General features: G+C 72.7%; 40 protein-coding genes and 1 rRNA gene (1 of these 41 running past the window's edge). 22 read left to right on the top strand and 19 right to left on the bottom strand.

Going from position 1 to position 57,671, the window contains the following annotated elements; translation table 11 throughout:
- The 3 genes from prfB to AB0G52_RS04945 all read right to left on the bottom strand — a co-directional run.
- Nucleotides 1–99, bottom strand: partial view of a peptide chain release factor 2 gene (gene prfB, locus AB0G52_RS04955; RefSeq protein WP_132890500.1) — the 5' portion only. The gene continues 1,008 nt to the left of window position 1, outside the view; only the first 99 of its 1,107 coding nucleotides appear in the window; it begins with the start codon at nt 97–99; its stop codon lies off the left edge, out of view.
- Between the two features lie 303 nt (nt 100–402).
- Nucleotides 403–1,632, bottom strand: a complete 1,230-nt coding sequence (locus tag AB0G52_RS04950) for a serine/threonine-protein kinase (RefSeq protein WP_361333777.1) — start codon at nt 1,630–1,632, stop codon at nt 403–405.
- 111 nt (nt 1,633–1,743) lie between these two features.
- Nucleotides 1,744–3,411 (bottom strand): serine/threonine-protein kinase, encoded by a 1,668-nt coding sequence (locus AB0G52_RS04945; RefSeq protein WP_361333774.1) that lies wholly within the window; start codon nt 3,409–3,411, stop codon nt 1,744–1,746.
- A 386-nt stretch (nt 3,412–3,797) separates the two neighbouring features.
- Between AB0G52_RS04945 and AB0G52_RS04940 the strand changes: the two genes are divergently transcribed.
- From AB0G52_RS04940 to AB0G52_RS04900, 9 genes are all read left to right on the top strand, one after another.
- Entirely contained in the window at nt 3,798–7,808 is a 4,011-nt protein-coding gene (locus AB0G52_RS04940; protein WP_361333771.1) for an FHA domain-containing protein, read from the top strand.
- A gap of 172 nt (nt 7,809–7,980) precedes the next feature.
- Nucleotides 7,981–9,357, top strand: coding sequence for an extracellular solute-binding protein (locus AB0G52_RS04935; RefSeq protein WP_132890496.1), 1,377 nt, complete (start codon nt 7,981–7,983; stop codon nt 9,355–9,357).
- 7 nt (nt 9,358–9,364) lie between these two features.
- Nucleotides 9,365–10,708, top strand: a complete 1,344-nt coding sequence (locus AB0G52_RS04930) for a sugar ABC transporter permease (RefSeq protein ID WP_132890495.1) — start codon at nt 9,365–9,367, stop codon at nt 10,706–10,708.
- Nucleotides 10,705–11,544, top strand: coding sequence for a carbohydrate ABC transporter permease (locus AB0G52_RS04925; protein WP_361333767.1), 840 nt, complete (start codon nt 10,705–10,707; stop codon nt 11,542–11,544). The genes AB0G52_RS04930 and AB0G52_RS04925 overlap by 4 nt, the downstream gene beginning before the upstream one ends.
- Before the next feature lie 184 nt (nt 11,545–11,728).
- The gene (locus tag AB0G52_RS04920) at nt 11,729–13,990 is read left to right on the top strand and encodes a bifunctional glycosyltransferase family 2 protein/CDP-glycerol:glycerophosphate glycerophosphotransferase (RefSeq protein WP_361333764.1); all 2,262 of its coding nucleotides are present in this window, start codon (nt 11,729–11,731) and stop codon (nt 13,988–13,990) included.
- A gap of 124 nt (nt 13,991–14,114) precedes the next feature.
- On the top strand, nt 14,115–16,310 hold the full coding sequence (locus AB0G52_RS04915; protein WP_132890492.1) for a bifunctional glycosyltransferase family 2 protein/CDP-glycerol:glycerophosphate glycerophosphotransferase: 2,196 nt from the start codon (nt 14,115–14,117) through the stop codon (nt 16,308–16,310).
- A gap of 2 nt (nt 16,311–16,312) precedes the next feature.
- Nucleotides 16,313–18,544: a CDP-glycerol glycerophosphotransferase family protein gene (locus AB0G52_RS04910; RefSeq protein WP_361333761.1), complete on the top strand. Its 2,232-nt coding sequence runs from the start codon at nt 16,313–16,315 to the stop codon at nt 18,542–18,544.
- Entirely contained in the window at nt 18,541–19,818 is a 1,278-nt protein-coding gene (locus AB0G52_RS04905) for a hypothetical protein (protein WP_361333758.1), read from the top strand. The genes AB0G52_RS04910 and AB0G52_RS04905 overlap by 4 nt, the downstream gene beginning before the upstream one ends.
- A gap of 110 nt (nt 19,819–19,928) precedes the next feature.
- Nucleotides 19,929–21,731, top strand: coding sequence for a hypothetical protein (locus AB0G52_RS04900; protein ID WP_361333755.1), 1,803 nt, complete (start codon nt 19,929–19,931; stop codon nt 21,729–21,731).
- Here the strand turns inward: AB0G52_RS04900 and AB0G52_RS04895 are convergent.
- A complete protein-coding gene (locus AB0G52_RS04895) occupies nt 21,718–22,134 on the bottom strand; it encodes an organic hydroperoxide resistance protein (protein WP_132890488.1) in 417 nt (138 codons plus the stop codon). The genes AB0G52_RS04900 and AB0G52_RS04895 overlap by 14 nt on opposite strands.
- Nucleotides 22,135–22,267: 133 nt before the next feature.
- Here AB0G52_RS04895 and AB0G52_RS04890 point away from each other — a divergent pair, with 133 nt between their 5' ends.
- Nucleotides 22,268–22,792, top strand: a complete 525-nt coding sequence (locus tag AB0G52_RS04890) for a MarR family transcriptional regulator (RefSeq protein ID WP_361333752.1) — start codon at nt 22,268–22,270, stop codon at nt 22,790–22,792.
- 12 nt (nt 22,793–22,804) lie between these two features.
- Here the strand turns inward: AB0G52_RS04890 and AB0G52_RS04885 are convergent, their stop codons facing one another.
- Complete coding sequence (locus AB0G52_RS04885) at nt 22,805–24,298, bottom strand: glycosyltransferase family 39 protein (RefSeq protein ID WP_132890486.1); 1,494 nt, start codon at nt 24,296–24,298, stop codon at nt 22,805–22,807.
- A gap of 421 nt (nt 24,299–24,719) precedes the next feature.
- On the opposite strand from AB0G52_RS04885, the gene AB0G52_RS04880 reads away from it, so the two are divergent.
- The gene (locus AB0G52_RS04880) at nt 24,720–25,931 is read left to right on the top strand and encodes a glycosyltransferase family 87 protein (protein WP_361334429.1); all 1,212 of its coding nucleotides are present in this window, start codon (nt 24,720–24,722) and stop codon (nt 25,929–25,931) included.
- A 53-nt stretch (nt 25,932–25,984) separates the two neighbouring features.
- A complete protein-coding gene (galE, locus tag AB0G52_RS04875; RefSeq protein WP_132890484.1) occupies nt 25,985–26,965 on the top strand; it encodes a UDP-glucose 4-epimerase GalE in 981 nt (326 codons plus the stop codon).
- A gap of 217 nt (nt 26,966–27,182) precedes the next feature.
- On the opposite strand, the gene AB0G52_RS04870 is transcribed toward galE, so the two are convergent.
- The gene (locus AB0G52_RS04870) at nt 27,183–27,809 is read right to left on the bottom strand and encodes a TetR/AcrR family transcriptional regulator (RefSeq protein WP_132890483.1); all 627 of its coding nucleotides are present in this window, start codon (nt 27,807–27,809) and stop codon (nt 27,183–27,185) included.
- A 362-nt stretch (nt 27,810–28,171) separates the two neighbouring features.
- Between AB0G52_RS04870 and AB0G52_RS04865 the strand changes: the two genes are divergently transcribed.
- Nucleotides 28,172–29,089, top strand: coding sequence for an ABC transporter permease (locus AB0G52_RS04865; protein ID WP_132890482.1), 918 nt, complete (start codon nt 28,172–28,174; stop codon nt 29,087–29,089).
- Nucleotides 29,082–29,948 (top strand): ABC transporter ATP-binding protein, encoded by an 867-nt coding sequence (locus tag AB0G52_RS04860; RefSeq protein ID WP_361333747.1) that lies wholly within the window; start codon nt 29,082–29,084, stop codon nt 29,946–29,948. The genes AB0G52_RS04865 and AB0G52_RS04860 overlap by 8 nt, the downstream gene beginning before the upstream one ends.
- Nucleotides 29,949–30,011: 63 nt before the next feature.
- On the opposite strand, the gene AB0G52_RS04855 is transcribed toward AB0G52_RS04860, so the two are convergent.
- The 3 genes from AB0G52_RS04855 to AB0G52_RS04845 form a co-directional block, all read right to left on the bottom strand.
- Complete coding sequence (locus AB0G52_RS04855) at nt 30,012–34,949, bottom strand: NAD-glutamate dehydrogenase (protein ID WP_361333744.1); 4,938 nt, start codon at nt 34,947–34,949, stop codon at nt 30,012–30,014.
- A 484-nt stretch (nt 34,950–35,433) separates the two neighbouring features.
- Nucleotides 35,434–36,099, bottom strand: coding sequence for an HAD family hydrolase (locus tag AB0G52_RS04850; protein WP_132890479.1), 666 nt, complete (start codon nt 36,097–36,099; stop codon nt 35,434–35,436).
- A 50-nt stretch (nt 36,100–36,149) separates the two neighbouring features.
- Nucleotides 36,150–36,662 (bottom strand): hypothetical protein, encoded by a 513-nt coding sequence (locus tag AB0G52_RS04845; protein ID WP_132890478.1) that lies wholly within the window; start codon nt 36,660–36,662, stop codon nt 36,150–36,152.
- Nucleotides 36,663–36,996: 334 nt separating this feature from the next.
- Here AB0G52_RS04845 and AB0G52_RS04840 point away from each other — a divergent pair, with 334 nt between their 5' ends.
- On the top strand, nt 36,997–37,461 hold the full coding sequence (locus AB0G52_RS04840; protein ID WP_165939432.1) for an Rv3235 family protein: 465 nt from the start codon (nt 36,997–36,999) through the stop codon (nt 37,459–37,461).
- 214 nt (nt 37,462–37,675) lie between these two features.
- Here AB0G52_RS04840 and secA read toward each other — a convergent pair whose 3' ends face one another.
- Nucleotides 37,676–40,522, bottom strand: a complete 2,847-nt coding sequence (gene secA / locus AB0G52_RS04835; protein WP_132890477.1) for a preprotein translocase subunit SecA — start codon at nt 40,520–40,522, stop codon at nt 37,676–37,678.
- 267 nt (nt 40,523–40,789) lie between these two features.
- On the opposite strand from secA, the gene AB0G52_RS04830 reads away from it, so the two are divergent.
- Both AB0G52_RS04830 and AB0G52_RS04825 read left to right on the top strand, forming a co-directional pair.
- A complete protein-coding gene (locus AB0G52_RS04830) occupies nt 40,790–41,365 on the top strand; it encodes a GNAT family N-acetyltransferase (protein ID WP_361333739.1) in 576 nt (191 codons plus the stop codon).
- A 49-nt stretch (nt 41,366–41,414) separates the two neighbouring features.
- Entirely contained in the window at nt 41,415–42,602 is a 1,188-nt protein-coding gene (locus AB0G52_RS04825; protein WP_361333736.1) for a crosslink repair DNA glycosylase YcaQ family protein, read from the top strand.
- A gap of 32 nt (nt 42,603–42,634) precedes the next feature.
- Here the strand turns inward: AB0G52_RS04825 and AB0G52_RS04820 are convergent, their stop codons facing one another.
- From AB0G52_RS04820 to mtnA, 8 genes are all read right to left on the bottom strand, one after another.
- Complete coding sequence (locus AB0G52_RS04820) at nt 42,635–43,384, bottom strand: response regulator transcription factor (RefSeq protein ID WP_132890474.1); 750 nt, start codon at nt 43,382–43,384, stop codon at nt 42,635–42,637.
- A 206-nt stretch (nt 43,385–43,590) separates the two neighbouring features.
- Entirely contained in the window at nt 43,591–44,316 is a 726-nt protein-coding gene (gene raiA / locus AB0G52_RS04815) for a ribosome-associated translation inhibitor RaiA (protein WP_132890473.1), read from the bottom strand.
- A gap of 283 nt (nt 44,317–44,599) precedes the next feature.
- Nucleotides 44,600–45,529: a phosphoribosyltransferase family protein gene (locus AB0G52_RS04810; protein WP_361333733.1), complete on the bottom strand. Its 930-nt coding sequence runs from the start codon at nt 45,527–45,529 to the stop codon at nt 44,600–44,602.
- A 110-nt stretch (nt 45,530–45,639) separates the two neighbouring features.
- Nucleotides 45,640–47,478, bottom strand: coding sequence for an LpqB family beta-propeller domain-containing protein (locus tag AB0G52_RS04805; RefSeq protein ID WP_361333731.1), 1,839 nt, complete (start codon nt 47,476–47,478; stop codon nt 45,640–45,642).
- Nucleotides 47,468–49,489: an MtrAB system histidine kinase MtrB gene (gene mtrB / locus AB0G52_RS04800; protein WP_361333728.1), complete on the bottom strand. Its 2,022-nt coding sequence runs from the start codon at nt 49,487–49,489 to the stop codon at nt 47,468–47,470. Before mtrB ends, AB0G52_RS04805 begins: the two co-directional genes overlap by 11 nt.
- A 1-nt stretch (nt 49,490) precedes the next feature.
- Nucleotides 49,491–50,180: a two-component system response regulator MtrA gene (mtrA, locus tag AB0G52_RS04795; protein WP_207921802.1), complete on the bottom strand. Its 690-nt coding sequence runs from the start codon at nt 50,178–50,180 to the stop codon at nt 49,491–49,493.
- A gap of 144 nt (nt 50,181–50,324) precedes the next feature.
- The gene (locus tag AB0G52_RS04790; RefSeq protein WP_165939431.1) at nt 50,325–50,471 is read right to left on the bottom strand and encodes a hypothetical protein; all 147 of its coding nucleotides are present in this window, start codon (nt 50,469–50,471) and stop codon (nt 50,325–50,327) included.
- A 21-nt stretch (nt 50,472–50,492) separates the two neighbouring features.
- Nucleotides 50,493–51,638, bottom strand: a complete 1,146-nt coding sequence (mtnA, locus tag AB0G52_RS04785) for an S-methyl-5-thioribose-1-phosphate isomerase (RefSeq protein WP_361333725.1) — start codon at nt 51,636–51,638, stop codon at nt 50,493–50,495.
- 140 nt (nt 51,639–51,778) lie between these two features.
- On the opposite strand from mtnA, the gene AB0G52_RS04780 reads away from it, so the two are divergent.
- Genes AB0G52_RS04780 through AB0G52_RS04760 form a run of 5 tightly spaced genes read left to right on the top strand, consistent with a single transcriptional unit; the run spans nt 51,779 to nt 57,455 of the window.
- A complete protein-coding gene (locus tag AB0G52_RS04780) occupies nt 51,779–53,155 on the top strand; it encodes a glycerophosphoryl diester phosphodiesterase membrane domain-containing protein (protein WP_132890467.1) in 1,377 nt (458 codons plus the stop codon).
- 34 nt (nt 53,156–53,189) lie between these two features.
- A complete protein-coding gene (locus AB0G52_RS04775; protein WP_361333722.1) occupies nt 53,190–53,945 on the top strand; it encodes a DUF4129 domain-containing protein in 756 nt (251 codons plus the stop codon).
- Nucleotides 53,942–55,156 (top strand): DUF4350 domain-containing protein, encoded by a 1,215-nt coding sequence (locus AB0G52_RS04770; RefSeq protein WP_361333719.1) that lies wholly within the window; start codon nt 53,942–53,944, stop codon nt 55,154–55,156. Before AB0G52_RS04775 ends, AB0G52_RS04770 begins: the two co-directional genes overlap by 4 nt.
- Nucleotides 55,156–56,145: a MoxR family ATPase gene (locus tag AB0G52_RS04765; RefSeq protein ID WP_132890678.1), complete on the top strand. Its 990-nt coding sequence runs from the start codon at nt 55,156–55,158 to the stop codon at nt 56,143–56,145. The genes AB0G52_RS04770 and AB0G52_RS04765 overlap by 1 nt, the downstream gene beginning before the upstream one ends.
- Nucleotides 56,145–57,455 carry a DUF58 domain-containing protein gene (locus tag AB0G52_RS04760; RefSeq protein WP_361333716.1) on the top strand — a complete coding sequence of 437 codons (1,311 nt, stop codon included), beginning with the start codon at nt 56,145–56,147 and terminating at the stop codon, nt 57,453–57,455. Before AB0G52_RS04765 ends, AB0G52_RS04760 begins: the two co-directional genes overlap by 1 nt.
- 123 nt (nt 57,456–57,578) lie before the next feature.
- On the opposite strand, the gene rrf is transcribed toward AB0G52_RS04760, so the two are convergent.
- Nucleotides 57,579–57,671: ribosomal RNA gene (rrf, locus tag AB0G52_RS04755) — 5S ribosomal RNA — on the bottom strand; the annotation flags it as partial.

Genomic DNA, 57,671 nt, shown 5'->3' with positions numbered 1-57,671 from the left:
GATGTCTGCCCTCAGCTTGTCGAGGTCCAGAACGGCCTCGATCGACTCCATGGTCGAGGAGAGGGACTTGAGCTCTTCGGATACATCGACGACTGCCACGCCTCCAGCGTAACGGCTCCGCCAACCGACGACGCCCGACGGGTGCCGCCCCCGACGTCCCACCGGGGGGCGCCGGAGCGGGGGCGGGGGCCGGTCTCGGCGGCGCCGACCGGCGCTCGGCCGGGCTTACGCGTGCAGGGCGGGGCAGGGGGCGTGGGCGGGACAGCGAGGGCGGGGCCGGTCTCGGCGGGGGCCGGCGGGGGTCGGTCTCCGCTTGCGGCCGCGGGCGGGGCTGTGGGGGCGGGGCCCCGCTCGCGTCGGTGGCGGGGGCGGCTTTCCGTCGGGCTCGCGGGGGGGTGTTCGTCACGGGGGTGACGTCGTGTGGGTGTTCTGGGGGGGTGCGGAGTCGTCGTCCGAGGACGCCAGCCACGCGCCCACCCCCACCACGGCGGCCATCAGCACGCCGGCCACGGCCAGGGTCACCCGGCGGCGGCGCGCCGCCGCGCGGTGCCGCGCGGAGCCGGGGCGCGGGGCCCCCGCCGCCCGCGGCACCCGGGCCGTGCCCAGGGCGCCGCCCGCCAGCTCGTCGGGTCCCGGCACCCGCATGGACGTGTGGGTGTCGCGGTTGGAGTCCGGTTTCGCGCCCGGCACCAGGGAGACGGCGCCCCGGCGTCGTATGCGCTGCTCCTCCGTGGTCGGGGCGGCCGGCTCCTCGGCCGTCTCCTCCGGTGACTCCGCGTCCGGCTCGTCGACGTCCAGCGGCGGCATCCCGGCCAGCATCGGCAGCTGCTCCCTGAGCCGCGCGGCCAGCTCGGAGGCGCGCAGCCGGGAGGCGGGCGCCTTGGCCAGGCACTGCACGAGCAGCTGCCAGAGCTCCTCGGGGATGCCGGGGAGCGGGACGACGGTCTCCGTGACATGGCGGCGCAGGACCGCGCCGGGATGGCCGCCGCCGAAGGGGGTGAAGCCCGCGAGGAGCTCGTACAGGACCGTCGCGAGGGCGTAGATGTCCACTGAGGCGCGGGGCGGCAGGCCCTCCACGATCTCCGGGGCCAGGTAGTCGGGGGTACCGATGATCTTCGTAGCGCGGGTCCGCTTCGGGGAGTCGATCAGCTTCGCGACGCCGAAGTCGGTCAGCAGGGCCGGGTGGGAGCCGCCGGGGCCCAGCGGGCCCTGCATGTCGAGGAGGACGTTCTCCGGCTTGACGTCGCGGTGGACGACGCCCGCCGCGTGGGCGGCGGCCAGCCCGTCGGCGACGTCCGCGACGATGGCGACGGCGGCCTCGGGGGCGAGGCGCCGTTCCCGTTCCAGCCGGGTGCGCAGGTCGGTGCCCCGGACCAGGTCCATGACGAGGGCGAGGTCGTTGCCGTCGACGACGAGGTCACGGACGGAGACGACGTTGGGGTGCTCCAGGCCCAGCAGGGCCGTGCGCTCCTGCACGAAGCGGCCCACCAGCTCCTCGTCGGACGCGAGGTCCTCGCGCAGCAGCTTGATGGCCACGGGCCCGTCGGGACCCTCGCCCAGCCACACCGTGCCGGCGCTGCCCCGCCCCAGGATCTGGTGGGCGGTGTACCGGCTGCCGATCTTCCGTGCCAAGACTGCTCCTACCGACGCGTGTTGCCGATAAAAGTACGCGTCCGAAGAGCCAACCTTCACCAGGGAGGCGGAAATCACCCGCCAGATGTCGACAAGTCCCCAAACTCGCGTTCACTTGCCGGAGCCGCTGCCCAGGTCCTTGACCCAGCTGCTGACCGTGCCGGCCCAGTCGCTCAGCTGGTGCCAGTAGCCGCGGCCCTGCCCGACCCAGGTGTGCACCGGGGTCAGGTCCCAGATCAGCCAGCCCGCGACGAACAGGATGACGATCATGAAAAGGCAGCCCTTGAGGCAGCCGAGGCCCGGGATCCGCATCGGGTTGGCGCTGCGCCGACGGGGTTCGCGGGGTTCACGCGGGGCCCGCTGCGGCTCGGCCGGGGGCGCGTAGCGCTGCTGCGGGGGCGGCGGGGCGTACTGCTGCGGCTGGTGTCCGTACCCGGCCGGCTGCTGCCCGTACCCGCCCTGGCCGCGCGGCTGGGGACGGCGGACCGGCTGCTGCTGCGGGGCCTGGCGCGGCTGCTGCTGTTGCGGCCGGGCGACCTGGCGCTGGGGGCGGCGGCGGAGCGGGTCCTCGCCCGGGTCGAGGTACTGGACCTGGGTCTGCTCGTTGCGGTCGCGGGCCGCACGGAGCTGGGTCTGCCAGGGGTGCGGCTGTTCCGGCTGCTGCTGGCCGCCCGGCGCCCCCTGGGGCATCGGCGGCAGGACGGCGGTCGGGTCGGCGGCCCCGGTGTTCGGCAGCACCGCGGTCGGGTCCGCCGCGCCGACCGGACCGCCGGTGTGCGGCAGGACGCTGGTCGCGGCGTTCGGGTCGTACGCGCCGGTGTTCGGCAGCACCTGCGTGGGATCGGCGGAGCCCGGTACGGCCGCCGGCGCCGGGTCGGGGGCCAGCAGTGCGCCGACGCCCTCGGCCGCGGCGATCTGCGCGGAGTTCGCGTGCACGCCGATGCCCTCGGCGACGACGCGCAGGCCGCGGGCGAGGTTCTCGGCGCCGGGCCGGTCGTCGGGGTTCTTGCGCAGGCAGCGCTCTATGACCGTCCACAGCGGGTCGGGGACGGTCGAGGGGCGCCGCGGCTCGGCGCTGAGGTGCTGGTGGAGGACCTCCAGGGCACTGCCCCCGGAGAACGGCGGTCGGCCGGTGACCAGCTCGTACAGCAGGATGCCCGCGCCGTAGATGTCGACGGCGGAGGTCTGCGGGCGGCCCTCGGCGGACTCCGGGGCGACGTACGCGGGCGTGCCGACGAACTCGTGGGTGCGGGTGAGGCCCGGGGAGTCGGCGAGGCGGGCGATGCCGAAGTCGGTCAGCATCGGGTGCATCTGGCCGTTGTACTGCGCGAGCAGCACGTTGGCCGGTTTCAGGTCCCGGTGCACGACGCCGTCGGCGTGGCTGGCGGCGAGCGCGTCGGCGACCTGGGCGGTGAGCAGGGCCGCGGCGACGGGCGTGAAGGGGCCGTTCTCCCGCAGGTAGCGGTGCAGGTCGGGGCCCTCGACGAGGTCCATGACCAGGGCGAGCAGATCGCCCTCGACGACCAGGTCGCGGACCCGGACGATGTTCGGGTGGGTGAGGCGGAGCAGGACGGAGCGCTCCCGCAGGAAGCGCATCACGATGTCGGGGTCGCTCGCGAGCTCTTCCTTGAGCACCTTGATCGCGACGGTCTCACCGGGCTGGCCGGGCACGGCCGCCTCGGCGCCCGCGGTCTCCCGCTGGCGGGCACGCCAGACGGTGCCGGTGGCGCCGCGTCCGAGCGGCTCCTCCAGGAGGTACTTGCTGCCTACCGGCCGCACGTCATGCGCTCCCTGCTGCTTGCTGGTGTGTCCGGGCCTTGGGTGTGTCCGACCCACTGTAGTGCTGTGGTGCCCGGGGCCGGGTTGTCGTCCGGCTGTGCCTCGCCCCGTCCATACGTAGGCGTTCCCGCGCGCGTTCGATGGAAAGACGCGAGCTTCGGTCCGTCGGTTGCCGGGTCCGGACGTGACCGATCTCAAGTGATCGCACACGCGGTACTGGTCAGGCACTTTTGGGGGCAGAGCCGACCAATCAAGATCACTTACCATCGGGGCGTGGGCGCGTTGTCAGTGGCAGGTGCGAGGATGCGTGCGACAGCAGAACTGGCCGACGTGCTCGTGGCGGTGGGGGGAATTCCGCGCCCGCGCAGAAGGGACCGCTGACGGCGATGCAGATCCGGCTGACCGTCGTAGACCCGCTGGGCCCTGCCGCGCAGCGGGGCAGGGCCGTGAGCCGCGACGTGCTGGTGACGGCGCCGACGGGCACGGATCTGGCCGCGGTGGCCTCCGCGCTGGCCTCTGCGGTCACCGGCGACGGCAGCCTGGGCGGCCGTGAGGCGAGCGGGGCCCCGGTCGTGCTGTACGCGGGGGTGGAGCGGCTGGACGCCCGTCGCCGCATCCTGGGCGAGCCCCCGCTGGTCGACGGCGCGGTGCTGTCCCTGGGCGCCCCCGCCGCTCCCGAGCCGCATCCCGAGCTGGACGACGCCCCCACCCAGCTGCATGTGATCGCCGGCCCGGACGCGGGCGGGGTCCATCTGCTGCACGGCGGCCAGATCACCATCGGCCGCTCCGCAGACGCCGACGTCCCGCTCGACGACCCGGACGTCTCCCGGCTGCACTGCGCGGTGACGGTCGGCGCCGACGGCCGGGTCTCGGTCGCCGACCTGCACTCCACCAACGGCACGGCCGTGGACGGCAGCCGCGTCACCGACCGCCCGGTCCGCCTCACCCCGGGAGCGCTCCTGCGCATCGGGGAATCCGCCCTGCGGCTTACGCCGTCCGGGGGGCCGGGGGCCCGGGTGGGTACGGCCCCGGACGGCGAGGGCTGCGTACGGGTGCTGCTCGACGGGGAGGGCGGGGAGGCCGGCGGGGACGCCGTGGACGCCCCCGCCGTCGAGGCCGTGGCGGGTCCGGCGGGCCGCACCCCGCACGCGTACGGCACGGCGGGGTGGGGAGCCCCGGGCGGGCCGACGGGGGGCCACGAGCACGGCCCGGCGGATTCACCGGTCGTCCCCGCGCAGGGGGACGCGCCGCGGATAGAGAGCCGGGAGGGACTCCCGGGGACCGGCCGCGGAGGGGGCGCACCGCAGGGCGAGCGGGGCGGCTCCGCAGCGCAGGGCGCGTGGGGAGGCGGGGCGCCGCAGGGCCGGGACGGAGATGGCACGGCCCGGACCGGACACGGGGCGTACGAGTCCGCGGGGGCGGCCGACGGGGGGCGCGGACACCACGAGCCACCGTCGGCGTCGGACGGGGGCCGCGGAGGCCTGCCCGGTCCGCGTGGTGGAGCGACGGGGGTCCGCGGCGCCGCCGGCCCGTCCGACGGCGGGACGAGCCACGGCGCCGACGCCAGGTCCGGCGCCGGGACGTACGGCTCCGGCTCGGGCAGGGCGTCCGGCTCGGGAACCGGGGGGACGTACGGCTCCGGCACCGGCAGGGCGTCCGGCTCGGGAGTCGAGGGGACGTACGGCACGGGGGCCGGCTCCGGGGGGACGTACGGCACCGGCGACACGCACGCCGGTCGTGCCGGGGTCCTCGGCGGCCCCGACGGCCGGGACACCGGCACGCGTCCCGAGTCCCTGAGCAGGGACACGCCCCCCGGCCGCGACACCCGAAGCACAGGCCCCGCCCCCGGACCCGACGGCCGGACCACCGGCACGCACCCCGACACCCGAAGCACGCGCACCTCCCCCGACGGCCGGACCACCGGCCCCGGCCGCACCCCCTCCGCATCCGACCCGGCGCACCCCGGTCCGGCCGCCCCGCACCGTCCCTTCCCGCACCCCGCGTCCCCGACCGGCGAAGCCGGCGACCCCGCCGCCCCGTCCGGGAGGCGCAAAGGCACCCCCCTCCGCGGTACCGACGCCCCGGCCCTGCCCGGCGGTGCCCGCAGGCGCGGCGGTCTCGGAGCCTGGGCCCGGCGGCTGGCCGGCGGCCGCGGTGAGCCCCCGTCGGCCGCCGTCGGCGAGACAGCGGCCGAGCACGGCGTCGCCCCGTCGGCCGGTGCCGCCGCCCAGCCCGAGACCTGGCCCGACCCGGCCGCCCTGCTGCTGACCGCGCTCGGCCCCGGTCCCCGCCTGTGGGAGCGCGGCCCCGGTCACCCGGAGGCGCTCACCGTCCGGCTCGGCACGGCGGACCGCCCGGCACCCGACGGCTCCGGACTGCTGCCCGCCGTGCCCGTCACCGCCGATCTGCGCGAGTCGGGCGCCCTCGGCCTCGCGGGCCCGCGCGGCCGCCTCGCCGGGCTCGCCCGCTCCGTGCTGGCCCAGCTCGCCGCCCTGCACTCGCCCGACCTGCTGGAGATCGTGCTGGTCAGCGCGGACCGGGCGCGCCCCCTGGAGGAGCGGACGGCCGAGTGGTCCTGGCTCGGCTGGCTCCCGCACGTCCGCCCCGGGCACGGCCAGGACTGCCGCCTGCTGCTGGCGTACGACCGCGAGCAGGCGGCGGCCCGTGTGGAGGAGCTGCTGCGCAGGGTGGAGGACCTCGCCGTCCCCCGCCGCCCGGCCACCCCGTCCGACCGCCCCGACCTGGCCCGTGCGTCGGCGGACGCACAGCCCGCCGACGACGTCCACCGTCCTTCCTGGGCCCGCGACGGCGGCGCCGGGGACGACCTGGACGACGGCAGCGGCGGCTTCCCGGGGCCGTACACGGTCGTCGTCGTGGACGGCGATCCGGGGGGTGCGGCGCTGCGGGACGCGGTGGCCCGGCTGGCCGTCGCCGGGCCGCGGGCCGGGGTGCACGTGATCTGTCTGGCGGAGACGGCGCCCACCTCCCCCACCTCGCCGGTCGCCGAGACCTACGAGCAGGCGTGCGCGGTGGCACCGACGTTCCGCGCGTGCGGGGCGGTGGCCCTGCTCAGCGGCGACGTGGCCACGGCGCTGCATCTGGTGCGGGTCTCCGCCGGGCCCGTCGGTCCCGGCACCCTGGCCGCGGTGGACGCGGTCTCGCCCGCCTGGGCGGAGCGGTTCGCGCGGGCGCTGGCCCCGCTCCGCGCCGAAGGGCCCGGCCCCGACCGGCACGCGCGCGTGGCCACCCCGTTGCCCCAGTCCGCGCGGCTGCTCGACGAGTTGGGGCTGGCGCGGGCCACCCCGGCGTCGTTGATGGCCCGGTGGGCGGACGCGGCCGACGACACCGAGGCGCTGGGCGGCCGGGCCCGGGCGGTGCTCGGCGCGGGGCCGCGCGGTCCGCTCGTCGCCGACCTGGTCGCCGAGGGACCGCATCTGCTGGTCGAGGGGCCGCCCGGCAGCGGCCGTACGGAGCTGCTGCGGGCGCTGGTCGCGTCGCTGGCGGCGGCCGAGCGCCCCGACCGGCTCGGGATCGTGCTGATCGACGGCCGTGACGGCGTCGGCACGGGTGCCGGGCAGGGTGAGGGCCTACGGGTGTGCACGGACATACCGCACGTCACCACCCATCTCACCGCCAACGACCCGGTGCGGATGCGGGAGTTGGCGCAGTCGCTGAGCGCCGAGCTGAAGCGGCGGGCCGAGTTGCTGGGCCGCTGCGACTTCGCGGACTGGCACGCGCAGCGGGAGATCTCGGGCCGGATCGTCCCCCAGCGCGGCCGCCCCGCCACCGCGGGAGCCGCCGACATAGAAGCGCCGCCCAGCTCCACGCTCCGGCTGCGTCCGTCGGCCGGTGCGGCGGCCCGCAGGCAGGCCGAGGCACCGCCCCCGCTGCCCCGTCTGGTGGTCGTGGTCGACGACCTGGACGCCCTGGTCTCCCCCGCGCTCGGTTCGCCGGGCCGCCCGGCCGCGGGTTCCGTGATGCGGGCGCTGGAGGCGGTGGCGAAGGAGGGCGACCGGCTCGGCGTCCACCTGGTCGCGGCGGCCGGCACGGGCGGTCGTACGGCGGAGACGGAACCCGCCCGGCAGGCCACCTTGCGCGTCGCCCTGGACGCGCCCGCGTCCGGCCCGGACGAACCGGCGCCGGGCCGCGGTCGCCTGACCACCCCGGACGGCCGCAGCACGGCGTTCCAGGCGGGCCGGGTCACCGGCCGGATCCCCCGCACGGCCACCCAGCGCCCCACGGTGGTCGCCCTCGAATGGCACCGGATGGGTGATCCGCCCGCCCGCCGCCCGGTCCGGGAACTGGGCAACGGGCCGACGGACCTGGCGCTGCTGGCGAGCGCCGTGGAGCGGGCGGCGAAGGAAGTGGCGGCGGCGCGGGTGCCGTCACTTCTCTAAAAGCGGTTCGCCCGGTCTCGGGAGCGGTTCGCCGGCTGCCGCCGATCACAACGTGATCACGATCCCCGGCGCTGACCTGTAGGCACCCTTGCCGGGCAGGCGGCCCCCGCGTACACCGGAGCGCACGGGACAGAGTTCTGACGTTCAACGAAGAACGACGAACGGGGAAGTGATGCGCAGTAACAGCAGCACCATCCGGACCGGCAGGGCCGTCACCACACTCGCCGCGCTGATGGCGGGGGCACTCGCGCTCACCGCCTGCGGCGGCAGCGGCAAGAAGTCCACCGACGGCAACAGCGCCTCCGCCACTCCGACGAGCACCCTCAGCCTTCCGAAGCTCAACGGCACGACCCTGGAGGTCGCCGCCGTGTGGACCGGGCAGGAGCAGAAGAACTTCAAGCAGGTGCTCGCCGAGTTCGAGAAGCGCACCGGCGCGAAGGTGACCTTCGTGCCCGCCCAGGACCCGATCATCAACTTCCTCGGGTCGAAGATCGCGGGCGGTCAGCCGCCGGACATCGCGCTGCTGCCGCAGCCGGGCGCCATCAAGCAGGCCGTGCAGAAGGGCTGGGCGAAGCCGCTGAGCGCCGACACCGTCACGGAGGTGCAGAAGAACTACTCGCAGGGCTGGCAGGACATCGGCAAGGTCGGCGGCAAGCAGTACGGCGTCTACTACAAGGCCGCCAACAAGTCGCTGATCTGGTACAACACCAAGGTCTTCGAGAACGCGGGCGCCAAGGAGCCGAAGACCTGGCAGGACCTGCTGACGGCGGCGCAGGCGGTGTACGACTCGGGCGTCACCCCGTTCTCGGTGGGCGGCGCGGACGGCTGGACGCTGACCGACTGGTTCGAGAACGTGTACCTCTCGCAGGCCGGTCCGGAGAAGTACGACCAGCTCGCCCAGCACAAGATCAAGTGGACGGATCCGTCCGTGAAGCAGGCGCTGACCACGCTGGCCCAGGTCTGGGGCAAGAAGGGGTACGTGGCGGGCGGCGCGGCCGGTGCGCTCCAGACGGAGTTCCCGGCGTCGGTCACCCAGACCTTCACCGGCGGCGACCAGCCGAAGGCCGGCATGGTCTACGAGGGCGACTTCGTGCAGGTCAACATCGGGGAGACCAAGGCGAAGGTGGGCACGGACGCGAAGGTGTTCCCGTTCCCGGCGGTCGGCTCGACCGCGCCGGTGGTCTCCGGTGGTGACGCGGCCGTCGTCTTCAAGGACTCCAAGGGCGCCCAGGCGCTGGCGAAGTTCCTGGCCTCCCCGGACGCGGCGACGATCCAGGCGAAGCTCGGCGGTTACCTCTCGCCGAACAAGAGCGTGGCGAACTCGGCGTACCCGAACGAGGTGCAGCGCAAGATCGCCCAGGCGCTGATCGCCTCCGGTGACGACTTCCGCTTCGACATGTCCGACCAGGCTCCGCAGGCGTTCGGCGGCACCCCGGGCAAGGGCGAGTGGAAGGACCTCCAGGACTTCCTGCAGAACCCGAAGGACGTCGCGGGCACCCAGGCGAAGCTGGAGAAGGACGCGGCGGCCGCCTACGGCAGCGGAAGCTGACCCGGGGATGGCATCGCCCGCCGCGGCGGGGGTCGGGAGGACCCCCGCCGCTCCCGGCCGTCGCAAGAGCGTGACCGGCACCCGCAGAACCGTGGCGGCTCTCTTCCTGCTGCCCGCCCTGGTGCTGCTCGGCGCGCTCGTGGTCTACCCGATCGGGTACTCGCTGATCCGCAGCTTCTACAACGCCGACGGAAGCGGTTTCGCCGGCTTCGACAACTACAAGGCGATCTTCACGGACGACGGCATCCGCACCGCCCTGAAGAACAACATCATCTGGGTGGTGTTCGCGCCGACCGTCTCCACCGCCCTCGGTCTCGTCTTCGCGGTGCTGACCGAGCGGGTGCGCTGGGGAACGGCGTTCAAGCTGGTCGTCTTCATGCCGATGGCGATCTCGATGCTGGCCGCCGGCATCATCTTCCGGCTGGTGTACGACCAGGACCCGGACAAGGGCGTGGCGAACGCGGTCTGGGTCGGCATCCATGACACCTTCGCCCAGTCCTCGGCGTTCCCGAACGCCCACCCGGGCCGGGAGTCGCCTCTCAAGCCGGACCAGGGCGGCTTCCTCACCACGGCCACCGTGCACACCGGCCAGACCGTCGCCCTCCCCCTGGTCGGCGTAGCGCCCGACCAGATGCCGGGCGGTGCGAAGAGCGCCGTGGCGGCGAAGCCGGACCCCGGGAAGATCACCGGCACCACCTGGCAGGACTTCACCCGCGGCAAGGGCGTCGGCAGGCTGGGCGCTCCCGACCCGTCCGAGCTGGGCTACGACGGGATGCGGATCGAGGCGGTGAAGAACGGCACGGTGGTGGCGTCCACGAAGGCCGCCGCCGACGGCACCTTCACCCTGCCGGCCACCGCCGACGGGGCCCGGCTCCGCCTGCCCGCGAGCAACTTCAAGCAGCCCTACAACGGCGTCGACTGGCTCGGCCCGTCCCTGGTGACGCCGGCCATCATCGGGTCGTACGTCTGGATGTGGGCGGGGTTCGCGATGGTGCTGATCGCGGCCGGGCTGGCGGGCGTGCCGCGGGAGCTCCTGGAGGCGGCGCGGGTGGACGGGGCGACCGAGTGGCAGGTGTTCCGCAAGGTGACCGTGCCGCTGCTGGCCCCGGTCCTCGCGGTCGTCACCGTCACCCTGATGATCAACGTGCTGAAGGTCTTCGACCTCGTGTACATCATCGCGCCGGGCTCCTCGCAGGACGACGCGAACGTGCTCGCCCTGGAGCTGTACCGCAAGGGCTTCTCGGAGGGCCAGCCGGGCATCGCGAGCGCGATCGCGGTCTTCCTGCTCCTCCTGGTCATCCCGGTGATGTGGTTCAACGTGCGGCGGCTGCGGCGGGAGGAGCGGCGATGAGTTGGCTGCTGGAGAAGATCAACAGCGGTCTGGTGCGCGCCTTTCTGATCGTCGTCGCGCTGTTCTGGCTGGTGCCGACGATCGGACTGCTGGCGTCCTCGCTGCGCTCGCCGGAGGACATGAGCGCGAACGGCTGGTGGCACGTGTTCAGCAAGCCGTCCCAGCTGACGTTCGACAGCTACCGGAAGCTCCTGGAGAACGGCGACATCACCCACTCCCTCTGGAACACGGTCCTGATCACCGTCCCGGCGACGATCCTGGTCGTGGTCATCGGGGCGCTGGCCGGGTACGCGTTCGCGTGGATGGAGTTCCCGGGCCGGGACTGGTGGTTCCTGATCGTGGTCAGCCTGCTGGTGGTGCCGGTGCAGGTGGCGCTGATCCCGATCGCCGAACTCTTCGGCAAGATCGGGCTGTTCGGCACGATCTTCGGCGTGATCCTGTTCCACGTCGGCTTCGGTCTGCCGTTCGCGGTGTTCCTGCTGCGCAACTTCTTCGCGGAGATCCCGCGCGAACTGCTGGAGGCGGCCCGCCTGGACGGCGCCGGCGAACTGCGCCTGTTCACCCGGGTGGTGATGCCGCTCGGCGGACCGGCCATCGCCAGCCTCGGCATCTTCCAGTTCCTGTGGGTGTGGAACGACATGCTGGTCGCGCTGGTGTTCACCAAGTCGGGCACCCAGCCGATCACGGTCGCGTTGCAGACCCAGGTACGCCAGTTCGGCAACAACGTCGACGTGCTGGCACCCGGCGCGTTCATCTCGATGGTCATCCCGCTGGCCGTGTTCTTCGCCTTCCAGCGGCAGTTCGTGACCGGGGTGATGGCGGGCGCGGTCAAATAGCCGCGCGCCGGAGGCATCCGTGTCGGAGGCATCCGTGCCGACGGGAGGAGGGCGGGCCGGTCACCGGCCCGCCCTCCTCTCCGCTCGCGGTACGTAACCCACATGACGTAGGGAACCGTAACCAAATCACTCCATCGGCCGTTCCCGGGCAGAACGCCCGCGCCGACCGACCCATGGATGCCCCTTGCCCAGGTTCAGTGTCATTGTCCCCGCGTACAAGGTCCAGGCGTATCTGCCCGAGTGCCTGGACTCGGTGCTCTCGCAGTCGTACCCCGATCTGGAACTGATCGCCGTCGACGACCGCTCCCCGGACGCCTGCGGCACGATCATCGACGAGTACGCGGCACGGGACGCGCGGGTACGGGCGGTGCACCTGGCGGAGAACCAGGGGCTGGGCGGCGCCCGCAACGCGGGGATGGCGCAGGCGAGCGGCGACTACCTGGTCTTCCTGGACGGCGACGACACCCTCACCCCGGACGCGCTGCGGGCGGTCGCCGACCGGGTCAAGGAGGCGGGCGAGCCGGACGTCCTGGTGTACGACTACGCGCGGACCTTCTGGACGGGCCGGGCGGAGCGCAACAAGCTCGCCGCGCACCTGACCGAACAGGGCCCGGCGCCCTTCCGGCTCGAGGACCGGCCGGGGCTGCTCCGGGTGCTGATGGTGGCCTGGAACAAGGCGTACCGACGGGAGTTCGTCGAGGAGCACGGCTTCACCTTCCCGCCGGGCTACTACGAGGACACCCCCTGGACCTACCCGGTCCTGATGGCCGCCGGGTCGCTGGCGACCCTGGACCGGGTGTGCGTGCACTACCGGCAGCGACGGCAGGGCAGCATCCTCGGCACCACCAGCCGCAGGCACTTCGACATCTTCGACCAGTACGACCGGGTCTTCGCGTTCCTCGACGAGCGGCCCGAACTGGCGCACTGGCGGCCGGTGCTGTTCCGCCGGATGATCGACCACTTCTCGACGGTGTTCACCAGGAAGGAGCGGCTGCCCCGCGGCACCCGCGCCGAGTTCCTGCGCAAGGCCCGCGCCCACTGCCGCCGTTACCGGACCAGGGGCGGCCCGGTCCCCTGGCGCACCCGGCTCCGGCACGCCCTCGTCCACCACGGCATGCACCGCACCTACCGCGCCCTCCAGCTGGCGCTGTGGGCCCGCCGCCGGGCGCTGAAAGCCGGCGTCAAGTCCGCCCGCGGGGTGCGCTCGGCCCTGCTCCAGCTGCACTACCGCGTCCAGCTGCGGCTTCCGCTGCGGGCCGACCGGGCCGTCTTCGCCGCCTACTGGAACCGCGGCCACGGCTGCAACCCGGGCGCGCTGGAGAAGGCGTTCCGCACCCATGCCCCGCACATCCGGACCGCCTGGATCGCCCGCCCCGAGCACCAGCACACCATCCCGCCGGGCCCGCGCCGGCTGCGCCCGGGCAGCCTCGGCTACTGGACGGCGCTGGCCCGCTCCAAGTACCTGGTCAACAACGTCAACTTCGACCGGCGGCTGCGCAAGCGCCCCGGCCAGGTGTTCGTCCAGACCCAGCACGGCACCCCGCTCAAGCACATGGGCCTGGACCTCCAGGAACGCCCGGCGGCCGGCGCCGGCATGGACTTCGAGGAACTCCTGCGGGGCGTCGACAAGTGGGACTACGTACTGTCCGCGAACCGCCACACCACCCTGACCTGGGAACGCGTCTACCCCGGCGGCTACACCACCCTCGAGTACGGCTATCCGCGCAACGACGTCTTCCAGCAGGCCACCTCGGCCGACGTCACCCGCATCCGGGAGTCCCTCGGCGTCCCCGAGGGCGCGGTCGCCCTCCTGTACGCGCCCACCCACCGCGACTACCGGCGCACCCAGCGCCCGGTCCTGGACCTGGACCGGATCGTGCGCCGCCTCGGCCCGCGGTTCGTGGTCCTGGCCCGTGCCCACTACTGGCACGGCGGCCCCCTGGCGACGGGTTCCCGGGTGATCGACGTCAGCGACCACCCGAGCGTGGAAGACCTCTGCCTGGCCTCGGACGCGCTGCTCACGGACTACTCCTCGATCATGTTCGACTACGCCAACCTGGACCGCCCGATCGTGGTGCACACCGCGGACTGGGACGCCTACCACGCGGCCCGCGGCACCTACTTCGACCTGCGCGCCAGCCCGCCCGGCGCGGTCGCCCGCACCGAGGACGAGCTGATCGACATCTTCGCCACCGGGCACTGGTGCGGCTCCCGCTCCGCCCAGCTGCGCGCCGCCTTCCGGGAGCGGTTCTGCCGGTACGACGACGGACGCGCCGCCGAACGGGTCGTACGGCATGTGGTGCTCGGCGAGCCGGCGGGGCTGCCGGAGGTCATCCCGCCGGGCGAGCGGCACCCGGTGCCGTCGGCCGCCTCGGGGCTGTCCCAGTCCCCGTTGGCCACCGTTCCGCAACCTTCCGGCCATCTGCCCGTCACCGAGAGCCGCTGAACGCCGTTTGCCTCGCAGGGAGTTCTCTCATGCCCCCGAACACCTCGCGGCCCACTCCGTCCCGGCCGTCCACCTGGCGGCCGGCGGGGCGACCGGGTCGTCTGCACACCTGAGAAAGAGCAGCATGCCCCGCTTCAGCATCATCGTCCCGTCCCACGGGGTCGCCGGCCGGCTGTCCCAGGCGCTGGACTCGGTCCTCGCCCAGTCCTTCGGCGACCTGGAGCTGATCCCGGTCTGCGACGGTCCCGACGCCCCGGCCGCCTCGGTCACCGCCGGTTACGCCGAGCGGGACTGCCGGGTGGTCCCGGTGCACTCACCACCGTCCGCCGGGCTGAGCGGGGCCCGCAACACCGGCGTGCGGGCGGCGAGCGGCGCGTACCTGCTGTTCCTGGACGGCGACGACGTGCTGGTGCCGGGCGCGCTCGCGCTGCTCGACGCACGGCTCACCGCCACCGGCGACGTGGACGTCCTGTACTTCGAGCACGAGCGGACGCCGTGGTGGGAGGGTGAGCCGGCCAACCCGGCGGCACCGCTGCTGGCGTCCGCCCCGCCGGGGCCGTGCCCGCCGGAGCAGGCGCCGGGGCTGACCGGGGTGGCGTTGCCGGCCTGGAGCGCGGCCTACCGCCGTGCGTTCGTCGCGGACCGGCGGCTGGTGTTCCCCCCCGGTCACTTCACGGACGTCGGCTGGGGCGGCCTGACCACCGTCGCCGCCGACCGGATCGCAACGCTGCGGGCGGTGGTCGTACGCCACCGGCTGCGCCGTCAGGGCAGCCGGCTGAACCTGCCGGGACCGCACCAGCGGGACCTCCTCGACCAGGTGGAACTGGTCCTCCAGCGGGCCGCGGGACTGCCGGACGACCGGGCGCGGGTGCTGTTCGAGCAGGTCTTCGGGCTGGTGCTGAGGACGGCCGCACGGCCGGAGCGGATGCCGTCCGGGCACCGGGCCTTCTTCCGGCGGGCCGGACGGCTGCACCGCGCGCACCGGCCCGCCGGGTTCCGGATGCCGGGCGGCAGCGTGGGGGTGCAGCACCGGCTGCTCGCGGCGGGGGCGTACACGGCGTTCCGGGCGCTGCGCGCTGTCAACCGGGTGGCGGTCGGCGCCGCCGGGCGGCTGCCCCGGCCGCGGATGCCGCTCACCCGGCTGCGCTACGCCCTCGAACTGCGCCGGCCGCTGGATCCGAACCTCGCCGTGTACTGCGCGTACTGGGGGCGCGGGTACGTCTGCAACCCGGCCGCCATCCACGCCGTGGCCCGCGCGCTCGCTCCGCGGATCCACTCGGTGTTCCTGGTGGAGGCCGGGCAGGAGCACACCCTGCCGAAGGACGTCGACCACGCGGTGATCGGCAGCCGCCGCTACTGGCAGGTGCTGGCCCGCGCCAAGTACCTGATCAACAACGCCAACTTCGCCGAGGGGGTCGTCAAACGGCCCGGCAGCGTCCACCTCCAGACGCAGCACGGCACCCCGCTGAAGAAGATGGGCGTCGACCAGTCGACGTACCCGGTGGTCGCCGCGCGCAGCGGCAGCTTCACCAGGCTGCTCGGCCGCGTCGACCGCTGGGACTTCAACCTCTCCGCCAACCGGCACTCCACGCAGACGTGGGAGCGCGCCTTCCCGGGCTCGTACCAGGCGCTGGAGTACGGCTATCCGCGCAACGACGTCTACTACACGGCGTCCGCCCACGACGTGATCCGGATCCGGCGCCGGCTCGGCGTCCCGGACGGCAGCACGGCCGTGCTGTACGCGCCGACCCACCGCGACCACCACACCGGGTTCGAGCCCGGCCTCGACCTGGAGGCGTTCTGCGAGGCGGCCGGCGAGGACGTGGTGGTCCTGCTGCGCGCCCACTACTTCTACGACCGGGGACGCCTGCGCGGGGGCACCGGCCGGGTCATCGACGTCACCGGGCACCGCTCCGCCGAGGACGTGTGCCTGGCCGCGGACGCGCTGGTCACCGACTACTCGTCGATCATGTTCGACTACGCCAACCTCGACCGGCCGATCGTGGTCTACGCCGACGACTGGGAGGTCTACCGGGAGACCCGGGGCGTCTACTTCGACCTGATGGCCGAGCCGCCGGGACCGGTCGCCCGCACCCCGGAGGAACTGGCCCGGATCTTCCGCGACGGCTCCTGGCGGGGCGCGGAGTCCAAGGAGCTGCGCTCCGCGTTCCGGGAGCGGTTCTGCCAGTTCGACGACGGCCTGGCCGCCGAACGGGTGGTGCGGCGGGTGCTGCTCGGCCAGCCGCCGGAGTCGATCCCGGCGGTGATCCCGCTGGCGGAACGCCTGCCCGCGCCGTCCGCGAACCTCGTCAGGAGCTGACCGTGCCCCGATTCAGTCTCATCGTGCCCTGTTACCGGGTGCAGGGCTTTCTCCGCGAGTGCCTCGACTCGGTCCTGGAACAGTCCTTCCACGACATCGAGGTGATCGCCGTGGACGACCGCTCCCCGGACGGCTGCGGCGCCATCCTCGACGAGTACGCGGCCCGCGACCCGCGCGTGCGGGTGCTGCACCTGCCGGAGAACGTCGGCCTCGGCCGCGCCCGCAACGCCGGACTGCCCTACGCCACCGGTGACTTCGTCTTCTTCCTGGACAGCGACGACACCCTCACCCCGGGCGCGCTGCGGGCGATCGCCGACCGGCTCGCGGAGACCGGCGACCCGGACGTGCTGGTCTTCGACTACGCCCGCACGTACTGGTGGGGCGGCACCCGGCGCAACGCCCTCGCCGACATCCTCGGCGCCCGGTCGGACACCTTCACGGCCGCCGAACACCCGGAGGTCCTCGACCTGTTGATGGTCGTCTGGAACAAGGTGTACCGGCGGGACTTCGTCGAGGAGAACGGCTTCCAGTTCCCGCCGGGCTACTACGAGGACACCCCGTGGACCTTCCCGGTGATGCTCAGCGCGGACCGGATCGCCACCCTCGACCGGATCTGCCTGAACTACCGCCAGCGCCGCCAGGGGAACATCCTCTCCACCACGAGCCGCAAGCACTTCGACGTCCACGACCAGTACAGACGGGTCTTCGCCTTCCTGGACTCCCGTCCGGAACTGGCCGGCTGGCGGCCCTGTCTGCACCGGAAGATGGGCGAGCACTGCCTGGACATCCTGGCCAAACCGGACCGGCTGCCGCCCGCCGCCCGGGGCGAGTTCTTCCGGCGCACGGCCGAGCTGTACCGGGCGTTCCGGCCGGAGGGGGCCGACCTGGGTGTGCTGGGCGGCTCGTACGCCGCGTACCGGCTGCGGCAGCAGGCGGAGCGGGCCGGCCGGGAGGGCGGACGGCAGGCGCTGCGGGTACGGCGGGCGGCGGGCGTCCGGGTGCGGCGCGCGCTCACCGGGCTGCGCTCCCTGCGGCCGCTGGACGAGAACCTGGTCCTGTACTCGGCCTCCTCGCACCGGGGCATGCTGGGCGACCCGGCGGCCGTGTACCGCGCGGCCCGGACGATCGCGCCGGGACTGCGGGGCGTGTGGGTGGTGAGGGACGCGGAGGTGGCGGCCGGGCTGCCCGCGGGGGTGGAGCACGTGCTGCTCGACTCCCCGGAGTACCAGCGGCTGACCGCCCGCGCGAAGTTCTTCGTCAACGACGTCAACTGGCCCGGGACTCTGGTGAAGCGGTCCGGCAGTGTGCACGTCCACACCCATCGGGGCACCCCGCTCAAGTACCTGGGAGCCGACCTGCTGGGCAAGCCCGGCGCCCGGCTGGGTTTCGACGTGCCGCAGATGCTGCGCCGGGCCGACCGCTGGGACCACAGTCTGGTCGCCAACCGCCACTCGGAGCTGGTCTGGGAGCGGGCCTACCCCTGTCACTTCGCGTCGGCCCGCACCGGCAGCCCGCGCAACGACGTACTGGTGAACGCCGGCCGACGGGAAGCCGGGGGCGGGGGCGAGGGTGGGTTCGTGACGGGTGGTGGCTTTCGGGAGCGGTACGGCATCCCGGCCGACCACACGGTCGTGCTCTACGCCCCGACCCGCCGCGACCACGTCAGGGGCGGTCACGTCGACCGGATCGACCTGACCGGGTTCGCGGCCGACCTCGGTCCCGGCCACACCCTGGTGGTCCGGCTGCATCCGGCCCTGGCGACCGGCCCGGCCCGCGGTCTCGGCCTGGCCGAGCTGCACCGGCGCGGGATCGTGGTCGACGCGACCTGCGAACCGCACGTCGAGGAGGTCATGCTCGCCTCGGACGTGCTCGTCACCGACTACTCCTCCCTCATGTTCGACTACGCCAACCTGGACCGGCCGATCGTCGTGCACGCCGACGACTGGGCCACGTTCACCGCGAGCCGGGGCGCCTACCTCGACATCACCGCCGAGGCGCCCGGCCATGTCTCGCGCTCCTACCGGGAACTGGCCTGGCTGTTCGCCTCGGGCAGCTGGCGTGACGAGGAGTCGGCCCGGCTGCGGGCCGACTTCCGTGCGCGGTTCTGCGAGTTCGACGACGGACGGGCCGCCGAGCGGGTGGTACGGACGCTGCTGCTGGGTGACTCGATGCCGCCGGCCGGTGCCCGGGTGCCGGAACCGGCGCCGGGTCACGATCTGCTGGCGGCGACATGAGACCGCGTACCTGGGTGCTGGTGCTGGCCGTGGTGTTCGCGGTGCTGCAACTCGCCGACGTCACCGGCCGGGACACCCCCGACTCCAAGAACTACGTGTCGTACGCGCTGACCCTCGGCGGCGCGGGCAAACGGGAGGCGGCGGCGGAGACCGTCGACTGGGTGTGCGCCGGGCGGGCGTCGGGGGCGGAGCGCGCGCGGCGCGTGGACGTGCTGCGCTTCCGTGCGCCGAGTCCGGCACGGAAGGTGTACGCCGCCTGCCGGTCCGACGAACTCGGGCGGGTCGACCGGAGGCTGAAGGCGGGCGGCGTGCAGACGGACGGGCACGTCGTGCCGTTCGTGGGCCCGCGGCTGCGGGCGATCTTCGAGGTGCGGCCCGGCTATCCGGTGTTCCTGCTGCCGTTCGTCACCGTGTTCGGGGTGACCTGGGGGGTGTGGCTGGCGAGTGTGCTGGTCACGGTCGCGGGTGGGGTGCTGGTCTTCCTGGTGCTGCGGACGCTGTCCGTCCCGGTGCCGCTCGCGCTGACCGGTCAGGCCCTGTACTACGTCCTGCCGGTCGGTACGACCGCGATGCGGCCGATGACCGAGGGTCTGATGCTGGCGCTGACCCTGACGGCGGTGTGGGGCTGTGCGCTGGCCCTGACCGGGCGGGCACGGGCCGGGACGACGCTGGTGGCGGGCGCGCTGCTCGCGCTGTTCGCCGTGAAGCACTCGCAGGCGCTGTTCCTCGGGGTGTGCCTGGCCGGGGCGGGCGCGGCGGTCGCGCTGCGGCGCCGACGGCACGGCCGGGCGCCGGGGCGCGGGGTGGTGGCGGTCGCGGCCGCCGGGTGCCTGGCGGTCGCCGGCACCCTGCTCCTCGCCCGGCTGCTGCACTATCCCTCCGAGGCGGAGAGCATGCAGGACCTGCTGACCAACCACTACGCCCGTCCGGACCGGGCCCACCCCTGGGGGGAGTTCCTGCACCTGGAGGGGAACTTCTGGGTGGAGTGGCTGCGCCGGCAGGCGATGGCGCCGTTGTTCGCGGCGGCGCTGGCGGCCGGGGCGTGGGGGGCGCGGCGGCGGCCCGCGTTCGGAGTCTTCCTGCTGGCCGCCGCCGGTACCGGGATCCTCACGCAGGCCGCGCACCCGGACATCAACGTCTGGGGCGAACGGTTGATCGTGCTGGCCTGGCTGCTGCCGGTGGTGGGGGTGCCGCTGCTGCTGGAGCCGCTGGCGCACCGGGTGGCGGCGGTGCCCGCGCAGGGGGTGCCGAGGCCGGTCGGCGTCACCCGTTGAGGTGAGCGTCGAGGGTCTTTCGGCGGCTCACTCGATGAGGTGACGGGCGGCGCGGCGGGCGGAGCGAACGGGAACACTCGGCAAATGGTCCGTCCTGTCCGTTCCCGCCGGTGAGCACCGGCGCGCTGGTCCGGCGCGCCGCGCACGGCTGCACCGCCCTGCGCCGCGGCCGGGTCCGCCGACTCACCCCGTACCAGGTCTTCGGCCTGCTGTTCTGGCTGCTGATGACGCTGGCGTACTGGCGGGTGCCGCCGTGCTGCGACGCGGGTCAGCACGCGGCGGCGGTGGAGGGGCTGCGCTCGGGCCTGGCGGACGCCGCCGTCTCCCCGTACGTGCTGGCGCAGCGCGCGGTGGCCAGGCTGACCGGTCTGACCGGGTGGCAGCTGCTGCGGCTGTGCGGCCCGCTGAACCTGCTGGTCCTGCTGAGCGGCCTCGGACGGCTGGTCCGGGTGCTGACCCCGCGCCCCTTCGCCCCGGTGCTGGCCCTGGCCTTCATGGCCGTGCTGTGGGGCACGGAACCGGCCCGGGGCGGCGGCACGCTGGCGCTGCTGCCGCTGACCGGCAGCCTGGGTTACCCGTCCGCGTTCGCCCTCGGCCTCACCTTCTGGGCCTGGGCCCTGACCGGCGGCCGGGCCCGCGATCTGCGCCGGGTGCGCTACGTCGGTCCGGACGGCCTGCGCAGCCCGGCCGGCTACGCGGCTCTCGGTGTCCTGTACGGGGTGGTGGCGCTGGTCGACCCGGTGCTCGGCGTGGGAGCGGCGGCCGGGGCGGCGGCGTTCGCGGCGGGGTGGCAGCGGGACTGGCGGGGCCCGGTCCGGGTGCGGTGGGGGCTGCTGTGCGCGGTGGCGGCCGCGCTGGCCGCGTCGGGCACCCACGCGCGCGTGCTGCCACAGCCCTACGAACGGTACGACGGCCTGGCCGCCCAGTGCTGGCTGGCACTGCTCCTCGGGGCACCGGCCCTGTGGCTCCGCGCCCGACGAGCGGGGCGGGTCGACCACCGGAGCCGGCGCGGGGCGGGCCGTGGGCCGGCGGTTGGGCCGGGTGGCGGCGGGGCGCTCGGTCAGAGGGTGCGAGGGGTGGGCCGTGGCCAGGCGTTTTGGCCGGATGGTGGCGGGGCGCTCAGCGAGGAGGTGCGTGGTGCGGGCCGTGGGCTGGCGGTTGGGCGGGGTAGTGGCGGGGCGCTCAGCCAGGAGGTGAGTGGTGCGGGCCGTGGGCTGGCGGTTGGGCCAGGTGGCGGGGGAGGGCCCGGCCGGGAGCGGTGCGGGGCGGCCTGCGGCCCGGCGGGAGGGTCGGGGGGCGGGGAGGGGCGGGAGGCTGCCTGGGGGCGGGGTGGTGAGGGGGTCTTGTGGGGGGCGGCCTGGCGTGACCCGCTTGTTCTGCTGTTCGCGGTGGAGTGCCTGGTGATGGCGGGCGGCGGGCGCCGGCACGGCTTCGGGGAGCTGCTCGGGCTCGCGCTGCTGGCACCGCAGTGCGCCCTGGCCGTGGAACTGACGGCGGGGCGCCCCTGGCCGGGGTGGCGGCGGGCGCTCGGCTGGGCCACCGCGGGCGGCGCCTGCCTGGGTCTCCTGGCCGCGCAGGCCGGAGCGGTCGTACCGCGCTCGGTGGACCCGGTCGGCTTCGTGCAGCCGCCGCGCTGGCCGTCGTACGACTGGGCGGCCCGGCACATCGGCCGTGGCGAGCCGGTGGTCACGGACGCGTACTACGCCGTGCGGCTGCTGCCCGGCTACGGCATCGAGCCGACCGACGGCCACGACCACCGCCCCCGGGTGCGCTGGCTGCTGCTGACGCGGCGGGAGCGACTGCCCGAGGAGGCGGTGGTCGTGGACCGGAGCCGGCGCACCGGCGAGGTGCTCGCGCGGCTCACCCGGACGAGGGGCGTCCCGGTGGCCGCACGGCCGACTACTCGACGATGAGCTCGACCGGGATGTTGCCCTTGGTCGCCTTGGAGTAGGGGCAGTAGTCGTGGGCCTGGTGGACCAGCTTCTCGCCGGTCTCGTTGGCCAGCTCCTCGGGCAGCTCGACGCGCAGGGTGACCTTGAGCGCGAAGCCGCCGTCGGACTCGTCCTTGCCGATGCCGACCTCGGCGGTCACGGAGATCTCACCGGTGTCGACCTTGGCCTGGCGGCCGATGGCGCCGAGGGCGCTGGCGAAGCAGGCGGCGTAACCGGCGGCGAAGAGCTGCTCGGGGTTGGTGCCCTTGCCGTTGCCGCCGAGCGCGGCCGGGAACGCCAGCGTGAGGTCCAGCTGCCCGTCCGAGCTGACCGCCCGTCCTTCCCGGCCGGTGGCGGTGGCGGCTGCGGTGTAGAGCGCGTCCATGGAAGACCATCCCTCTCGAAATTCACTGCTGCGGTGTTCCGGCGGCTCCGTTCCGGCCGCCCTCACGACCACAAGTAGAGCACACAATTAAGTTGTGCACAACTAAATGGCTCGCAAGAGCTACCCTGGAGCCATGACCGCGACGACCCCGACCCCCGCCCAGGCCACCGCCCCGTCCTCCGCGCAGTCCCCCGCCACCGCCCCGGAGTCGGAGTGGCTCCGCCTGGACCGCCAGATCTGCTTCTCCCTGCACGCGGCGTCCCGCGCCTTCAACAGCGTCTACCGCGTGATCCTCAAGGACCTCGGTCTCACCTACCCGCAGTACCTGGTGATGCTGGTGCTGTGGGAAGAGGGCGACCTGCCGGTCAAGAAGCTCGGCGAGCACCTCCGCCTGGACTCCGGCACCCTCTCCCCGCTCCTCAAGCGCCTGGAGACGGCGGGTCTGGTGCACCGCGAGCGCAGCACACGGGACGAACGCTCGGTGGACGTACGGCTGACGGAGGCGGGCTCGGCGCTGCGCGAGCGGGCGTTGGAGGTGCCGCGCCGGATCGTCTCGGCGACCGGCTTCGACGTGGACGAGATCCGCGACCTGAAGGCCCGCCTGGACCAGTTGACGGGCACTCTGGACGCGGCCGCCCTGGAGGAGGGTTCCTGCTGACCGCGCCGCGGTTCACGGCTGACCGTCGGCGCCCCGGATCGGCCGCACGTACAGCCGCAGCGCGATCCGGTCGACGACCGTCTCCTCGCGCAGCACGAACTCCTGGTTCAGCACGGCGAACTTGGCCCGCTCCGTGGGCAACCGCGGCCGGTATCCGCGCGCCATCGCGTACTTCTCCACCACCGCCCACACCTCGTCGGCCCCCGCCAGCCGCCGCCGCAGCGTCCCCACCGTCACCTCGCGCCCGTACAGGGTCCCCGACCGCGGCCCCGACTCGGCCAGCGCCACGTCCCGCGTGCCCTTGAAGTCGGCGGGATAGGCGAGCTGCGTCCCGCGCGCGTGGGACGGCAGGAACAGCACCGGGTCACCGGGGCGCAGCGTCCGGGCCACCGCCCTCGCGACGGCGCCGAGATCGTCGGGCCGGGTGCCCGGCACCCGGTCCGCGCGCAGCAGCGGGATCTGGTGGGTGAAGGCGAGGACCACCGCCAGCACCCCGGCCAGCGTGAACACCGGCGACCTGGGCGCGGTCGCCGTGCCCTGGGACCAGAGCCGGCCGAGCAGCGTGGCGACCCGGTCCGCGCCGAGCGCCACCAGCAGGGGCGCCCCGGCCAGCGCGTACAGCACATACCGGTCGACGTACAACGGTGTGACCTGTGAGGCGAGCATCAACGTCACCGGTGGCAGCACCGCGAGCGGCAGCGCGACCGCCGCGAGCGTCACTTCGCCGCGCCGGCCCACCAGCCGGGTCAGCCCGAGCAGGCCCAGCGCCAGGCACGCCCAGTACACCCCGTCGGTCGGGCCGAGATACTGGCGCAGCAGCTCCTGCGCGGTCTCCACGTCCGGCTCCGTCAGCCAGGCCACCTGCGCCGACTGCGCGTGCGAGACGGCGACCATCGGCAGCAGCGACAGCACGACGCCCCCGGCCGCGCAGCACCACCCCCGCCACACCCTTCCCGACGAACGGGCCAGCGCCAGGGTTCCCGCGTGGGCGAGCAGCAGCAGGACGGCGAACTCGTGCAGCCAGCAGGTGACCGCGAGGACACCGCCGTACCACGCCCAGGCCCGCAGGCCCTCCCGCGCCGCCGCGCGGACGAACAGCAGGGTCGCGCCGGTCGCTCCGGCGGCGACCAGGGCGTAGGAGCGGCCTTCCTGGGCGTAGTGGCCGACCAGGGGCGTGACCGCGAACAGCAGTCCGGCCCACAGGCCGACGCGGGGCCGGGCGAGGCGGGCGCCGAGGGCGGCCACCAGGCTCGCGGTGACGGCGGCCGCGCACACCGAGGGCAGCCGGAGGTCGACCTCGCCGGGGCGGCCGGGGGCGGCGCCGAGCACCACGTGCATCAGCAGGTAGTACAGGCCGTGCACCGCGTCGACGCCGTGCAGCAACCGCCAGATCTGCGGCACCGTGCGCCCGGCGACCTGGTAGGTGACGGCCTCGTCGCGCCACATCCCGCCGCGGTGCAGCCCCCAGAGCCCCACCGCGAACATCACCACCCCGGGAACCCCCACGGCGACGGCCCACCGCACCCGGCGCCGCCGCCCGGACGCCGGTCCGGCCGATGATGCGGCCGGTGATCCGGCCGGTGATCCGGAGACCAGCGGTTTCGGTTCCGGTTCCGGTCGACCGGACGAAGCCGGCCGGCCGAAGTCCCCCCTCCGTCTTGTCCGCTGATGTGCTTTCACGAGAGGCCCGATACTCACCACGGCCCGATCTTTTGCGATTAGCCAACCTTTGCCGGGTATTGACGGCGTATCGGCATGGATACACCATCCGGGCGGCTTACGCTCACCGTTGATGAATCACCGCCCGTACGCCCCGCTCCCCCGCGCCCCGTTCGCCTCTCCTGTTCGACTCCCGCGCCTCCCCGGGCTCTCCCGGCTCTCCCGGCTCCTGGGGATCGCCGCCCTCTGGCTCGCCACGCGCGCGCTGATGCTGTGGCTCCTCGCCCACAACAACGAGCGACTCCTGGGACACGGAGCGGTCGCGCGCGAAGTATGGCGGTTGTACTTCCACTGGCACGGCGTGCTGGCGCACGGCGCGTTCCCGGCGCACGACACGTTGTGGCAGTACCCGCCGGGCGCCGGCGCGGTGCTGCTGGCGCCGGGGGTGGTGCCCGGGCTCAGCTACTTCCAGGCGTTCGTCGCCCTCACCCTGGCCACGGACGCGCTGGTCACGGCGGCACTCGCGCGCGCGGGCACGCGCTCCGGACGCACCCTGCTGGGCGCGGCCCTGTGGACCGGCGGCCTCCCGCTCCTCCTGCACCTCCCGCTCGCCCGCTACGACGTGGAGGTCACCGCCTTCGCCGTGCTCTCGCTGCTGGCGTTGTCGCGCTCCACGCGTGCGTGCGGGACGCTCGCGGCCCTGGGCGCGCTGGTGAAGGTGTGGCCGGCGCTGGTCCTGCTGGGCGTGGAGCGCGGCCGCCCCACCCGCTCGGCATGGCTGTCCGCCGCCCTGGCCGGGAGCGCGACCCTCGCCGTGTTCGCGGTGTCGTTCCGCAACCCGCTGGCCTTCCTGCGCCAGCAGGGCGGCCGGGGTGTGCAGATCGAGTCGCTCGGCGGCACCGCGCTCAGCCTCGCGCGGCACGCCGGCTGGCGGGGCACGGTCCGCTACCGGTACGGCGCGATGGAACTCGTCGGCCCGCACGTGCACGCCGTCGCGACCGCGTCCCTCGTGCTCACCGCGGCCGCCTTCGCGCTCCTGCTGGCGTGGCGCGTCCGCGCCCGGCACTGGACCCGGGCCACCCCGTACGACGCGGCCCTGAGCGCGGTGCTCCTGTTCACCGTCACCAGCCGGGTGATCAGCCCCCAGTACATGATCTGGCTGCTCGGCCTGGCCGCCGTGTGCCTGACCTCGCGGCACACCAGCCAGCGGCCGGTCGCCGCCCTGGTCGTGGCGGCGACGGCAGTCAGCTCCGTCGCCTACCCCGCCTTCTACGGCGAGGTCGTCGGCTGCACCTGGACGGGCTGCCTGCTGATGCTCGCCCGCAACGGCCTGCTCGTCGGCGCCGCCGCCCTGTCCCTGACCCGTCTGTGGCGCGCCACCCGCCGGCCGAAGGGCACCGCGCACAGCACGTCGGTCACCGGGAGTCACCTCAGCCGTCCCCGGTTGTCGGCGGCACCTGCTTCACTGAGAGGTGACTGACGACAAGGTGCCTGACGAACACCACGGGCCACTGACGGAGGGGACCGCCACTCATGACCTGGCTGATCACCGGCGGCGCCGGTTACATCGGGGCGCATGTCGTACGCGCGATGACCGAGGCGGGCGAGCGGACGGTGGTCTACGACGACCTGTCCACCGGCATCGCCGAGCGGCTGCCCGAGGACGTGCCGCTGGTGACGGGTTCCATCCTGGACGGTGAGACCGTCGCGCGCGTGCTGGCCGAGCACGAGGTGACCGGGGTGGTGCACCTGGCGGCGAAGAAGCAGGTCGGCGAGTCGGTGGAACTCCCCCTGCGCTACTACCGCGAGAACGTCGAGGGCCTGCGCGTCCTGCTGGAGGCGGTGACGGAGGCGGGGGTCCCGTCGTTCGTGTTCTCGTCCTCCGCGGCGGTCTACGGCATGCCGGACGTCGACCTGGTGACGGAGGAGACGCCGTGCCTGCCGATGTCGCCGTACGGCGAGACCAAACTGGCGGGCGAGTGGCTGGTCCGCGCCACAGGGCGGGCCACGGGCCTCGCGACGGCCTCCCTCCGCTACTTCAACGTGGCGGGCGCGGCGAGCCCCGAACTGGCCGACGTCGGCGTCTCCAACCTGGTCCCCATGGTCTTCGAGAAGCTCACGCGGAACGCGCCCCCGCTCGTCTTCGGCGACGACTACCCGACGCCGGACGGCACCTGCGTGCGTGACTACATCCACGTGGTGGACCTGGCCGAGGCGCATGTGGCCGCGGCCCGCGCCCTCCAGGCCGAGCCGGGCCGCTCCCTGACCCTCAACATCGGGCGCGGCGAGGGCGTCTCGGTCCGCGAGATGATCGACCTCATCAACACGGTCACCGGCTACGACCTCCCCCCGACCGTCGCCCCACGCCGCCCCGGCGACCCGGCCAGTGTGGTCGCCTCCGCCGACCGCATCGCCACGGAACTGGCCTGGAAGGCCAAGCACGACGTCCAGGACATGATCACCTCGGCCTGGCAGGGCTGGCTCCGCCTGCACCCGGAGGCGGTCCGGGGCTGAGCCGCCGAAAGCCCCGGACGCGCGCGGTGATCACGCCGGTCAGCAGCGGGATCCGGCACGCGGTAGTGACCGGCACCCCCACCGGTGCGACGCCGGCGCCGGCGAGCCGTACCGGTTTCGCCGCGGCCGGCGGTCGGAGGATGCCGGGCGACGTCCCGAAACCGTCTCCGGCGCCACCGGACCGGCCGGCCGCCGCCGTGGGCCCCGGCCGCGCGGTTCACAGCGCCTTGAGCGCCTCCGCGGTCCCGCGGGCCAGCGCCGCCAGGTACCCCTTCGGCAGCTTCGGGGTCCGGATCACCACCGAACGCCAGTACAGCGGGCCGGAGATCAGATCCATGGCCAGGTCGTCGTCGAGGTCCGTGGCGAGTTCGCCCCGGCGCTGCGCCGCCTCGATGATCTTGCTGGCGACACCCTCCTGGCCCTGGCGCAGCGTCTTCTGCATGGCCTCGGCGATGTCGGGGTTGCGGGCCGCCTCGGCCTGGAGGTCGGGGATGATCTGCGAGGCGACCGGGTGGCGCAGCGCGCGGGAGGTGACCTCGTACAGCAGGCGCAGGTCGCCCTCCAGGGAGCCGGTGTCGGGCGTCGGCAGGCCCAGTACGGCGAGGGCCGAGACGACGTCGAGCACCAGGTGCAGCTTGGAGCGCCAGCGGCGGTAGACGGCGGTCTTGCCGACGCCCGCGCGGCGCGCGATGCCCTCGATGGACATCCGGGCGTAACCGACCGACGCGAGTTCCTCGAAGACGGCGGCCCGGATGGCCTCGGTCACGTCCTCGCGGAGGACGGCCGCCCCGGCGGGGGCGCGTCGGCGCGGACGCGTCTGGGACTCCTCGGCGTTCGTCGTCATGCCCCCAGCATAGGGGCGTAACGACGAAACGGTTGCGTTCCGACGACACTCACCACCCGATCGCCACACCCGCCCGGCATCGAACCTCTCCCAGCTCACCGCCATGGTGAACGCGGCTCCGAGCCGCCGCCCGCAACGAATCGATCGCGGCCTGACCTCGGAAGTGTCACGACGCACAGGCTTCCGTGACGACGAAACGGTTGCGTTCCGACGCCGACTCGGCCTACGCTCCCGTTGCGACGAAACGGTCCCGTCCCGACGTGAGAAAACGTGAAGAAAAGCGTAAGTGAACGCCGGGTGACGGGGCCGGGCGACCAGCCGGACGCCGCAGCACCCCCACCCCCCGAGTGAAAGCAGCGGATGTGACCCAGGTTCTCCACACACCGCCCCCGACTCCGGTCACGGCCGAGGACGACCTCGCGGCGCTCGCCGCCCGGCACGGCCTCTCGGTCAGCGGCGCCCGCCCCTCCCTGCCGGCGTACATCCGCCAGCTGTGGGACCGGCGCCACTTCATCACCGCTTTCGCCACCGCCAAGCTCACCGCCCAGTACGCCCAGGCGAAGCTCGGGCAGGTCTGGCAGGTCATGACCCCGCTGCTGAACGCGGCGGTCTACTACTTCATCTTCGGTGTCCTGCTGCACACCAAGAAGGGCGTGCCGGACTACATCCCGTTCCTGGTCACGGGCGTGTTCATCTGGACGTTCACGCAGAGCTCGATCATGGTCGGCACCCGCGCGATCTCCGGCAACCTCGGCCTCGTCCGGGCCCTGCACTTCCCCCGGGCCGCGCTGCCGATCTCCTTCTGCATCCAGCAGCTCCAGCAGCTGCTGTTCTCCATGGCCGCCCTGGTCGTCATCCTGCTCTGCTTCGGCGTGCCGCCGGCCGCCTCCTGGCTGCTGGCGATCCCGGCGCTGGTCCTGCAGTTCAGCTTCAACACCGGCGTGGCGATGATCATGGCCCGCTGGGGCGCCAAGACCCCGGACATCGCCCAGCTGATGCCGTTCGTGCTGCGCACCTGGATGTACGTCTCCGGCGTCATGTGGAACATCGACAAGCTGACCGGCAACCACAGCGGCCTGCCGAGCTGGGTGAACCCGGTGCTCAAGGCACAGCCCGCCGCGGTCTACATCGACCTGATGCGCTACGCCCTGATCGACAGCTTCCACGCGCACCAGCTTCCGCCCCACGTCTGGATCCTCGCGACCGGCTGGGCCCTGCTCGCGGGCGTCGGCGGCTTCATCTACTTCTGGAAGGCTGAGGAGACGTACGGCCGTGGCTGAGCACCCGAACGACACCCCCATCCCCACGGTCGTCGCCGACAAGGTGGACATCGTCTACCGGGTCCACGGCACCGGCGCCGGCCGCGGCTCCGCCACCGCCGCCCTGAACCGCATGCTGCGCCGCAAGCAGGCCGAGAAGGCGGCGGGCACCCGCCTGGTGCACGCGGTCAAGAGCGTCTCCTTCGTCGCCTACAAGGGCGAGGCGATCGGCCTCATCGGCACCAACGGCTCCGGCAAGTCCACCCTGCTCAAGGCGGTCGCCGGCCTGCTCCCGGTGGAGAACGGCGCCATCTACACCGACGGCCAGCCCTCCCTCCTCGGCGTCAACGCCGCCCTGATGGGCGACTTGACCGGTGAGAAGAACGTCTACCTCGGCGGCCTCGCCATGGGCATGTCCCGCGAGGAGATCAAGGACCGCTACCAGGACATCGTCGACTTCTCCGGCATCAACGAGAAGGGCGACTTCATCACCCTGCCGATGCGGACCTACTCCTCCGGCATGGGCGCCCGGCTGCGCTTCTCCATCGCCGCCGCCAAGGACCACGACGTGCTGCTCATCGACGAGGCGCTGGCCACCGGGGACGCGTCCTTCCGGATGCGCTCCGAGGAGCGCATCCGCGAGCTGCGCCAGCGCGCGGGCACGGTGTTCCTGGTCAGCCACAACAACAAGTCCATCCGCGACACCTGCGAGCGGGTGCTGTGGCTGGAGCGCGGTGTGCTGCGCATGGACGGCCCGACCGAGGAGGTCCTCGCCGAGTACGAGTCCTTCACCGGCGACAAGTCCGACAAGACGCAGCCCAAGCCGGCGGCCACGCCGCCGAAGCAGGCCGACCCGGTGACCGCCGCCCCGGCCACCTGATCCTGCCGCACGCGAAAGGCGCCCCGAGCCGCACCGGCCCGGGGCGCCTTTCGCGTCGTACGGCTACGCGTGCGTGCGCAGCAGCGTCCGCATCGTCCGCATGGCCACCGACAGGTTGGCCAGGTCGAAGGAGTCCGAGCTGCGGATCTCCTCCAGGGTGGTCCGGGCCCGGCCCAGGATCGCCGCGTTCTTCTGCTCCCAGGCCTGGTAGCGCTGCTCGGGCGTCGACGTGCCGTCACCGGCGGCGAGGACGTCGGCGGTGAGCATCGCGTGGGCCGCGTACAGGTCCTCGCGAATGGACGCGCGGGCCATCGACTGCCAGCGGTCGGCGCGCGGGAGCTCGATGATGCGGTCCATCAGCTGGGTGACGCCGAGGCGGTCGGCGAGGTCGTAGTAGACCTCGGCGACGTCCAGCGGCTCCTTGCCCGTGCGGTCGGCCACCGAGACGATGTCCAGCGCCGGGAAGGCCGAGGAGAAACCGGCCACCCGGGTCGCCAGCTCGTCCGGGACACCGGCCGCCGACAGCTCGTCGTACACGTGCTGGTACCACTCCAGGTCCGCGCCGCGCAGCAGCTTCGGCAGCTGCTGCCAGACCTGTTCGACCCGCTCGGAGAAGAAGTCGACGGTCTCCAGGAGCTGCAGCGGCTGCGGCCGGTTGTTGAGCAGCCAGCGGGTGCCGCGCTCGACCAGCCGCCGCGAGTGCAGCCGGATCCGGGTCTGCACGGCCGCGTCGACCTTGTTGTCGAGTTCCTCGACGGCGTCCCACACCGGCGCCGAGCGGAAGATCGCACGGGCCGCGGTCTGCGCCCGGACGATCTCCTCCAGGGAGGCCCCGGTCTCCTCGCGCAGCCGGTGCAGGTAGGTCGTACCACCGGTGTTGACCGTGTCGTTGACCAGGACGGTGGTCGTGATCTCACGGCGCAGCGGGTGGGTGGCGAGGGCGGCGGCGAACCGCTCGCGCAGGGCCGTCGGGAAGTACGCGTGCAGCAGACCGCTCAGGTACGGGTCGTCCGGCAGCGTGGTGGCCAGCAGCTCGTCGGCGACAGTGATCTTCGTGTAGGCCAGCAGGACGGCCGTCTCCGGGCCGGTCAGGCCCTGGCCGGTGCCGATGCGCTCGCGGATCTGCCGGTCGGTGGGCAGGAACTCCAGGGCGCGGTCCAGGTGGCCCTCCCTGACCAGGTGGCGCAGGAAGCGCTGCTGGGCGTGGAGCATGTCCCCGGACTGGGCGAGGGCGTTGGCGATGGCCACGTTCTGCGCGTAGTTGTTGCGCAGCACCAGGGAGCCGACCTCGTCGGTCATCTCGGCGAGCAGCTTGTTGCGCTGCTTGACGGTCATGTCGCCGTCCGCGACCACTCCGTTGAGCAGGATCTTGATGTTCACCTCGTGGTCGGAGGTGTCCACCCCGGCGCTGTTGTCGATCGCGTCGGTGTTGATCTTGCCGCCGCGGCGGGCGAACTCGATCCGGCCGAGCTGCGTCAGGCCCAGGTTGCCGCCCTCGCCGACCACCTTGACGCGCAGGTCGGCGCCGTCGACGCGGATGGCGTCGTTGGCCTTGTCGCCGACGTCGGCGTTGGACTCGGTCGACGCCTTGACGTAGGTGCCGATGCCGCCGTTCCACAGCAGGTCGACCGGCGCGTGCAGGATCGCCTTCATCAGGTCGGCCGGGGTCAGCTTGGCGACCTTGTCCTCGATGCCGAGGGCCTCACGGATGTGGCTGTTGACCGGGATGGACTTGGCGCTGCGGGGGAAGACGCCGCCGCCCGCCGAGAGCAGTTCCGTGTTGTAGTCGCCCCAGCTGGAGCGGGGCAGTTCGAACAGGCGGCGGCGCTCGGCGTAGGAGGTGGCCGCGTCCGGGTTCGGGTCGATGAAGATGTGCCGGTGGTCGAAGGCGGCGACCAGCCGGATGTGCTCGGAGAGCAGCATGCCGTTGCCGAACACGTCACCGGACATGTCACCGATGCCGACGACCGTGAAGTCCTCGCTCTGGGTGTCGACGCCCAGCTCCCGGAAGTGCCGCTTCACGGACTCCCAGGCACCGCGCGCGGTGATGCCCATGCCCTTGTGGTCGTAGCCCGCGCTGCCGCCGGAGGCGAAGGCGTCCCCGAGCCAGAAGTTGTAGCTGCCGGCGACCTCGTTGGCGATGTCGGAGAACGTCGCCGTGCCCTTGTCGGCCGCGACCACCAGGTAGGTGTCGTCCTCGTCGTGCCGGACCACGTCCTGCGGGGGCACGACCTCGCCGGCCACCATGTTGTCGGTGATGTCGAGCAGCGCCGAGATGAACGTCTTGTAGCTGGCGATGCCCTCCGCGAGCCACGCGTCCCGGTCCTTGGCCGGGTCCGGCAGCTGCTTGGCGACGAAACCGCCCTTGGCGCCGACCGGCACGATGACGGTGTTCTTCACCATCTGCGCCTTGACCAGGCCGAGGATCTCGGTGCGGAAGTCCTCACGCCGGTCGGACCAGCGCAGACCGCCGCGCGCGACCTTGCCGAAGCGCAGGTGCACGCCTTCGACACGCGGCGAGTACACCCAGATCTCGAACGCCGGGCGGGGCGCCGGCAGGTCGGGGATGGCCTGCGGGTCGAACTTCATGGAGACGTAGGAATGGGGCTTGCCCTCGGCCGTCTCCTGGAAGAAGTTGGTGCGCAGGGTCGCCTTGATGACGGTCAGGAAGGACCGCAGGATGCGGTCCTCGTCGAGGCTCGCCACCTGGTCGAGCGCCGCGTCCAGCTCTTCGAGGAGGGCGTCGACGATCTCCAGGCCGGCCTTCTGCCGGTCCGGCGACATCCGCGCCTCGAACAGGGAGACGAGCAGCCGGGTGGTGTGGACGTTGTTGCGGAGCGTGGTCTCCATGTAGTCCTGGCTGAACGTGGAGCCGGCCTGGCGCAGGTACTTGGCGTACGCCCGCAGCACCATCGCCTGCCGCCAGGTCAGCCCGGCGCTCAGCACCAGCGCGTTGAACCCGTCGTTCTCCGCCTGTCCGGTCCAGGTCGCCGCGAACGCCTCCTGGAACCTCTCACGGCCGTCGTCGCCCAGGTAGTCGCCGCTCGCGGCACCCGAGGACTTCGGCATGCGCAGCCCGAAGTCGTAGATCCACGCGGTGGTCCGGTCCGAGCAGCGCAGCTCGTAGGGCCGCTCGTCGATCACCTCGACGCCGAGCGTGTTGAGGACCGGCAGCACCGCGGACAGGGAGATCGCCGCGCCCTTGCGGTAGATCTTGAAGCGGCGCTCGCCGGGTGCGGCGCCCACCGGCTCGTAGAGGCTGAGGGCGAAGTCGTTGCCCGTCTCCTCGGTGAGCCGCTCCAGGTGGACGAGGTCGGCGACCGCCGCGCGCGGGGTGTGGTCGGCCTTGTAGCCCTCGGGGAACGAGTTGGTGTACCTGCGCTGCAGCTCGGCCGCGCGCTCCTCGCCGAGCTCCGCGTTGAGCGCCTCGGCGAAGCCGTCGGCCCAGGAGCGGGCCGCCTCGACCAGGCGGGCCTCGATGCGGTCCTTGTCGACGTCGGCCAGCTCGGGCAGTTCGGTGCCCTGCGGGACGCGGACCACGAAGTGCAGCCGGGACAGGATCGACTCGGTGTTCCAGGCCGTGAAGTCGACGCTGGTGCCGCCGAGTTCCTCCTTGAGGATGTCGATGATGCGCAGCCGGACGCCGGTGGTGTAGCGGTCGCGGGGCAGGTAGACGAGGGCCGAGTAGTAGCGGCCGTACTCGTCCTGGCGCAGGTAGAGGCGGAGCCGGCGGCGTTCCTGGAGGTAGAGGACGCTGGTGACGATCGACTCGAGCTCGGGGACCGGGGTCTGGAACAGCTCGTCGCGCGGGTAGGTCTCCATGATCTGGAGCAGGTCGCGGCCGTCGTGGCTGTTGGGCGAGAAGCCGGCCCGCTCCAGGACCGCGTCGACCTTGCGCCGGATCACCGGCACCCGGCGCACCGACTCGGTGTACGCGGCGGACGAGAACAGCCCGAGGAAACGCCGCTCACCGACCACGTTGCCGTCCGCGTCGAACTTCTTGACGCCGATGTAGTCCAGGTACGACGGCCGGTGCACGGTCGCCCGGCTGTTGGCCTTGGTCAGGACGAGGAGCTTGTGCTCGCGGGCCTTGGCGCGCGCGTCGGCCGGGAGCCGCTCGAAGGACGGGCTGACGGGGTGGCCCTCGTCGACGGCGTGGTGCGGGTCGGAGCGCAGGATGCCCAGGCCGGTGCCGGGCACGGCGGCCAGGGAGTCGTCCTCGCGCAGCTGGTACTCGCGGAAGCCCAGGAAGGTGAAGTGGTCGGCGGCCAGCCAGCGCAGCAGCTCGCGGGCCTCCTCGACCTCGGGGCGCGGCAGGTCGGCGGGGACCGGTTCGTCACCGAGCTGCTCGGCGACCCGGGCGGCGCACTCCCGCATCTTCTCCCAGTCCTCGACGGCCTCACGGACGTCGGACAGGACGCGCAGCAGGTCGGAGGTGATCTGCTTGAGGTCGGCGCGGTCGGTCTCCCGGTCGATCTCGACGTGGATCCACGACTCGATGTGCGTGTCGTGCGGCAGGTCCTCGCCGGCGGCCGGGGTCGGCAGCACCTCGATCAGCTTGCCGGTGAGGTCGCGGCGGACGACGAACTGGGGGTGGATGACGACGTGGATGCCACGCCCCTGCCGGGTCAGCTCGTTGGTGACCGAGTCGACGAGGAAGGGCATGTCGTCGGTGACGACCTCCACCACGGTGTGGCTGCAGGTCCACCCGTTCTCCTCGACGGTCGGGGTGTGGACCCGGACGTTGGCGGTGCCCTGCGGACGGGTCTCGGCGAGACGGTAGTGCGAGACGGCGGCGCCGAAGACGTCGACCGGGTCGCGGTCGGCCAGGTCCTCCGGTGCGGTGTGCAGGTAGTAGCGCTGGAGGAACGTGAGGACGGACTCCTGGTCCACCTCTCCCGTCGTCCCGGTCGGTAGATGGGCCCCGGCCGGGCTGTTCTCAGCTACCCGGGCGGCCCGATCGAGCAGCTCGGCCTTGGCTTCGTCCAGCTTGGTCTGCATTGTCCTCTGGCTCCTGTCGCGCGCCATTGCGTGACGTAGAAGGAAGTACGGGCTCTTCCCCCTGCGGCTCGACGCCACGGCCGGGGTCTCCGGTCTGCTTCGACGCTATGCCGCAGGGTGAGACGAGCGGGGGGTATTCAGCCATTCTCGACGGGCCCCGAGGGTGTGACGTCGCTCTCGGCGCCACCACTGCCAGGGCCGTCGTCGACGCCCTCCGCCTGAGAAGACCAGCGACCGCCACCCGGTCACGGAGTTGTTCCGTGCTCACCGGGCGCAGGGCAGGGGCGACGCCCCCGCGAACTATCGCGCTGATCACGCCACCAGGCTATCGCCCATGACCGGGGGCCCGTCATGAGCCGTATGTGTACAAAACAGGGGGTGCAAGTTTGACGTTCTGCACAGCGACGACCGCACACGCAGGCAATAGCGCGGTAAAACGGCGCCCCCCGCGGCCCCCGGGCCCCCGGGCCCCCGGGCCCCCGGCTCACGCCACGAGTCTCTCCGCCTCCTCGACCGCCTCCGCCAGCGAGTCCACCACCGGCACACCGGCCTCCTCCAGGCTCGCCCGGCCGTGTGACCCCCCGGTGTACAGCACGGCCTTCGCGCCGGCCGCCCGCGCGGCCACCGCGTCGTCCGCCGCGTCCCCGATCACCACGGTCCGGCCGGGCGCGACGTCCTCCAGCTGCCGCAGGTGCCGCACCATGTGCTCGGCCTTGCTGCCCCCGGACGGCCCGACCCGCCCCTCCACCCGCAGGAAGTGCGGCTCGATGCCGAACCCGCGCACCAGCGGCACGAGTTCGTCGTGCACGTACATGCTCAGCAGCGACTGACTGCGCCCCACCGAACGCCACCCGGCCAGCAGCTCGGCCGCCCCCTCGGTCAGCCCGCACCGGCCGCGGTGCTCGGCGTAGTACGAGTGGAAGATCTCGTCCATGACCTCCCACTCGGACTGCGTCGGCAACCGCCCCATCAGCCGCTCGTAGAACTTCGGCACCGGCACGCAGTACAGCGCCCGGTACTGCTCAAGGGTGATCGGCGCCAGGCCCAGCTCGGCCGAGGCCGCGTTCGTCGCTCCGATGATCGCGTCGTTGTCGTGGAACAGCGTTCCGTTCCAGTCCCAGACGATGTGTGCGCGTTCATGCTTCCCCATGCCGAAAACGCTACCCGCCGTCACTGACAGGGAAGCGGTCCCCGCGGGTGTCAGCCGAGTCCCACCAGGCTGGGGATCTCCTGCGTGGCGTACCAGAGCAGTTCGTGGTCCTCGGCCCCGTCCACCACGAACTGCGCGTCGTCGTCCCCGCCGTCCGCGGCCGGCAGCGCCCCGGCCGCCGCGGTCACGTCGTCCTGCGCGTCGTCGGAGTCGACGTGCACGGCGGCCGCCTTGGCCAGCGCCACCGTCGTCGCCACCCGCACCTCGCCCAGGGCGGCCGGGTCGAGGCCACGGTCCGGATCGGACGCCGCGGCGCCGTCGGGGACGTCCACGGCGACCACGACCCGGCGCCGCGGCGCGTCCGGGTCGGCGGCGAGCAGCCGCAGGGAGGCCAGCGCGGCGCGGTTGAGCGCGGCGTACTCCAGTTCCTCCATGTCGTCGGAGAGGTACCACTCGCGCAGGGCGGGCGTGACGGCGTAGGCGACGAACGGACCGGTCCCCAGCTCGCCCGTCTTGTACGCCTCGGCGAGCGCGGGGAGGGTCAGGGGGACGTAGACGCGCATGCTGGCCGCTCTCTCTGGACGCTTCGACTCTGCCGGTGCCGCTCTCCCGAAGGCCGTCGGGCGTTCCGGAGAGGGCCTTCAGGATACGTGCGGGCGTCCCCTTTCGGGTCCCGGGCGGTGACTCCGCGGGCGTCCACCCGGCACCCCTCGATTCACCCGGTACCGCCGCCCGCCCGGCGGGTTTTCCCCACCCACGACCACTCGGATAGGTGAATTCTGCTGGCTCCTGACACGCGCCGCTCTCGCCTTGCCGCCGCCGTCCCGGTCCCCGTACAAGATCCCCAACCTCAAGTTACCGCCCGGTACCAGCCGGGCCGCCGATCGGGGACCCCCCATGAACAAGGTCATGACCCGGACCGCCCAGCCCCGCCCCACCGCCACCCGCCCACCCGGCCGCCGCGACTCCCGCCGCCCCGCCGCCCCGGCCTCCCGCAGGCCGCTCGGCCCACCGGCGACCCCGACCGGCCCACGGCCCACCGACCTCTTCGCGGAGCGTCTGCTGGCCGTGCTGAGCGGACGCCGCCCGGTCCACTGGATGCTCCGGCACACCGCGGGCGCCGCCTACGACGACCTGGCCCGCCTCGCCGAACACGGCCCCCTGCGCACCCGCGGGACCGACCCCGTCGTCCGCGACATCGGCTACTTCGTCCCCCGCACCGGCGCCCTGGAAGTCTTCGCCCGCATCGCGGCGGGCGACCAGCTCCGCGCCATGGCCTTCCGCCTGGAACAGGGCCCCGACCTGCGCTGGCGCTGCACAGCGGTGGAACTGGGCGGCCCCCGCCCACCCCGGTCCGGTTGAGATCCACGCCAAGCAGCGGCCGGCGCCGTCGGGGGCGAGGCCCGCCGGCCCCGGACGGACCGTGGGCTCCGCGAGCGGCCCATGCGTTCCGCGGACGGCCGAAGCACGCAAGCGGCGTCCCGTCCGGGCCCCGGGGCCGCCGAGGCCCCGTACGCCGAAGGGCCGGCCCTCCCCGTAGGGATGGCCGGCCCTCCTGGAGGCGCTGTCGTCGCCGTCACTTCCGGCGGCGGCTGCCCTTCGCCTGCTTGCGGCGCTCCGCGCGGGTCAGGCCGTCGGCCTCGGAACGGGCCGGCTTGTCGTCGTCGTAGTCGAAGTCGCCCTCGACGAGGCCGCCCTCGCCGTCCACGGTGGCCGCGGAGAAGTGCATGCCCCGCCGCTGCGGCGCCTCCAGGCCCTTGGCGCGGATCTCGGGACGCGAGGAACCCGCCTGCGCCGGCACCGCGTCCTGGACACCTTCCACGGCCGCCCCGGAGTCCTCGACCGGGACCTCCTCGACCTGCTGCTCGACCTGGACCTCCAGGTTGAACAGGTAGCCGACGGACTCCTCCTTGATGCCGTCCATCATCGCGGTGAACATGTCGAAGCCCTCACGCTGGTACTCGACCAGCGGGTCCTTCTGGGCCATCGCGCGCAGGCCGATGCCCTCCTGGAGGTAGTCCATCTCGTAGAGGTGCTCACGCCACTTGCGGTCCAGGACCGACAGCACGACCCGGCGCTCCAGTTCACGCATGATCTCCGAGCCGAGCTGCGCCTCACGCGAGGCGTACTGCTCGTGGATGTCGTCCTTGATGGACTCGGAGATGTACTCGGCGGTCAGGCCCGCACGGTCGCCGGCCGCCTCCTCCAGCTCCTCGATGGTGACCTTCACCGGGTAGAGCTGCTTGAAGGCACCCCACAGCCGGTCGAGGTCCCAGTCCTCCGGGAAGCCCTCGGCGGTCTCCGCGCCGACGTACGCGTCGATCGTGTCGTCCATGAAGTGCTGGATCTGTTCCTGAAGGTCCTCGCCCTCCAGGACCCGGCGGCGCTCGCCGTAGATGACCTCGCGCTGCCGGTTGAGCACCTCGTCGTACTTCAGGACGTTCTTACGGGTCTCGAAGTTCTGCTGCTCCACCTGCGACTGCGCGGACGCGATCGCGCGGGTGACCATCTTGTTCTCGATCGGCACGTCGTCCGGCACGTTCGCCATGGACATCACGCGCTCGACCATCTGGGCCTTGAACAGGCGCATCAGGTCGTCACCGAGGGAGAGGTAGAAGCGGGACTCGCCGGGGTCGCCCTGACGGCCGCTGCGGCCGCGCAGCTGGTTGTCGATCCGGCGCGACTCGTGCCGCTCGGTGCCGAGGACGTAGAGCCCGCCGAGCTCCTTGACCTCCTCGAACTCCGCCTTCACCGCCTGCTGGGCCTTTTCCAGGGCGGCGGGCAGGGCGGCCGCCCACTCCTCGATGTGCTCCTCGGGGTCGAGGCCGCGCTGGCGCAGCTCCGCCTCGGCGAGGTCCTCGGGGTTGCCGCCGAGCTTGATGTCGGTTCCACGGCCGGCCATGTTGGTGGCCACCGTCACGGCGCCCCGGCGGCCGGCCTGCGCCACGATCGACGCCTCGCGCTCGTGGTGCTTGGCGTTGAGCACCTCGTGCTGGATACCGCGCTTGGAGAGCTGCTGCGAGAGGTACTCCGACTTCTCGACGGAGGTGGTGCCGACCAGGATCGGCTGGCCCTTCTCGTGCTTCTCCGCGATGTCGTCGACGACCGCCTCGAACTTGGCGACCTCGGTGCGGTAGATCAGGTCCGACTGGTCCTTGCGGATCATCGGCTTGTTCGTCGGGATCGGCACCACGCCGAGCTTGTAGATCTGGTGGAACTCGGCGGCCTCGGTCATGGCCGTACCGGTCATGCCGGACAGGCCGGGCAGTTCCTTGCCGTTGTGGTCGTGGCGCTTGTAGAGGCGGAAGAAGTTCTGCAGGGTGATCGTGGCGAGGGTCTGGTTCTCGTCCTTGATGTCCACCCCTTCCTTCGCCTCGATCGCCTGGTGCATGCCCTCGTTGTAGCGGCGGCCGGCGAGGATACGGCCGGTGTGCTCGTCGACGATCATGACCTCGCCGTCCATGACGACGTAGTCCTTGTCCTTCTTGAAGAGCTCCTTCGCCTTGATGGCGTTGTTCAGGTAGCCCACCAGAGGGGTGTTCACCGACTCGTAGAGGTTGTCGATGCCCAGCCAGTCCTCGACCTTGGAGACACCGGACTCGTGGATGGCGACCGTGCGCTTCTTCTCGTCGACCTCGTAGTCGCCGGTCTCCTCGATGCCCTTGAGCGGGTTGCCGGCCTCGCCCTTCTTCAGGCGCAGGACCAGCTTGGCGAAGTCGCCGTACCACTTGGTGGCCTGGTCGGCCGGGCCGGAGATGATCAGCGGCGTACGGGCCTCGTCGACCAGGATGGAGTCGACCTCGTCGACGATGGCGTAGTTGTGGCCGCGCTGGACCAGTTCGTCCTGGGCCCACGCCATGTTGTCGCGCAGGTAGTCGAAGCCGAACTCGTTGTTCGTGCCGTAGGTGATGTCGGCGGCGTACTGCTCGCGGCGCTGGGCCGGCGTCATGTTGGCCAGGATGCAGCCGACGCTCAGGCCGAGGAACTTGTGGACGCGGCCCATCATCTCGGAGTCGCGCTCGGCCAGGTAGTCGTTGACCGTGATGAGGTGCACGCCCTTGCCGGCCAGCGCGTTCAGGTACGCGGGCAGGGTGCCGACGAGGGTCTTGCCCTCACCGGTCTTCATCTCGGCCACATAGCCGAGGTGGAGGGCCGCGCCGCCCATGATCTGCACGTCGTAGTGGCGCTGGCCGAGGACGCGCTTGGCGGCCTCGCGGACGGTCGCGAACGCCTCGGGGAGCAGGTCGTCGAGGCTCTCGCCGTCCTGGTAGCGCTGCTTGTACTCATCGGTGAGGGCCCGCAGCTCGGCGTCGGAGAGGTCGACGAAGTCCTCTTCGATGGAGTTGACCTGGTCCGCGATGCGGTGCAGCTTGCGCAGGATCTTGCCTTCGCCTGCACGCATGATCTTCGAGAGGACGGACACGGGGGTTTGTCTCCTTGCCGGTCGGGCCTGGGACGGTCGGTTTCCATTTGACTTACTGAGCAACGGCCATCGTATGCGAGGACCCGGGCGCGCCGGGAGGCCTGGCGGCCCGACGACCGTCGGCTGCTTTTCCGATTCATACGGGACAACGGCCGGGGTGCGCAGATAGTGCCGCGCCGGACCGAGGAATTGTGCGAAATGTGATCACCCGGTCACGGAGCGCGAAAGAGCTGGCGGGCCGGGCGGCGGGCCGCGCAGAATCAGCCGATGGACCCCGTCACGCTCACCACTCCTCGTCTGCTGCTGCGCGCGGTCGGCCCGCAGGACACCGACGCGGTGTACGCGGCCGTCCAGGATCCCGACATCCAGCGCTGGACGACGATTCCCTCCCCCTACCTCCCGGAGCACGCGCGCGGCTTCACGGAGCAGATGGTTCCCGACGGCTGGTCCGACGGCTCGATGTTCACCTTCGGGGTCTTCCTTCCCACCAAGGGCCTGGCCGGGATGCTCGCGCTCACCATGCGCTCGCTGGGGACGGCCGAGGTGGGCTTCTGGGCCGCACAGGAGCACCGCGGCCGCGGCTACATCACCGAGGCCACCCGCGCCGTCGCCCGCTGGGCCTTCACCGAGATGGCGATCGACCGGGTCGAATGGCGTGCCGAGGTCGGCAACCACCCCTCGCGCGCGGTCGCGGAACGCGCGGGTTTCACCATGGAGGGCACCCTCCGCTCCTGCCTCAACAACAAGGGCGTCCGACGCGACTGCTGGGTGGGCTCCCTGCTCCCGTCCGACCTGGGCCTGCCGTCGGCCGCGCCCTACCTCCCCGCGCCTTCACGGGACTGAGACCGCAGCTCTTACCGCACTGTCAGTGGCACCCTCTAGGGTCCGGGACATGACGACCCTTCCGCGCCCCGCCGCCCTCTCGGCGGACGAAGCCCGCCGTATCGCCCTGAAGGCCCAGGGCTTCCTCGGTGCCCCGGACCGCCGCTCGGGCGTCCGGGGCGTGCTCCGCCACCTCGGCGCGGTCCAGCTCGACACCATCTCGGTCCTCGCCCGCTCCCACGAGCTCGTCCCGTACGCCCGCCTCGGCCGCGTGGGCCGCAGGGCGGTGGAGGCCGCCTACTGGCAGGACACCCATGCCTTCGAGTACTGGTCGCACGCGGCCTGCATCCTCCCCATCGAGGAATGGCCGCACTTCGCGTTCCGCCGCCGCGCCTACCGCGACCGCCCGCACTGGAACCACGACCTCCCCGAGGGTGTCTACGACCAGGTCATCAAGCAGCTGCGCGCCGAGGGCCCGCTGACCGCCACCGAGTTGGGCGGCGCGAAGAAGACCAGCGAGTGGTGGGACTGGTCCGGCACCAAGGTCGCCGTGGAGCGCGCGCTGATGTACGGCGAGGTGGTGTGTGTCGAGCGGCGCGGCTGGAAGCGGGTGTACGACCTCGCCGAGCGCGCGGTCCCGCAGGAGTTGCTGCACGACGACCTGGACGACGCCGAGTGCCTGCGGCGCCTGGTGCGGCTGGCCGGGCAGTCGCTGGGGGTCGGTACGCGTGCGGACATCGCCGACTACCACCGGCTGAAGGGTGAGCAGGTCGACGCGGTGATCGCCGACTCGGGGCTGGTACCGGTGGAGGTGGAGGGCTGGGGGAAGCCCGCCTGGGCCGACCCCGCGGTCCTGGCCGCACCGCTGCGCGGCCGGCACCGTACGACGCTGCTCTCCCCGTTCGACTCCCTGATCTGGGACCGGGCGCGCACGGAGCGGATCTTTGGCTTCACCCACCGGCTGGAGGCCTACGTACCGAAGCCGAAGCGGGTGCACGGCTACTACGCGATGCCGGTGCTGGCCGGCGGCCGTCTGGTGGGCCGGGTGGATCCGGCACGCGAGGCCGGCGGGGTCCTGGTGGCCCGCCAGGTCACGCTGGACGGCCCGAAGGCGGTCCCGGCGGTCGCGGAGGCGCTGGTGGAGGCGGCGAGCTGGGTGGACTGCACGACGGTGCGGGTGGAGCGCGTGGACGCTCCCGAGCTGCGCGAGCCCCTGATCCGGGAGGTGACCCGCTTCCTGACGGCCGCGCTGCGCTGACGGCTGCCGGCTCGGCTGTCGGCGTCGCCGCCTCAGCGGATCTCCAGGATCTTCTCCCGCATCGCGTAGACCACCGCCTCCATCCTGGAGTGCAGCTGGAGCTTCTCCAGGATGTTGCGCACGTGGTTCTTCACGGTGTTCTCGGAGATGAACAACTCCTTCGCGATGTCGCGGTTGTTCATCCCCGTGGCGACGAGCTTGAGCACCTCGAGTTCACGGTCGGTGAGCCGCGGCGCCGGCACCAGCCGGCGCTCGTCGGTGCGCTGGATCATCGACTTGAACTCGGTGAGGAGTTTCGACGCCATGGACGGGCTGATCTGCGACTGCCCGTCGGCCACCGCGCGGATGGCGGTGGCCACCTCGTCGGTGGAGATCTCCTTGAGGAGATAACCGGTCGCGCCCGCCTTGATCGCTTCGTAGAGGTCGGCCTCCTCGTCGCTGATCGTCAGCATGATGATCTTCGCGCTGGGCGCGACCTCCTTGATGGAGGTGCAGGCCTCGATACCCCCGCGCTTGGGCATCCGGACGTCCATCAGCACGATGTCGGGCAGCAGGTCGGCGGCCTTGTCGACGGCCTCGGCACCGTCGCCCGCCTCCCCGACGACCTGGATGTCCTCCTCGGCGGCGAGGACGATCTCCAGACCGCGGCGGAAGAGGGCGTGGTCGTCCACGACAAGGACTCTGATCGGTTCCCTGCGCGGAGTGCCGCCCGCGTCCGGGCCCATGCCGACGACGCCGTCGCGGGCGCCCCCGTCCTGCATCGGTCCGAAGCTTTCCGCCATCGTTCCTCCCCCTGAAGGCTGTGGCCTGTGGTGCTGTGCCATCGCCAACCCAAGGCAGCGGCCCACCGGTTGGGCCACTGCCGCCATGATTCCATGCCGGGCCGACAACGCGGTGCCAGAGCGGGGCGCGAAGTGGTCGCACACCGGTGCCCCCGGGGGCGCACACGCGCTTCCAGGGGCACAGGCTCAGTTGCGTGCCGGGCGGGTCAGCCGCCCAGCGTGCCTCCCGCCGCCGGGGGCTCCGCCTGGGTCACCATCGGGTCGGTGCTGAGGTGGATGACGCCGTAGTCGTAAGCGTGCCGGCGGTAGACGACGCTCGGCTCCTTGGACTCGGAGTCGACGAACAGGTAGAAGTCGTGTCCGACCAGTTCCATCTCGTAGAGGGCCTGGTCGAGGCTCATCGGGGAGGCGACGTGGGTCTTCTCGCGGACGATCAGCGGGCCTTCGCCGCGGACCTCCAGCGAGCCGATCTTCTTGGTGGGGACGCCGTCCGTGTCCTCCGACGGGACGGGGGTGCCGTTCCCGTTGAGTGTGGCCGCGCCCGGGACGTGGTCGGGGACCTCGGCGGCCGAGATCCGCCGCGAACCGCGGCGCGAGAACCGCTTGTCGTGCTGCTTGCGCAGCCGCGCGTCCAACTTCTCCGCCGCCAGGTCGAGCGCCGCGTACGGGTCACTGGCCGCTGCCTCCGCCCGGATCACCGGACCGCGGGAGCGGAGCGTGATCTCCACTCGGTCGCAACGGTCGGCCTGTCGGGGGTTGGGCTCCTTGGAGACCTCGACGTCGAGGCTGATCACCTTGCCGTCGAGCTTCTGGATCTTCTCCAGCTTCAGCTTCTCGGCCACGTGCTTGCGGAACCGCTCGGGCACCTCGGTCTTGCGGCCCTTGACGACGATGTCCACGCAGAACTCCGTTCCCGGATCGCTCCGCTCCACTGGCGGAGCATCTCCCTTTTTGCACCCGACTCCGGTGAACCCCGGAGCCTCGGACTCGGCGACTTCACCTCCTCCTCCCCCATGGGCAAGATCTGCACCCCGGCACCGCGATGATTACGGAAAAACCGCGGCACGGCATTCGGATATGAGGGGCATGGCCTGCGGCTTTCTCCCTCACAACCGAACATATCTCGCCCGGACGGCTGTCGTCACCCTCTACTGATGCGTACCTCCATTCCAGTGAATTGGTCCCGTCACTACCTGCAACGATGTTGGTTCGCAGTCAGTTCCGTTTCATTTCGAAAGAATCTGGTGCGGCCGCGATCACAGCGGCACGGACCGGCCCCGCGAGGGAGTTCCCTGCGGTCTTTCCCGGTGCGTTCCGTGTCCACTTCGCTGGTTCTTCTCCTGATCCGGCCTTCCGTTCCTCCCTTACTTCCCAGGTCGCGCGCCGATACACAGCCCTCGTGGTTTCTCCTGTCCCACCGGGCGCGGTGGCCTCCCGTACCGCGCGAGCCGCCTCCGCGAGAGTGGCGCCGGTGGTCACCAGGTCGTCGACGAGGACGACCCGGCCCCCGGCGAGCAACCGTGCACCGCTCGCCGTCACCTCCAGCGCGTCCGCGAGGTTGGCCAGCCGCTGCCGGGAGTCGAGCCCCGACTGGTCGGCCACGGCCCGCCGGTGCCGCAGCACCGCCACCACCCGGGCCGGAACGCCGGAGCGCCGCAGTTCCGCTGCCGCCGCGAGGGCGATCCGCCGCATCGGATCGTGTCCCCGCGCCCGCACGGCCCACCGCGCCGAGGGCACCGGGACGAGCAGCACGGGGTCCGTGGCACTGGCCCCGTCCCTCCCGTCACCTGTCGGAGTACCCGCACCGTCCGCGCCGTCCCGCCAGGAGGCGACGATCCGCACGCCCCGCCCCTGCCGCGACGCGGCCCGCACGGCTCCCGCGAGGGCCGCGCCCAGGGCCCCGGCGAGCGCCAGCGCACCCCGCTCCTTGTGGGCGAGGAGAGCCGCCCGCACCGCGTCCGCGTAAGGCGCCGCCGCGTACACCGCCGGCAGCCCGGGCGGCTCCGGCACCGGTCGCACCCGGCGCGGCGCGGCCCCGCTCAGGGCGGCACGGCACTGCGCACAGAGCACCGTGCGAGGCGTCCCACAGCCTCCGCACTCGGCCGGTAGCACCAGGTCGGTGAGGTCCTGCCACCACCCCCGCATGCGCCCACTGTGCCCCTCCGCGCCCGGACCGGCCACCCCTGTGGACAACCACCTGTGGACAACTCCGTACGCGCCACGCACCACGTCACCCGCGCGGGTGAGAAGGAGGTTCAGCCCGGATAGACCGGCGCCGAACCGTCCTTGATCACCTTCTCCCACTGGTCCCCGGTGGGCAGCCGGACGATCCCGTCGTCCTGCGAGTCGGCCACCAGCGGCACCCGGTCGTCCTCGGACGCGGCGATCGCGAGGACACCCGTGAGGGCCGCCGGCGCGGGCCCGTCCGGCGTGGAACCGTCGACCTGGACGTAACGCGTCTGCTGCACGCCGCCCTGCTCCCGCCCCACCACCACGAGCCGGCTGTCACCGGCCCAGGACATCGCGGTGACCTCCTCGGAGCCGGGAGTCGCCGAGCGCAGTTCGAGGACCGAGACCTCCTGCTGGTCACCGGACCTGGTGCGCTCGATCCGTCCTACGTACAGCGACTGCTCGCCGTCCTTCTCCACGACGAGCGCGATCCGCGCCCCGTCGGCGGCGACCCGCACGTCCTTGATCCGGCCGTTCAGCTCGGGCACCTGCACCGCCAGCGGCTGCCCGACGCCCTTCGCCAGCACGTACAGCCGCGGTTTGGCGGGGTCGCGGTCGGCCACCCACAGGTCGCCCCGGGCGTCCCAGCTCGGCGCCGTCAGCCGGTCGTCGGCGGTCGCACCGTGGCTGGCCAGCACGGCACCGCCCAGCGAACCGTCCGACGCAAGCGAGGTGACGTACAGGTCCCGGCCGTCGCCGGTGACACCGGCCGCGGTGCGCTCGTCGCGGGCGACCGCCACCGACCGCAGCGGCCTGGTGCCCGCACCGAACAGCCCGGGTACCGCCACCGCGCCGGTACCGGTGCCGCCGGTCGGCATCCGCACCAGCCGGTGCTTGCTGTCGAGGAAGTACAGGTATTCGGGCCGCTTGGTGGAGGCGCGCCAGGCGGTGGTCTCGGCCTGGTCCTCGTCGACGTCGCACATGTGGGCGCCGGTGACGGACTGCAGGGCGACCGAGTCCACGGTGGGCGTCAGGTTCCGCAGCGTGAACAGCAACTGGGTCGCCATCTCGGTGCACCTGGCCGCACCGATCCGGGACGCACGCACGTTCAGCGGCACGGTGAGCCGGTTCTGGTCGTCGGGCGCCAGCCCGGACACGCCCTTCTTCAGCGCCGTACCGGTCGGGAAACTCGACCGGACCACCGGGCCGAGCCAGGTGGTGGGGCCGCTCAGCAGCGAACGCACCAGCTGGGTCGTGGGATCCACCCGGCTCCGGACGAACACGGGGTCGGCGACCGCCACCGGCTGCCCGGTCTCCCCCGCCGAGGTGTCCGAGGCGAAGTAGTACTTGTCGACGGACGTGTAGGTGCGCTGGAAGTCCGACTTGCCCAGCACGACACCCTGCGGGAGCGCGTCGATCCGCCACTGGCCGCTCTTGGCGTCCTTCGTCAGATGCACCGTCTTGCGGTACGCCCCGTCGGAGGGCGCGTACGCCTGCGCCGCGTCGACCGTGGCCACCCGGCTGCCCTGAAGCAGGTAGGTCATGCTGTCCGCGTCGTCCTGGTCGGCCGGGCGTCCGGTGGCCTGGATGCTCGGCCCGTTCGCCAGCACGGTCGCCTGCGATTCCGGCCGCCAGGTCTTCGCCGCCGCCGCCGTCAGGTACTTGCGCGCCGTGTCGTAGTGCGGGTCGTCACTGGTCAGGGCCTCCAGGAAGCCCTGCACGATCTCGGTGGACGAGGCGTCCTGCTGCGGCGGCATGGCGAACACCCGCACCTGGGTGTCCTGCCGTGGCGTGGACTCGACGTCCCGCAGGTCGCCGCTGTCCGGCATGGAGGCACAGCCCGCCAGCAGGACGACACCACAGGCCGCGTAGGCCACCGCGCGCACCGGTCTGCGTCGGGCGCCCCCCTCGCGGTCAGCGCCCACGAAATGCCTCCCCTGGCTTGTTCGAGTCGTCCGCCCGGCCGGCCCCTGTGCCCTCCTGACGTCCGGCGCCCTGCGTCGGCCGGGGCACCACGCGCGCGCCGCTGCCGGGCAGCGCGGTCGGGTCGGCGGTCGGCGCCGCGGTGGCCGACCGCTGCGTCATGGACGCGAGCGGTGACGACTGGCCGCCGGACTGCACCGGCACGGTCGCCCGCTTGTCCTCGCCGCCGCGCGGGAGACCGGCGTCGTCGAGGCCCCGGTTGCGCCGGGAGTCCTTGGGCTCCAGAGGTATCGGCGAGCCCCGCAGCGGCTCGTCCGCGGTCCTCGGCAGGGTCAGCCGGAACTGCGACCCGCCGCCCGGCTCCCCCCAGGCCTGCAGCCAGCCGCCGTGCAGCCGTGCGTCCTCCAGGGCGATCGACAGACCCAGCCCCGTACCACCGGTGGTACGCGCGCGTGCCGGGTCCGCCCGCCAGAAGCGGCTGAAGACCCGGGTCGCCTCACCGGGCTTGAGCCCCACGCCGTAGTCGCGCACCGCGACCGCGACGGCGCCGCCGGCCGCGGCCAGCTTGACGACGACGTCCCGGCCCTCACCGTGTTCGACGGCGTTGACGACGAGGTTGCGCAGCACCCGCTCCACCCGTCGCGCGTCCGCCTCGGCCACCACCGGCTGCAGGTCGCCGACCACGCGTATGTGCGTGCCCTTGCGCTCCGCGAGCGGCTCGGCGCCGCTGACCACCCGCCGTACGACCTCCCGGAGGTCTATCGGCTCGGCCTCCAGCGCCGCCGCGCCCGCGTCGAAGCGGCTGATCTCCAGCAGGTCGGCGAGCAGCGACTCGAACCGGTCCAGCTGGTCGGCGAGCAGCTCCGCCGACCGCGCGGTGATCGGGTCGAAGTCCTCGCGCGCCTCGTGGATGACGTCGGCGGCCATCCGCACGGTCGTCAGCGGGGTGCGCAGTTCGTGCGACACGTCCGACACGAACCGGCGCTGCATCCGCGACAGGTCCTCCAGCTGCTGGATCTTCAGCTGGAGGTTCTGCGCCATCTTGTTGAAGGCCTCGCCGAGCCGGGCGATGTCGTCCTCGCCGGTGACCTTCATCCGCTCCTGGAGCCGCCCCGCCGACAGCCGCTCGGCGATCCCGGCCGCCATCCGCACGGGCGTGACGACCTGCCGCACCACCAGCCAGGCGATGGCCCCGAGGAGTACGACGACGAAGAGCCCGGCGGTCGCGAGCGTGCCCTTGACCAGGCTGAGCGACTTCTCCTCCTGGGTGAGGGGGAAGAGGTAGTACAGCTCGTACGGGTTGTTGTTCGGGTCGGTGACCTGCTTGCCGATGACCAGAGCGGGCTGCGACTCCTTGTCGTCCGTGTACATGATCCGGGTGTAGCTCTGCGCGGCGGTCATGCTGCCGTTGATCCGCGCGCGCAGGTCGGCGGGCACGCTGGCCGTCGGGTCGACGAACCCCGAGGCACGGGTGCGGCCGCCGCCGCTGTTGTTGTCACCCGTGGGCAGCGTCACGACGTCGAAGGCGCCCTGCCCGCCACTGGACAGGGACTCCACGAGGTCGCTCATCCATGAGATGAGGGTCTGCGACTGCCGTCCGTCCGCCGTGTCGGCGGCACCGGCCGCGGCCGCCTCGTCGGCTTTCTGCTTGGCCACCGCGAAGCCGCCGGTGGCCTGGGACTGCGAGGCCTTCACCTTGGCGTCCAGCAGGCCGTTGCGCACCTGCCCGATGACGACGAAGCCGAGCAGGAGAACGACGCCCAGCGACATCAGCAGGGTCGTGACGACGACCTTGAGCTGGATGTTGCGCCGCCACAGCCGCATGACCGGCAGCAGCGGCCGGCGCACCCAGCGGATGAGCAGCCGCAGCACCGGGCTGCCCTGGACCCCGCCCTCGAGCAGGCCGCCCTCGAAGAGCAGCCGCCAGCGCGCACCGGGCCGGTCTCCGCCGACAGGCCGCTCCGGGCGGTCCCCGGACCGGCCGGGGGCCGAAGCGGCACTGTCCTCGGACATGTCAGCTCGGTCCTGCCTTGTATCCGACACCACGGACGGTCACCACGATCTCCGGCCGCTCCGGGTCCTTCTCGACCTTGGAGCGCAGCCGCTGGACGTGAACATTGACGAGACGGGTGTCCGCCGCGTGCCGGTAGCCCCAGACCTGCTCCAGGAGCACCTCACGCGTGAACACCTGCCACGGCTTGCGGGCGAGCGCGACCAGCAGGTCGAACTCCAGCGGGGTCAGCGCGATCGACTGCCCGTCCCGCTTCACCGAGTGCCCGGCCACGTCGATGACCAGGTCACCTATGGTGAGCTGCTCGGGAGCCGGCTCCTCCGACCTCCGCAGCCTCGCCCGGATCCGGGCGACCAGCTCCTTCGGCTTGAACGGCTTCACGATGTAGTCGTCCGCGCCCGACTCCAGGCCCACGACCACGTCGACGGTGTCGCTCTTCGCCGTGAGCATCACGATCGGCACCCCGGACTCCGCCCTGATCAGGCGGCACACCTCGATGCCGTCCCGACCGGGCAGCATCAGGTCCAGCAGCACCAGATCCGGCTTGGTCTCACGGAAAGCGGCCAGTGCCTTGTCACCGTCGGCTACGAAAGACGGCTCAAAACCTTCACCACGCAGCACGATGCCGAGCATCTCGGCCAGTGCGCTGTCGTCGTCGACGACAAGGACTCGTCCCTTCATAAACGACATCATCCCATTCTCATAACAGTGAAGGTTGCGCAGGTGACCAGGGTCACCGGCTGGTGACCATAGTCGCAGGGAACCGTCACTGTCTGCCCCCGGTCCACCGAGGTCGATGTCAGTCCGGGACGCCGACACCCGCCCGCACGCCGATCCCTACGCCTGGCCGATCAGCACGCCGCCGAGGCACAGGGCCGCCGCAAGCCACAGCAGGCCCCTTCCGCCGCTCCGGCCCGCGGCCCGCCGCTCGAGTTCCCGCGCACTCAGCAACCCGCCGCAGAGCAGCAGAGCGCCGGCAACCACACGTCTGATCAACCCATGTCCTCACTGACTCGTGGTCACTCCACCCGCCCTGGCGCACAGCTCGGCAAGGGCCTCGGCCGTGACGGGCGAGACGACGCCTTCCTCGGTGACGACGGCCGTCACCAGCTCGGGCGGCGTCACGTCGAACGCCGGGTTGTACGCCTGGGTCCCCAACGGTGCCACCGGAACCCCGCCTCCCGCTCCCGTCACCGGCAGGTGCGGCGCTGTGACCTCGGTCACCTCATACCCGGGGCGCTGTTCCACCTCGATGGCCGCCCCGTCCGGAGTCCCGGGATCAACCGTCGTCAACGGCGCCACCACGATGAACGGCACATGGTGGTAGCGCGCCAGCACCGCGAGCGGATAGCTCCCCACCTTGTTCGCCACGGAACCGTCGGCCGCGATCCGGTCCGCCCCCACCAGCACCGCGTCCACCTCCCCCGCCGCGAACAGCGAACCGGCCGCGTTGTCGGTGAGCAAGGTGTACGCCATACCGCTGCGGGCCGCCTCGTACGCCGTCAGGCGCGCGCCCTGCAGCAACGGCCGTGTCTCGTCCACCCACAGCCGCCGCAGCCGCCCCGCCCGATGCGCCCGCAGGGCCACCGCGAACGCCGTGCCCTCCCCTCCCGACACCAGCGCACCGGTGTTGCAGTGGGTCAGGATCCGATGCCCTCCGCCGGGCAGCAGCTCGTCAAGGAGCGCCAGCCCGTGCTCGGCCATCCGGCCGCTGGCCTCGGCGTCCTCCCGGTGCACCGCCCGCGCCGCGGCCAGCGCAGCCGCGGCCGCCGCCCCCAGATCGCCCTCCGCGGCGAGGGCGGACCGGTACGCCGACGCGGCCCTGCGCACCCCCACCGACAGATTCACGGCGGTCGGCCGGGCGCCCTCCAGCGCCGCCGCCGCCTCGTCCATGTCGAAGCCCCGCGCGGCGGCGAGCGCGACGCCGTACGCCCCCGCTATCCCGAGCAGCGGAGCCCCCCGCACCGAGAGCGACCGGATCGCCTCCACCAGCGCCGGTGCGTCCGTGCACACCAGCTCGACCTCCTCCGCCGGCAGTCTTGTCTGGTCCAGAAGGACCACCACCGGCCCCTCGGGCGGCTCCTCCCACCGGATCACGGGCGTTCCCGCCGGACGCTTGTCCTCGCCGCTGTGCGCGTACTGATCAGCCATGCGGTCAGTGTTCCCCGTATCCCGCGGACAATTGAAGGTGTGCAGCCACTACCGCGGCAGGTCACTGGGCGACCGCCCCATGGCACGATGGCAGCCAACCTGCCACCGCGACCGCGGACGGGCACCGTGAAGGAGCTTCGATGAACGACACTCCGGGCTGGGCCTCGCCCGGATCCGACCCGTCCGACGGGCGGGAACCCGGCGCGTCCGCCCCTGCCGACCGCCCCGTCCCCGCAGGACCCGCCGAACAGCCTGCCGACCAGCCGGTCACGGATCCACAAGGCCCCGGTTCGAAGTGGTCCAAGGAACAGCCACCGCCCGGCCAGTGGTCCGCGCCCACCGGCGCCCCGGCACCGGGCCAGGCGCCACCGCCGCCACCGCCCCCCGGCTCCGGCTGGGGCGGCCGGCCCCCCAGCGGCTACGGAGGCTACGGCGGACCCACCCCTCCCGGCGGCCCCGGTGGCTACGGGCCACCCGGCGGATACGGAGCCTGGGGCGGCGGCTGGGGCGGCCCCCCGCCCGCCGCCAAGCCCGGCGTGATCCCCCTGCGTCCGCTCGGCGTCGGCGAGATCCTCGACGGCGCCGTCTCCACCATGCGCACCTACTGGCGCACCGTCCTCGGCATCTCGCTCACGGTCGCCGTGGTCACCGAGGTCGCGGTGATCCTGCTGCAGGGCCTCGTCCTGAACGACACGCAGACCACCGACGTCCTCAACGACCCGAACGCCTCCTTCAGCGAGGTGAGCCGCGCCGCGGGCGGCGTCGTGGTCAGCTCCGGCGCCGTCCTGCTGATCACCCTGGTCGGCACCATCATCGCGACAGCCCTGCTGACCACCGTCACCAGCCGCGCCGTGCTCGGCAGGGCCGTGACCATCGGCGAGGCCTGGCGCGACGCCCGCCCCCAGGTCCTCAAACTGTTCGGGCTCATCGTCCTGCTGGGACTCATCGCGGTCGGCGTCCTGCTCGCCGGCGCGCTGCCCGGCATCGTCGTCGCCCTCGCCGGCGGACCCGGCGGCGCCATCGCGGCCCTGCTCGTCCTCGGCATCCTCGCGGGCGCCGTCGTCGCCGGGTGGCTGGTGATCCGCTTCTCGCTGGCCTCGCCCGCCCTCATGCTGGAGAAACAGGGCATCACCAAGTCCCTCAGCCGCTCCGCCAAGCTCGTCCGCGGCTCCTGGTGGCGGGTCTTCGGCATCCAGTTCCTGGCCGGCATCATCGCCAACATCGTCTCGTCGCTCGCCGTGATCCCCTTCGCCCTGCTCGGAGCCGTCGTCAGCGGCAACGGCTTCTCCGGCTTCCTCGAGAGCACCGGCGACAACACCGGCTGGACGTTCCTCGTCATCAGCGGCATCGGCTCCGTGATCGGCTCGATGCTCACCTTCCCGATCAACGCCGGCGTCACCGTGCTCCTCTACATCGACCAGCGCATCCGCCGCGAGGCCCTCGACCTCGAACTGGCCCGCGCCTCCGGTGTCGAAACCCACGGCACCGCCACCCCCGGCGCCGTCCCGGGGAGCTGATGCGGTGAACGGGACGGGGGGAGTCCTCACAGCGGTGCCGGCAGCCCTGCCACGCGCCGCAGGCCAAGCCGTGCGCGGCCTGCTGCAGGCCCGGGAAGCGGCCCTGGCGTCGCTGACCGGTTCGGGCGACGAGCCACCCGTGACCGTCCCGCGCGACCCCGCGCGGGACGCGGCACGGCACGAACTGTCCAAACGGATGTACCACGAGAACGACCCCGGGCTGCTGCAACGCGCACTCAACGCGGTCTTCCACTGGATCGACCGCCTGCTCTCCGCCGCCGCGTCCGCGACACCCGGAGGCACGCTGGGCCTGGTCATCGTGGTCCTCGCCGTCGTCGCCGTCCTGGGCGCCCTGTGGTGGCGCCTGGGCACCCCCCGCCACCAGCCCGTCTCCGGCGCCACCCTGTTCGACGACCGCCCCCGCAGCGCCGCCGAACACCGGGCGGCGGCCGAGGCACACGCCGCCCAGGGCCACTGGAGCCAGGCCCTCCAGGAACGCATGCGCGCCGTCGTCCGCGCCCTGGAAGAACGCGCCCTGCTCGACGTCCGCCCGGGCCGCACCGCCGACGAGGCCGCCGCCGAAGCCGGCCGCACCCTGCCCGCCCACACCGACCGGCTGCGCACCGCCGCCCGCGAGTTCGACGACGTGACATACGGCGGACGCCGGGCGACCCAGGTAGCGTACGAACGCATCGCCGAACTCGACCGCGACCTGGAACGCACCAAGCCGATGCTCACCGGCAGCGCCCCCGGCACGGCCCACGACGCCCACCGGGGAGCCGCGCGATGACCACCGGTGCGGCCCCCGACGCGGCGGCCCCGCTCCCGACCACCTCCACCGCACCCAGCGGCCGCCAGGTGTGGACCCGGAGCCGAGGCGTCGTCCTCGCCGTGGTGCTCCTGCTCGCCGGTGCGGTCGCCATCGCCGTCATCCGCTCCGACACCAGGCACGGCACCCTCGACCCGCGTTCCGCGGACCCCACCGGCAGCCGCGCCGTCGCCGAACTCCTCGCCGACCGGGGCGTGTCCACCCGCGTGGTGACCACCCTCGCCGGAGCCCGCGCGGCGACCGGCCCCGACACCACCCTGCTCGTCGCCGTACCCGACCTGCTCACACCGCGCCAGCAGTCCCAACTGCGGGCGGCGACCGGCGCGTCGGGCGGCCGCACCGTCCTCGTCGCCGCGGGCAGCACTTCCGTCGAAGGACTCGCCCCGGGCGTCACCGCCGACCCCGCCACCAGCTCCAGGTCCACCCTCGAACCGCACTGCGACCTGGCCGACGCCCGCCGCGCGGGAAGCGCCGACACCGGCGGCATCCGCTACACCACCACCCACCTCGACGCCGACTCCTGCTACCCCAGCCAGCGCCTGGCCACCCTGATCCGCGTCCCCGCCCCCTCCAAAGGCGGCGACACCGTCGTCCTCGGCTCGCCCGACATCCTGCTCAACGACCACCTCGACAAGGAGGGCAACGCCTCGCTCGCCCTCCAGCTCCTCGGCTCCCGCCCCCATCTGGTCTGGTACCTCCCCTCGCTCTACGACACCTCGGCCACCGGCACCGGCGACCAGAAAAGCCTGTTCGACCTGCTCCCCTCCGGATGGCTCTGGGGCACACTCCAGCTCTTCATCGCCGCGGGCATCGCCGCCTTCTGGCGCGCACGCCGACTCGGCCCCCTGGTGACCGAGAAACTCCCCGTGGCGATCCGCGCCTCCGAAACCGTCGAAGGCCGCGCCCGCCTCTACCGCAAGGCCAACGCCCGCGACCGCGCGGCCGCCGCTCTCCGCTCCACCACCCGCACCCGCCTCGCCCCCCTCGTAGGCGTCCCCGTCTCCCAGGCCCACGCACCCGAGGCCCTGATCCCCGCCCTCTCCGCCCACCTGCACGGCGACGGACAGGCCCTGCACCCCCTGCTCTTCGGACCGCCGCCCGGCGACGACACGGCCCTCGTCGCCCTCACCGACCAGCTCGACGCCCTCGAAAGAGAGGTACGCCGTCCATGATGGACCCGACCACTGACAACGCCGGGATCACCGGGAACCCGGCCGACGCCCGGGCCGCCCTGGAGGCCCTGCGCGCCGAGATCGCGAAAGCCGTGGTCGGCCAGGATCCCGCCGTGACCGGCCTCGTCGTCGCCCTCCTCTGCCGCGGACACGTCCTGCTCGAAGGAGTCCCCGGAGTCGCGAAGACACTGCTCGTCCGCGCCCTCGCCTCCGCCCTCGAACTGGAGACCAAACGCGTCCAGTTCACCCCCGACCTCATGCCGAGCGACGTCACGGGCTCCCTCGTCTACGACACCCGCAGCGCCGAGTTCTCCTTCCAGCCCGGCCCGGTCTTCACCAACCTCCTCCTCGCCGACGAGATCAACCGCACCCCGCCCAAGACCCAGTCGTCCCTCCTCGAAGCCATGGAGGAACGCCAGGTCACCGTGGACGGCACGCCCCGCCCGCTGCCCGACCCCTTCCTGGTCGCCGCCACCCAGAACCCCGTCGAGTACGAGGGCACCTATCCCCTTCCCGAAGCCCAACTCGACCGCTTTCTCCTCAAACTGACGATCCCGCTCCCCTCCCGCCAGGACGAGATCGACGTCCTCACCCGCCACGCCGAGGGGTTCAACCCCCGCGACCTGCGCGCCGCCGGCGTACGCCCCGTGGCGGGCCCCGCCGACCTGGAAGCCGCCCGGGCCGCGGTCGCCAAGACCTCCGTGTCCCCCGAGATCACCGCCTACGTGGTGGACATCTGCCGCGCCACCCGGGAGTCGCCGTCCCTCACCCTCGGCGTCTCCCCCCGCGGCGCCACCGCCCTGCTCGCCACGTCACGCGCGTGGGCGTGGCTGACCGGCCGCGACTACGTCATCCCCGACGACGTCAAGGCCCTCGCCCTGCCCACCCTCCGCCACCGGGTCCAGCTCCGCCCCGAGGCCGAGATGGAGGGCGTGACCGCCGACTCCGTCATCAACGCGATCCTCGCCCACGTCCCGGTCCCGCGCTGATGCCCCTCACCGGACGGGCCGCCCTGATCGCGGCCATCGGATCGATCCCCGTCGGCCTGTGGGGGCCCGGTTGGACCGGGGTCCTCGCGGTCGACGGCACGCTGGCCCTGGCCTGCGCCTGCGACGTCGCCCTCGCGGCGCCCGTACGACGCCTCGTGCTGAGCCGCTCCGGCGACACGTCGGCCCGCCTCGGCGATCCCGCGGACGTCACCCTGACGATCACCAATCCTTCCCGGCGCCTGCTCCGGGCCCGCCTCAGGGACGGCTGGCCACCCAGCAGCTGGCAACCCGGCACGGAGGCCGAGGCCTCACGGCACCGCCTGACCGTCCCCCCGGGCGAACGGCGGCGCGTCACGACCCGGCTGCGCCCCACCCGCCGCGGCGACCGCCAGGCGGACCGCGTCACGATCCGCTCCTATGGCCCCCTGGGCCTGTTCTCCCGCCAGAGCGGCCACAAAGTGCCGTGGACCGTACGGGTTCTCCCCCCGTTCACCAGCCGCAAGCATCTCCCGTCGAAACTCGCCCGATTGCGGGAACTCGACGGCCGCACCAGCGTCCTGACCCGAGGCGAGGGCACCGAGTTCGACAGCCTGCGCGAATACGTGCCGGGCGACGACACCCGTTCCATCGACTGGCGGGCCACCGCGCGGCAGTCGGCGGTCGCGGTACGCACCTGGCGTCCCGAACGCGACCGGCACATCCTGCTCGTTCTCGACACCGGCCGCACCTCGGCCGGCCGGGTCGGTGACGTGCCGCGCCTGGACGCCTCGATGGACGCGGCGCTTCTCCTGGCCGCCCTCGCCTCACGCGCCGGCGACCGCGTGGACCTGATGGCCTACGACCGTCGAGTCCGCGCTCTCGTCCAGGGCCGCGCGGCAGGCGATGTGCTTCCCTCCCTGGTCAACGCGATGGCGACGCTCGAACCGGAGCTCGTGGAAGCCGACGCCCGGGGTCTCGCCGCGACGGCGCTCCGTACGGCTCCCCGACGCTCGCTGATCGTTCTGTTCACGACGCTCGACGCCGCTCCGGTCGAAGAGGGGTTGCTTCCCGTACTGGCCCAGCTGACCCAACGCCACACCGTGCTCCTCGCCTCTGTGGCCGACCCGGGCATCGCCCGGATGGCGACGGCCCGCGGAGACACCGACGCGGTGTACGAGGCAGCAGCGGCCGCCCAGGCCCAGAGCGAACGGCACCGGACCGCGGGGCAACTCCGCCGGCACGGGGTGACCGTCGTGGACGCGACACCCGACGAGCTCGCCCCCGCGCTGGCGGACGCGTACTTGGCTCTGAAAGCGGCGGGACGACTCTGAGACCCTGGTCCTTCTGCCCCGTGCGGGGGAGGCCGGGCCGGGCCTCGGAGACCTATATATGAGGCGACCCCTATAACGCAGAAAACCCCCGCATCCGTGGATGCGGGGGTTTTCCCAATATTTGTTCGGCGGCGTCCTACTCTCCCACAGGGTCCCCCCTGCAGTACCATCGGCGCTGTGAGGCTTAGCTTCCGGGTTCGGAATGTAACCGGGCGT

This window comes from Streptomyces sp. NPDC021562, assembly GCF_040640875.1.
Classification (GTDB): Bacteria; Actinomycetota; Actinomycetes; order Streptomycetales; family Streptomycetaceae; genus Streptomyces.
This window is presented reverse-complemented; position numbering and strand designations above follow the sequence as displayed.

Excerpts from the sequence above, each read along its gene's own strand:
- AB0G52_RS04940 (WP_361333771.1), top strand. The coding sequence starts at position 3,798 with ATGCAGATCCGGCTGACCGTCGTAGACCCGCTGGGCCCTGCCGCGCAG.
- AB0G52_RS04935 (WP_132890496.1), top strand. The coding sequence starts at position 7,981 with ATGCGCAGTAACAGCAGCACCATCCGGACCGGCAGGGCCGTCACCACA.
- AB0G52_RS04930 (WP_132890495.1), top strand. The coding sequence starts at position 9,365 with ATGGCATCGCCCGCCGCGGCGGGGGTCGGGAGGACCCCCGCCGCTCCC.
- AB0G52_RS04925 (WP_361333767.1), top strand. The coding sequence starts at position 10,705 with ATGAGTTGGCTGCTGGAGAAGATCAACAGCGGTCTGGTGCGCGCCTTT.
- AB0G52_RS04915 (WP_132890492.1), top strand. The coding sequence starts at position 14,115 with ATGCCCCGCTTCAGCATCATCGTCCCGTCCCACGGGGTCGCCGGCCGG.
- AB0G52_RS04905 (WP_361333758.1), top strand. The coding sequence starts at position 18,541 with ATGAGACCGCGTACCTGGGTGCTGGTGCTGGCCGTGGTGTTCGCGGTG.
- AB0G52_RS04895 (WP_132890488.1), bottom strand. The coding sequence starts at position 22,134 with ATGGACGCGCTCTACACCGCAGCCGCCACCGCCACCGGCCGGGAAGGA.
- AB0G52_RS04890 (WP_361333752.1), top strand. The coding sequence starts at position 22,268 with ATGACCGCGACGACCCCGACCCCCGCCCAGGCCACCGCCCCGTCCTCC.
- AB0G52_RS04880 (WP_361334429.1), top strand. The coding sequence starts at position 24,720 with ATGCTGTGGCTCCTCGCCCACAACAACGAGCGACTCCTGGGACACGGA.
- galE (WP_132890484.1), top strand. The coding sequence starts at position 25,985 with ATGACCTGGCTGATCACCGGCGGCGCCGGTTACATCGGGGCGCATGTC.
- AB0G52_RS04870 (WP_132890483.1), bottom strand. The coding sequence starts at position 27,809 with ATGACGACGAACGCCGAGGAGTCCCAGACGCGTCCGCGCCGACGCGCC.
- AB0G52_RS04855 (WP_361333744.1), bottom strand. The coding sequence starts at position 34,949 with ATGCAGACCAAGCTGGACGAAGCCAAGGCCGAGCTGCTCGATCGGGCC.
- AB0G52_RS04850 (WP_132890479.1), bottom strand. The coding sequence starts at position 36,099 with ATGGGGAAGCATGAACGCGCACACATCGTCTGGGACTGGAACGGAACG.
- AB0G52_RS04845 (WP_132890478.1), bottom strand. The coding sequence starts at position 36,662 with ATGCGCGTCTACGTCCCCCTGACCCTCCCCGCGCTCGCCGAGGCGTAC.
- AB0G52_RS04840 (WP_165939432.1), top strand. The coding sequence starts at position 36,997 with ATGAACAAGGTCATGACCCGGACCGCCCAGCCCCGCCCCACCGCCACC.
- AB0G52_RS04830 (WP_361333739.1), top strand. The coding sequence starts at position 40,790 with ATGGACCCCGTCACGCTCACCACTCCTCGTCTGCTGCTGCGCGCGGTC.
- AB0G52_RS04825 (WP_361333736.1), top strand. The coding sequence starts at position 41,415 with ATGACGACCCTTCCGCGCCCCGCCGCCCTCTCGGCGGACGAAGCCCGC.
- AB0G52_RS04820 (WP_132890474.1), bottom strand. The coding sequence starts at position 43,384 with ATGGCGGAAAGCTTCGGACCGATGCAGGACGGGGGCGCCCGCGACGGC.
- AB0G52_RS04810 (WP_361333733.1), bottom strand. The coding sequence starts at position 45,529 with ATGCGGGGGTGGTGGCAGGACCTCACCGACCTGGTGCTACCGGCCGAG.
- mtrB (WP_361333728.1), bottom strand. The coding sequence starts at position 49,489 with ATGTCCGAGGACAGTGCCGCTTCGGCCCCCGGCCGGTCCGGGGACCGC.
- mtrA (WP_207921802.1), bottom strand. The coding sequence starts at position 50,180 with ATGATGTCGTTTATGAAGGGACGAGTCCTTGTCGTCGACGACGACAGC.
- mtnA (WP_361333725.1), bottom strand. The coding sequence starts at position 51,638 with ATGGCTGATCAGTACGCGCACAGCGGCGAGGACAAGCGTCCGGCGGGA.
- AB0G52_RS04780 (WP_132890467.1), top strand. The coding sequence starts at position 51,779 with ATGAACGACACTCCGGGCTGGGCCTCGCCCGGATCCGACCCGTCCGAC.
- AB0G52_RS04770 (WP_361333719.1), top strand. The coding sequence starts at position 53,942 with ATGACCACCGGTGCGGCCCCCGACGCGGCGGCCCCGCTCCCGACCACC.
- AB0G52_RS04765 (WP_132890678.1), top strand. The coding sequence starts at position 55,156 with ATGGACCCGACCACTGACAACGCCGGGATCACCGGGAACCCGGCCGAC.
- AB0G52_RS04760 (WP_361333716.1), top strand. The coding sequence starts at position 56,145 with ATGCCCCTCACCGGACGGGCCGCCCTGATCGCGGCCATCGGATCGATC.